Origin of the sequence: Kitasatospora sp. GP82 (assembly GCF_029892105.1) — a bacterium.
Classification (GTDB): domain Bacteria; phylum Actinomycetota; class Actinomycetes; order Streptomycetales; family Streptomycetaceae; genus Kitasatospora.
Genome location: NZ_JARZAJ010000016.1, coordinates 113,263 through 167,265 on the forward strand (window position 1 = coordinate 113,263; position 54,003 = coordinate 167,265).

Annotated in this window: 58 protein-coding genes and 2 pseudogenes (2 of these 60 cut by a window edge); 27 read left to right on the plus strand and 33 right to left on the minus strand. The window is 71.0% G+C overall.

The genetic code is table 11. The annotated features are described in order from the left end of the window. The 4 genes from P3T39_RS18810 to P3T39_RS18825 all read right to left on the minus strand — a co-directional run. Positions 1–289, minus strand: partial view of an ABC transporter ATP-binding protein gene (locus tag P3T39_RS18810; RefSeq protein ID WP_280699168.1) — the 5' end (the start) only. The gene continues 497 nt to the left of window position 1, outside the view; the window shows 289 of its 786 coding nt (coding positions 1–289); it begins with the start codon at positions 287–289; its stop codon lies beyond the left edge, outside the window. Positions 290–477: 188 nt separating this feature from the next. Next, positions 478–1,191 carry a response regulator transcription factor gene (locus P3T39_RS18815; RefSeq protein WP_280699170.1) on the minus strand — a complete coding sequence of 238 codons (714 nt, stop codon included), beginning with the start codon at positions 1,189–1,191 and terminating at the stop codon, positions 478–480. Next, positions 1,188–2,912 carry a histidine kinase gene (locus tag P3T39_RS18820; protein ID WP_280699172.1) on the minus strand — a complete coding sequence of 575 codons (1,725 nt, stop codon included), beginning with the start codon at positions 2,910–2,912 and terminating at the stop codon, positions 1,188–1,190. Before P3T39_RS18820 ends, P3T39_RS18815 begins: the two co-directional genes overlap by 4 nt. Positions 2,913–3,046: 134 nt before the next feature. Next, positions 3,047–4,252, minus strand: a complete 1,206-nt coding sequence (locus tag P3T39_RS18825; protein WP_280699174.1) for an MFS transporter — start codon at positions 4,250–4,252, stop codon at positions 3,047–3,049. A gap of 124 nt (positions 4,253–4,376) precedes the next feature. On the opposite strand from P3T39_RS18825, the gene P3T39_RS18830 reads away from it, so the two are divergent. Next, positions 4,377–4,712 (plus strand): helix-turn-helix domain-containing protein, encoded by a 336-nt coding sequence (locus P3T39_RS18830; protein ID WP_280699177.1) that lies wholly within the window; start codon positions 4,377–4,379, stop codon positions 4,710–4,712. 78 nt (positions 4,713–4,790) lie between these two features. Here P3T39_RS18830 and asnB read toward each other — a convergent pair whose 3' ends face one another. From asnB to P3T39_RS18845, 3 genes are all read right to left on the minus strand, one after another. Continuing rightward, the gene (gene asnB / locus P3T39_RS18835) at positions 4,791–6,641 is read right to left on the minus strand and encodes an asparagine synthase (glutamine-hydrolyzing) (RefSeq protein ID WP_280699179.1); all 1,851 of its coding nucleotides are present in this window, start codon (positions 6,639–6,641) and stop codon (positions 4,791–4,793) included. 125 nt (positions 6,642–6,766) lie between these two features. Then, positions 6,767–7,822, minus strand: coding sequence for a Gfo/Idh/MocA family oxidoreductase (locus P3T39_RS18840; protein ID WP_280699181.1), 1,056 nt, complete (start codon positions 7,820–7,822; stop codon positions 6,767–6,769). A gap of 3 nt (positions 7,823–7,825) precedes the next feature. Further along, on the minus strand, positions 7,826–8,242 hold the full coding sequence (locus P3T39_RS18845) for a GNAT family N-acetyltransferase (protein ID WP_280699183.1): 417 nt from the start codon (positions 8,240–8,242) through the stop codon (positions 7,826–7,828). A 291-nt stretch (positions 8,243–8,533) separates the two neighbouring features. Here P3T39_RS18845 and hemA point away from each other — a divergent pair, with 291 nt between their 5' ends. Beyond that, positions 8,534–9,766, plus strand: a complete 1,233-nt coding sequence (hemA, locus tag P3T39_RS18850; RefSeq protein ID WP_280699185.1) for a 5-aminolevulinate synthase — start codon at positions 8,534–8,536, stop codon at positions 9,764–9,766. A gap of 86 nt (positions 9,767–9,852) precedes the next feature. Here the strand turns inward: hemA and P3T39_RS18855 are convergent, their stop codons facing one another. Next, positions 9,853–10,779 carry a LysR family transcriptional regulator gene (locus P3T39_RS18855; RefSeq protein ID WP_280699187.1) on the minus strand — a complete coding sequence of 309 codons (927 nt, stop codon included), beginning with the start codon at positions 10,777–10,779 and terminating at the stop codon, positions 9,853–9,855. Between the two features lie 48 nt (positions 10,780–10,827). Then, on the minus strand, positions 10,828–11,136 hold the full coding sequence (locus P3T39_RS18860; protein ID WP_280699189.1) for a hypothetical protein: 309 nt from the start codon (positions 11,134–11,136) through the stop codon (positions 10,828–10,830). Between the two features lie 108 nt (positions 11,137–11,244). Between P3T39_RS18860 and P3T39_RS18865 the strand changes: the two genes are divergently transcribed. Next, positions 11,245–11,871 carry a ScbR family autoregulator-binding transcription factor gene (locus P3T39_RS18865; RefSeq protein ID WP_280699191.1) on the plus strand — a complete coding sequence of 209 codons (627 nt, stop codon included), beginning with the start codon at positions 11,245–11,247 and terminating at the stop codon, positions 11,869–11,871. A 36-nt stretch (positions 11,872–11,907) separates the two neighbouring features. Here the strand turns inward: P3T39_RS18865 and P3T39_RS18870 are convergent, their stop codons facing one another. The 8 genes from P3T39_RS18870 to P3T39_RS18905 all read right to left on the minus strand — a co-directional run bounded on the left by P3T39_RS18870 (position 11,908) and on the right by P3T39_RS18905 (position 17,481). Continuing rightward, complete coding sequence (locus tag P3T39_RS18870) at positions 11,908–12,741, minus strand: pentapeptide repeat-containing protein (RefSeq protein WP_280699196.1); 834 nt, start codon at positions 12,739–12,741, stop codon at positions 11,908–11,910. Positions 12,742–13,022: 281 nt separating this feature from the next. Beyond that, positions 13,023–13,472, minus strand: a complete 450-nt coding sequence (locus tag P3T39_RS18875; RefSeq protein ID WP_280699197.1) for a cytidine deaminase — start codon at positions 13,470–13,472, stop codon at positions 13,023–13,025. A gap of 63 nt (positions 13,473–13,535) precedes the next feature. Further along, positions 13,536–13,712: a hypothetical protein gene (locus P3T39_RS18880; RefSeq protein WP_280699200.1), complete on the minus strand. Its 177-nt coding sequence runs from the start codon at positions 13,710–13,712 to the stop codon at positions 13,536–13,538. Between the two features lie 125 nt (positions 13,713–13,837). After that, complete coding sequence (locus tag P3T39_RS18885; RefSeq protein ID WP_280699202.1) at positions 13,838–14,143, minus strand: hypothetical protein; 306 nt, start codon at positions 14,141–14,143, stop codon at positions 13,838–13,840. Continuing rightward, on the minus strand, positions 14,122–14,265 hold the full coding sequence (locus P3T39_RS18890; protein ID WP_280699205.1) for a hypothetical protein: 144 nt from the start codon (positions 14,263–14,265) through the stop codon (positions 14,122–14,124). Before P3T39_RS18890 ends, P3T39_RS18885 begins: the two co-directional genes overlap by 22 nt. Before the next feature lie 108 nt (positions 14,266–14,373). After that, positions 14,374–15,411, minus strand: a complete 1,038-nt coding sequence (locus P3T39_RS18895; RefSeq protein ID WP_280699207.1) for a serine hydrolase domain-containing protein — start codon at positions 15,409–15,411, stop codon at positions 14,374–14,376. A 151-nt stretch (positions 15,412–15,562) separates the two neighbouring features. After that, positions 15,563–15,958 (minus strand): ACT domain-containing protein, encoded by a 396-nt coding sequence (locus tag P3T39_RS18900; RefSeq protein WP_280699209.1) that lies wholly within the window; start codon positions 15,956–15,958, stop codon positions 15,563–15,565. 92 nt (positions 15,959–16,050) lie between these two features. After that, positions 16,051–17,481 (minus strand): MFS transporter, encoded by a 1,431-nt coding sequence (locus tag P3T39_RS18905; protein WP_280699211.1) that lies wholly within the window; start codon positions 17,479–17,481, stop codon positions 16,051–16,053. A gap of 144 nt (positions 17,482–17,625) precedes the next feature. Between P3T39_RS18905 and P3T39_RS18910 the strand changes: the two genes are divergently transcribed. From P3T39_RS18910 to P3T39_RS18945, 8 genes are all read left to right on the plus strand, one after another. Beyond that, positions 17,626–18,801: a hypothetical protein gene (locus P3T39_RS18910; RefSeq protein WP_280699213.1), complete on the plus strand. Its 1,176-nt coding sequence runs from the start codon at positions 17,626–17,628 to the stop codon at positions 18,799–18,801. A gap of 15 nt (positions 18,802–18,816) precedes the next feature. Then, on the plus strand, positions 18,817–19,557 hold the full coding sequence (locus tag P3T39_RS18915; protein ID WP_280699214.1) for a phytanoyl-CoA dioxygenase family protein: 741 nt from the start codon (positions 18,817–18,819) through the stop codon (positions 19,555–19,557). A gap of 91 nt (positions 19,558–19,648) precedes the next feature. Beyond that, positions 19,649–20,677, plus strand: a complete 1,029-nt coding sequence (locus tag P3T39_RS18920) for a radical SAM protein (RefSeq protein ID WP_280699216.1) — start codon at positions 19,649–19,651, stop codon at positions 20,675–20,677. Between the two features lie 101 nt (positions 20,678–20,778). Next, the gene (locus tag P3T39_RS18925; RefSeq protein WP_280699218.1) at positions 20,779–21,108 is read left to right on the plus strand and encodes a PqqD family protein; all 330 of its coding nucleotides are present in this window, start codon (positions 20,779–20,781) and stop codon (positions 21,106–21,108) included. Between the two features lie 122 nt (positions 21,109–21,230). Next, entirely contained in the window at positions 21,231–21,392 is a 162-nt protein-coding gene (locus P3T39_RS18930) for a hypothetical protein (protein WP_280699220.1), read from the plus strand. A 36-nt stretch (positions 21,393–21,428) separates the two neighbouring features. Next, complete coding sequence (locus P3T39_RS18935; protein WP_280699223.1) at positions 21,429–23,888, plus strand: radical SAM protein; 2,460 nt, start codon at positions 21,429–21,431, stop codon at positions 23,886–23,888. Beyond that, the gene (locus P3T39_RS18940; protein ID WP_280699226.1) at positions 23,885–24,883 is read left to right on the plus strand and encodes a TylF/MycF/NovP-related O-methyltransferase; all 999 of its coding nucleotides are present in this window, start codon (positions 23,885–23,887) and stop codon (positions 24,881–24,883) included. The genes P3T39_RS18935 and P3T39_RS18940 overlap by 4 nt, the downstream gene beginning before the upstream one ends. Positions 24,884–24,959: 76 nt before the next feature. Continuing rightward, positions 24,960–25,115: a hypothetical protein gene (locus P3T39_RS18945; protein WP_280699228.1), complete on the plus strand. Its 156-nt coding sequence runs from the start codon at positions 24,960–24,962 to the stop codon at positions 25,113–25,115. Positions 25,116–25,490: 375 nt separating this feature from the next. On the opposite strand, the gene P3T39_RS18950 is transcribed toward P3T39_RS18945, so the two are convergent. The 3 genes from P3T39_RS18950 to P3T39_RS18960 all read right to left on the minus strand — a co-directional run bounded on the left by P3T39_RS18950 (position 25,491) and on the right by P3T39_RS18960 (position 26,478). Continuing rightward, positions 25,491–25,625, minus strand: a complete 135-nt coding sequence (locus P3T39_RS18950) for a DUF6126 family protein (RefSeq protein WP_280699229.1) — start codon at positions 25,623–25,625, stop codon at positions 25,491–25,493. A 308-nt stretch (positions 25,626–25,933) separates the two neighbouring features. After that, on the minus strand, positions 25,934–26,281 hold the full coding sequence (locus P3T39_RS18955; protein WP_280699231.1) for a metalloregulator ArsR/SmtB family transcription factor: 348 nt from the start codon (positions 26,279–26,281) through the stop codon (positions 25,934–25,936). Positions 26,282–26,283: 2 nt separating this feature from the next. Then, on the minus strand, positions 26,284–26,478 hold the full coding sequence (locus P3T39_RS18960; protein WP_280699233.1) for a hypothetical protein: 195 nt from the start codon (positions 26,476–26,478) through the stop codon (positions 26,284–26,286). Between the two features lie 274 nt (positions 26,479–26,752). On the opposite strand from P3T39_RS18960, the gene P3T39_RS18965 reads away from it, so the two are divergent. The 5 genes from P3T39_RS18965 to P3T39_RS18985 all read left to right on the plus strand — a co-directional run bounded on the left by P3T39_RS18965 (position 26,753) and on the right by P3T39_RS18985 (position 30,207). Beyond that, positions 26,753–27,238 (plus strand): GNAT family N-acetyltransferase, encoded by a 486-nt coding sequence (locus P3T39_RS18965; RefSeq protein ID WP_280699236.1) that lies wholly within the window; start codon positions 26,753–26,755, stop codon positions 27,236–27,238. Positions 27,239–27,270: 32 nt separating this feature from the next. After that, complete coding sequence (locus P3T39_RS18970) at positions 27,271–27,438, plus strand: hypothetical protein (RefSeq protein WP_280699238.1); 168 nt, start codon at positions 27,271–27,273, stop codon at positions 27,436–27,438. 125 nt (positions 27,439–27,563) lie between these two features. Beyond that, complete coding sequence (locus P3T39_RS18975; protein WP_280699240.1) at positions 27,564–28,157, plus strand: helix-turn-helix domain-containing protein; 594 nt, start codon at positions 27,564–27,566, stop codon at positions 28,155–28,157. Further along, on the plus strand, positions 28,154–29,428 hold the full coding sequence (locus P3T39_RS18980) for an MFS transporter (RefSeq protein WP_280699242.1): 1,275 nt from the start codon (positions 28,154–28,156) through the stop codon (positions 29,426–29,428). Before P3T39_RS18975 ends, P3T39_RS18980 begins: the two co-directional genes overlap by 4 nt. Before the next feature lie 116 nt (positions 29,429–29,544). Further along, a complete protein-coding gene (locus P3T39_RS18985) occupies positions 29,545–30,207 on the plus strand; it encodes a PadR family transcriptional regulator (RefSeq protein WP_280699244.1) in 663 nt (220 codons plus the stop codon). Between the two features lie 75 nt (positions 30,208–30,282). On the opposite strand, the gene P3T39_RS18990 is transcribed toward P3T39_RS18985, so the two are convergent. Beyond that, on the minus strand, positions 30,283–30,504 hold the full coding sequence (locus P3T39_RS18990) for a hypothetical protein (protein ID WP_280699247.1): 222 nt from the start codon (positions 30,502–30,504) through the stop codon (positions 30,283–30,285). 423 nt (positions 30,505–30,927) lie between these two features. Between P3T39_RS18990 and P3T39_RS18995 the strand changes: the two genes are divergently transcribed. Beyond that, positions 30,928–31,638 carry a bifunctional DNA primase/polymerase gene (locus P3T39_RS18995; protein ID WP_280699249.1) on the plus strand — a complete coding sequence of 237 codons (711 nt, stop codon included), beginning with the start codon at positions 30,928–30,930 and terminating at the stop codon, positions 31,636–31,638. 99 nt (positions 31,639–31,737) lie between these two features. Here the strand turns inward: P3T39_RS18995 and map are convergent, their stop codons facing one another. Further along, positions 31,738–32,583 (minus strand): type I methionyl aminopeptidase, encoded by an 846-nt coding sequence (gene map / locus P3T39_RS19000; RefSeq protein WP_280699251.1) that lies wholly within the window; start codon positions 32,581–32,583, stop codon positions 31,738–31,740. 103 nt (positions 32,584–32,686) lie between these two features. Between map and P3T39_RS19005 the strand changes: the two genes are divergently transcribed. After that, a complete protein-coding gene (locus P3T39_RS19005; protein ID WP_280699253.1) occupies positions 32,687–32,920 on the plus strand; it encodes a hypothetical protein in 234 nt (77 codons plus the stop codon). Between the two features lie 45 nt (positions 32,921–32,965). On the opposite strand, the pseudogene P3T39_RS19010 reads toward P3T39_RS19005, so the two are convergent. Beyond that, a pseudogene (locus tag P3T39_RS19010) lies at positions 32,966–33,559 on the minus strand (MFS transporter); the annotation flags it as partial. Between the two features lie 134 nt (positions 33,560–33,693). Between P3T39_RS19010 and P3T39_RS19015 the strand changes: the two are divergent. Next, complete coding sequence (locus P3T39_RS19015) at positions 33,694–33,951, plus strand: hypothetical protein (protein ID WP_280699254.1); 258 nt, start codon at positions 33,694–33,696, stop codon at positions 33,949–33,951. A 31-nt stretch (positions 33,952–33,982) separates the two neighbouring features. Here the strand turns inward: P3T39_RS19015 and P3T39_RS19020 are convergent, their stop codons facing one another. Further along, complete coding sequence (locus tag P3T39_RS19020) at positions 33,983–34,549, minus strand: hypothetical protein (protein WP_280699258.1); 567 nt, start codon at positions 34,547–34,549, stop codon at positions 33,983–33,985. A 48-nt stretch (positions 34,550–34,597) separates the two neighbouring features. On the opposite strand from P3T39_RS19020, the gene npdG reads away from it, so the two are divergent. Beyond that, on the plus strand, positions 34,598–35,290 hold the full coding sequence (npdG, locus tag P3T39_RS19025) for an NADPH-dependent F420 reductase (protein WP_280699260.1): 693 nt from the start codon (positions 34,598–34,600) through the stop codon (positions 35,288–35,290). Positions 35,291–35,390: 100 nt separating this feature from the next. Continuing rightward, entirely contained in the window at positions 35,391–35,579 is a 189-nt protein-coding gene (locus P3T39_RS19030) for a hypothetical protein (protein ID WP_280699261.1), read from the plus strand. Between the two features lie 28 nt (positions 35,580–35,607). Here the strand turns inward: P3T39_RS19030 and P3T39_RS19035 are convergent, their stop codons facing one another. Next, positions 35,608–36,423, minus strand: a complete 816-nt coding sequence (locus tag P3T39_RS19035; RefSeq protein ID WP_280699263.1) for a site-2 protease family protein — start codon at positions 36,421–36,423, stop codon at positions 35,608–35,610. Between the two features lie 166 nt (positions 36,424–36,589). Here P3T39_RS19035 and P3T39_RS19040 point away from each other — a divergent pair, with 166 nt between their 5' ends. Continuing rightward, complete coding sequence (locus P3T39_RS19040) at positions 36,590–39,970, plus strand: BTAD domain-containing putative transcriptional regulator (protein WP_280699346.1); 3,381 nt, start codon at positions 36,590–36,592, stop codon at positions 39,968–39,970. Between the two features lie 22 nt (positions 39,971–39,992). Here P3T39_RS19040 and P3T39_RS19045 read toward each other — a convergent pair whose 3' ends face one another. The 3 genes from P3T39_RS19045 to panB form a co-directional block, all read right to left on the minus strand. Then, positions 39,993–40,799: an ABC transporter permease gene (locus tag P3T39_RS19045; protein ID WP_280699265.1), complete on the minus strand. Its 807-nt coding sequence runs from the start codon at positions 40,797–40,799 to the stop codon at positions 39,993–39,995. After that, entirely contained in the window at positions 40,796–41,812 is a 1,017-nt protein-coding gene (locus tag P3T39_RS19050; RefSeq protein WP_280699267.1) for an ATP-binding cassette domain-containing protein, read from the minus strand. The genes P3T39_RS19045 and P3T39_RS19050 overlap by 4 nt, the downstream gene beginning before the upstream one ends. A 311-nt stretch (positions 41,813–42,123) precedes the next feature. Further along, on the minus strand, positions 42,124–42,999 hold the full coding sequence (gene panB / locus P3T39_RS19055; protein WP_280699269.1) for a 3-methyl-2-oxobutanoate hydroxymethyltransferase: 876 nt from the start codon (positions 42,997–42,999) through the stop codon (positions 42,124–42,126). Between the two features lie 292 nt (positions 43,000–43,291). On the opposite strand from panB, the gene P3T39_RS19060 reads away from it, so the two are divergent. The 4 genes and pseudogenes from P3T39_RS19060 to P3T39_RS19075 all read left to right on the plus strand — a co-directional run. Then, entirely contained in the window at positions 43,292–44,878 is a 1,587-nt protein-coding gene (locus tag P3T39_RS19060) for an MFS transporter (RefSeq protein ID WP_280699271.1), read from the plus strand. 150 nt (positions 44,879–45,028) lie between these two features. Next, positions 45,029–45,745, plus strand: a complete 717-nt coding sequence (locus P3T39_RS19065; protein ID WP_280699273.1) for a TetR/AcrR family transcriptional regulator — start codon at positions 45,029–45,031, stop codon at positions 45,743–45,745. Between the two features lie 121 nt (positions 45,746–45,866). Then, complete coding sequence (locus tag P3T39_RS19070) at positions 45,867–46,874, plus strand: endonuclease/exonuclease/phosphatase family protein (protein ID WP_280699275.1); 1,008 nt, start codon at positions 45,867–45,869, stop codon at positions 46,872–46,874. Positions 46,875–47,167: 293 nt separating this feature from the next. Beyond that, positions 47,168–47,317: pseudogene (locus tag P3T39_RS19075) on the plus strand (MBL fold metallo-hydrolase); the annotation flags it as partial. Between the two features lie 53 nt (positions 47,318–47,370). Here P3T39_RS19075 and P3T39_RS19080 read toward each other — a convergent pair. Continuing rightward, complete coding sequence (locus tag P3T39_RS19080) at positions 47,371–49,125, minus strand: NAD+ synthase (protein ID WP_280699277.1); 1,755 nt, start codon at positions 49,123–49,125, stop codon at positions 47,371–47,373. Between the two features lie 245 nt (positions 49,126–49,370). Between P3T39_RS19080 and glnA the strand changes: the two genes are divergently transcribed. After that, on the plus strand, positions 49,371–50,732 hold the full coding sequence (gene glnA / locus P3T39_RS19085) for a type I glutamate--ammonia ligase (protein WP_280699279.1): 1,362 nt from the start codon (positions 49,371–49,373) through the stop codon (positions 50,730–50,732). Between the two features lie 94 nt (positions 50,733–50,826). Here glnA and P3T39_RS19090 read toward each other — a convergent pair whose 3' ends face one another. From P3T39_RS19090 to P3T39_RS19105, 4 genes are all read right to left on the minus strand, one after another. Then, entirely contained in the window at positions 50,827–52,086 is a 1,260-nt protein-coding gene (locus tag P3T39_RS19090) for a site-specific integrase (RefSeq protein WP_280699282.1), read from the minus strand. Between the two features lie 3 nt (positions 52,087–52,089). Further along, the gene (locus tag P3T39_RS19095) at positions 52,090–52,320 is read right to left on the minus strand and encodes a helix-turn-helix domain-containing protein (RefSeq protein ID WP_280699349.1); all 231 of its coding nucleotides are present in this window, start codon (positions 52,318–52,320) and stop codon (positions 52,090–52,092) included. A gap of 168 nt (positions 52,321–52,488) precedes the next feature. Continuing rightward, entirely contained in the window at positions 52,489–53,586 is a 1,098-nt protein-coding gene (locus tag P3T39_RS19100) for an AAA family ATPase (protein ID WP_280699284.1), read from the minus strand. Then, positions 53,583–54,003, minus strand: partial view of a bifunctional DNA primase/polymerase gene (locus P3T39_RS19105; RefSeq protein WP_280699286.1) — the 3' portion only. Its footprint extends 467 nt past the window's final position; 421 of the gene's 888 nt are visible here — the last part of the coding sequence; the start codon falls outside the window, past its right edge; it ends in the stop codon at positions 53,583–53,585. The genes P3T39_RS19100 and P3T39_RS19105 overlap by 4 nt, the downstream gene beginning before the upstream one ends.

The following is a 54,003-nucleotide window of genomic DNA, read 5'->3' on the forward strand; positions in this document are numbered from 1 at the left end:
GGGTGAGCTGTCGGTCGTTCAGGCTGGACAGTTCGGTGTCACCGATCTGTGCGGAGCCTGTGGAGACCGAGTCGAGACCCGCCATGCAGTGCATCAGAGTCGACTTGCCGGAGCCGGACGGCCCCATGATCGCGGTGAACCGGCCACGTCCGAACTCCAACGAGACCGAGTCCAGGGCGACGATCCGGGTCTCGCCCTGGCCGTAGACCTTGCACAGCCCGGTGGCCCGGGCGGCGGCAGAACCCGTGGAGAAGTGGGCGGGCACGGGGGCGGCTGCCTGCATTGACATGTCAGCTCCGGAGTTACGGGGAAGAGGTTCTGTGACTGCCTCTCATCCTCGATGCGCCGTGCTGCGGAACCGTCGGCCTCAGGGCGTGAATGAGGCGTCTGTCGAAGGTCGGGCCCGGGGGCGCGCGTAGTCCTCGGGGCGGACGGCCGTCTCTGTCCTTCGGCAGAGACGGTGTGCGGGGCCGCTGCTCAGGACAGCAGCCCCGTCCGGTAGGCGAGGACCGCCGCCTGGACCCGGCTGTCCGTGCCCGTCTTCACCAGGACGGCGCTGACGTGGGTCTTCACCGTGCCCACGCCGATCCCCAGATGACGGCCGATCTCCGCGTTGGCGAGGCCCTGGCCCAGCAATGCGAGGACGTCGCGTTCCCGGCCGGTGAGCGCTGCCAGCCGCTGTCCGGGGACGGAACCGGAGGCCGGTGCTGACGCCCCCTCGGGTCCCGGCTTGCCGGCATCGCCGCCCAGCATGCGCTCGATGACGGTGCGGGTGACCTTGGGCGAGAGGACCGCGTCGCCCGCGGCGGCGGCCCGTACCGCGCTGATCAGCTCCTGCGGGCCCTCGTCCTTGAGGAGAAAGCCGGTGGCGCCGGACCGCAGCGCGCGCGTCACGTTCTTCTCGTCGCCGAACGTGGTGAGCATGACGACCTGCGGCCGGGGGCGGAGGGCGAGGAGCCGCTCGATCGTGGCGAGCCCGTCGAGCACGGGCATCCGGATATCGATCAGGGCCACGTCGGGACGGGTCTCGCCGGCGACCCGCACGGCCTCCTCGCCGTTCGTCGCCTCGCCGACCACCTCGATGCCTTCGGCATGGCGCAGGATCAGCCGGACGCCGTGCCGGATCAGCTCCTCGTCGTCGGCGAGCAGGACCCGGATCGGGCGGTGGTCGGAAGCGGGAAAGTCGGTCATGGGGACTCCCACGGTGGCGTACGCGACACCATCGGTACGGTGAAGCGGTCGATCGTGGCCAACGTATCGCCACGGAAGCAGAACCGGGTGATCCTGAGGTGATCGGGGCCCTCCTCGGCGCCCGCGGCAGCGGAGTCCCCACGGCCGGCGCCCTCGGTCGGCGGCGTGGCGTCCTCGAACGGAAACGTCGAGTACATGCAGCTCGTCACGGACTCCGGGTGGGCCGGCTCCCGACCCGTCGCCGCCGCGCGCACCGATGTGTTGTCCCCGTACACGGCCTCCTCCACCATCTTGCGGGACATCCCGATCCGGGGCGGCTCGTGATTGCGGGGGTCGGGTTCCGGGAACGCCTGGGTGACCAGCAGAAGGCCGCACATCATCATCACGCCCACGCCCATGAGGCCAAGGAACCCGCTGAGGGCATTCACGGCACGGCGTTGGACACCGGCGGGTGAGTGGTCGGAGCGCGGCTCGGACGGCGATTCACGCGGCGGGGCGCCCGCGGCGGCGAGGCTCGCTCCCGGGTCCGGCTGCGCCGGGATCCGTGCTGTCACCGCGAAGCCACCGGCCGGCGTCGGGCCCGCCTCCAGGGTGCCGCCGAGCAGTGCCACCCGTTCCCGCAGCCCGACGTGGCCGCGCCCCGAGCCCAGGCCGGTCTCCGCTTCCGGGGCCACGGTCGGAAGCCCGTTGCGTACGAGCACGTCCACACGGTTGTCGGTGTGGGTGACCACCACGGTGACACGGGCTCCGGCGGCGTACCGGTGCACGTTGGTCAGCGACTCGCGCACCACACGGTGCACCGCACGCCGCACCTGGGCCGCGCGGTCGTTCAGGTCGGGGCCGTCCCAGGTGAGATCGACGGGTATGCCGCCGCTGCGCGACTCCTCGGCCAGCGCCTCGACATCGGATCGGGTACCCGTAGTGTCGGTCAGGGCGTCGGTCCCGGTGTCCCGCCCCAACGGGCCCAGGACACCGAGCACTTCGCGCAGTTCCCGCATCGCGTCTGCGACGGCCCGGCGCACCAGGGCCGCCTCGTCGCGCAGTTCGGGCGACTCCTTCTGCAGTGCCATCTCCAGGCCGCCCGTGTGCAGCGAGATCAGGCTGAGCCGGTGGCCGATCAGGTCGTGCATCTCCGCAGCGATCCGGGACCGTTCATGTATCCGGGACTCGCTGTCCGCGAGCCGGCGGGCCGCCTCCGCGGCGGCGGCACGTTCCCGAAGCGCCCGCAGTAGCCGGTCCTCCTGGCCGCCCGAGATGCCGAGAAGTCCCGGCACCATCAGCGTGGTGGCGGCGAGTACGGCGCCGAGCGCGAGCCCGAACGGGTGGCTGCCGAGCCCGATGCCCGGGGCGAAGGCGGCGCAGGACAGCGTCGCCAGAACGGTCGAGGCGAGCAGCACAGCGCTCCGGCGCCGGGGGGCCGTCAGGTGCTTGGCCGTGGTGTACGCGGTCATGGCGGCCGGCAGCCCGGCGGCCGGCAGCAGGCCCACGACGGCGGAGATGCCCAGCAGGCTCGTCGTGGGGAAGCGACGGCGGACGGCGAGCAGGGCGAGGGCGAGGGCACCGAGGAGGAGCTGAATCTCGCCGGCCGAGCCCCGGCCCCGCAGGATCTGCTGGGTGAGGAGCATCAGCAACGCGCCGCCGGTCACTTCCGCGAGCGCGCGCCACGGTCCCCGGCTCTGTTTGCCAGGGGCCGTGAACGGATTTCGGGAGATGGGGGCCATCGGCCAATTGTCGGGGGCAGTGGTGCGTGTCCGTATGCGACCTGGGGATGAGGTACGGCTCCGTCGAAAGCCAGAGGCGTGGATCAGGCGTGCCCAGGGGTGCCCGTGGTGTCCACCGGGGGAGTCGGCCCCGGTCAGTCGCTCGCGCCGGAGAGCACCTGCTCCGCGGGGGCGGCTGGTGCGGGACGCCGGCCGGTGAGGGCGCGGACCACGGTCAGCTGGAGCAGCAGGCCGAGAAGTGCCGCTCCTGCCGCCCACAGTGGCAGTACCGAGCCGTCCCAGCCGAGCGAGAAGGCCACGCCCCCCAGGCCCGAGCCGACGGCACTGCCCAGGTAGAGAGCGGATTCGTTCAGGGCCACGGCCACCGGACCGCCCTTGTCGCCGCGTACTTCCAGCAGGTCGTTCTGCTGCGGCACCTGCAGGGCCCATCCCACCGCTCCCCACACCGCGATCGGGATCAGCGCGACCAACGGATGGATCGAGGCGCTGACGCGGAGCATGACGAGTGCCACGACCAGCAGCGCCATGATGCCGACGACGAGCGAGTACGGGCGGCGGACCCGGTCCACCAGGGAGCCGATCAGGGCACTGCCGACCACGCCCCCGATGCCCCAGGCCCAGAGGTACGGAGTGATGGTCTCCACCTTGCCCATGGCTTCGGTCGCCATGACCGGCGCGAAGTAGGTGTACAGCCCGAGGCTGGCGACGGCGGCGAGGAAGGAGACACCGACGATGGAGGCGACGCGGGGATCGGTGATGACCTGGGCACGCTGGCGGAGGCCGACCGAGGTGGTCGCCGGCAGGGCGGGCAGCCTCAGCGCGAGCCCGGCGAAGGAGATGAGCCCGATCGCGGACACTAGCCACAGCGTGGAGCGCCAGCTTGTGTGCTGGGCGATGAAGACTCCCGCAGGCACTCCGATCACGGTGCCGGAGCTCATGCCGCCCATGATGACGGCGAGGGCTCGGCCGCGCCGTTCCTTGTCGACGAGCGAGGCCGCGGCCGATGCGGCGAGCGCCAGGTACAGGCCCGCGCCGACGCCCGCGAAGGCGCGGGCGACGAGCAGTGCCGGAAGCGAGGCGGACAGCGCGCTGCCCGCGTTGGCGACGGTGAAGACGGCGAGCGAGCCGAGCAGTCCGACGCGCACCCGGGAGGCGGAGAGGAAGGTGGCGAAGATCGGGGACGCGATCGCGTAGGCCAGGGTGAACGTGGTGACCATCTGCCCCGTGGCGGAGACGGACGAGTCGAAGTCGTCGGCGATGACCGGCAACAGACCGGCGGTCACATAGGCGTCGAGGCCGAGCGCGAAGGCCCCCAGCCCGAGGAGGTAGACGAGTTTCATGAAGTCCCTCAATGTTCGGTAATCCTAGAACATTCATACATGCTAGGCAGGTGCGCGGCGATGGCAAGCGGGGAGGGGAAAACCAGCCAGATCCGTGCGCGGTCGGCTGTGCGATTCTTACGGGGTGCGCCGATACTTCCACCCGGATCCCGAGGACATCTGCCTTCCGGAGGTGCTGTTCGCGCTGAGCGACGCCACCCGGCTCGGCATCGCGGTAGACCTGTCGGACGGGGGTGAGCGCACGGCGGGGGAGCTGGGCGGTGACATCGCGAAGTCGACGATGACCCATCACCTGAAGATCCTTCGGGAGGCGGGTGTCCTCCGTGTCCGTTCGGAGGGCACCCGCTGCTACAACTCCCTGCGCCTGGCTGATCTGGAGAGCCGCTTCCCCGGCCTGGTCGACCAGCTTCTGAGCTCCGCCGCGAGATGCGGCTACACCTCGGCCGACGCGCGCCGGTAGGGCGTGGGCGGCCGGTTCCCACCGGGCGCGTCGGCCGCCCACGTCGGATCGGATCCAGCGTCGGCCGCCCACGCCGGATCAGAGATCCATGGTGATGTCGTACGCGGCGAGCCAGGAGTTGAGACCCAGCGCCATCTCCAGGCCGGAACGCTCGAACTGTGCACTCATGCCCGTCATCGGACGCGACAGCAGGTTCTTCGCGGCCGGGACGTCCAGCAGCGGAAGCGCCGGCGAGGACGGATCGGCGAGCATGTCGGCGAGAGCCCTGCGAAGCCCGCGCTCGTAGGCGGGGTCCTGGGTCGTCGGATACGGGCTCTTGACCCGCTCCACGATCGACTGCGGCAGCAGGTCCTTGGTGGCGGCCCGCAGCAGACTCTTCTCCCTGCCGTCGAACGACTTCATCTCCCAGGGCACGTTGAAGACGTACTCGACCAGGCGGTGGTCGCAGAACGGCACCCGCACCTCGAGGCCCACCGCCATGCTCATCCGGTCCTTGCGGTCCAGCAGGGTCTGTACGAACCGGGTGAGGTTGACGTAACTCATCTGCCGCATACGGCGGTTGACGCCGTCTTCGCCCGCGAGTACGGGGGCCTCGGAGATCGCCTGGGTGTAGCTGTCGCGCAGGAAGGCGGGCATGCCCAGCTTCTGGATCAGGCCGGGATCGAAGAGCGACTTGCCGTCGAAGTACTTACCGGTCGCGGAGGTGAGCCAGGGGAACGTCTCGGCTTCGACCGCCTCGCGGTCGAAGAACCAGCGGTATCCGCCGAACACCTCGTCCGCCGACTCCCCGGAGAGCGCCACCGTCGAGCGGGCGCGCACCGCCTGGAACAGCCGGTACAGGGAGGGCCACATATCGCCCCAGTACGCCGGCGGCAGGTCCAGTGCGGCCAGAACCTTGGCGCGCAGCTCCGGGTCTGCCAGCTCGGCGCTGTCGATGATGATCTCGCTGTGGTCGGCGCCGATGTGCTGCACCAGGTCGCGCACGAATGGTGCGTCCGAGGTGCCGCGCACCGGGTCCTCGATGAACTCCGCGCCGTGGTCGGCGAAGTCGACGGAGAAGGAGCGCACCGGCCCCTGGCCTCGGGGGCCCAGTTTCCGGTGTGCCAGGGCGGTGATCGCGGAGGAGTCCAGACCCCCGGAGAGCAGCGAGCACAGCGGCACGTCGGCGACGGTCTGGCGGTCCACGATGTCGTCGAGCAGTCCGCGCACCGTGTCGATGGTGGTGGCCAGGTCGTCGGTGTGCTCGCGGGCCTCAAGTGCCCAGTACGTCCGCTTGGTCAGCCCCGAGGCCTGGATCCGTACGAGCTGGCCGGGGCGCACTTCGTACATGCCGGAGAAGACGCCGTGCTCGGGGGTCTTCACCATCTCCAGGACCTCGCGCAGGCCGTCCGAGCCGACCCGGCGGGGGACTGCGGGATGGCCGAGAATCGCCTTGGGCTCGGAGCCGAAGACCACGCCGTCGGCGGTCGGGAAGTAGTAGAGCGGCTTGACGCCCATGCGGTCGCGGATCAGCAGCAGGGTCTGGCTGCGGGCGTCCCACAGGGCGAACGCGTACATGCCGTTCAGCCGGGTGACGAGGTCCTCCCCCCACTCCAGATAGCCGCGCAGCACGACCTCCGTGTCGCTGCGGGTCCTGAAGTGGTGGCCGCGGGACTCCAGTTCGCGGCGTAGCTCCTGGAAGTTGTAGACCTCGCCGCTGTAGGTGAGGCAGGCCAGTGTGCGGCCGTTGTCCTCGGCCGTCATCGGCTGCCGGCCGCCGTCCAGGTCGATGATCGACAGCCTGCGGTGGCCGAGGGCGGCGTGCTCGTCGGCCCACATGCCCGACGCGTCCGGACCACGGCAGGCCATGGTCCGGGTGAGTACCTCGAGGGTGTGGTGGTCCTGGCGGACGTCACGGGTGAAGTCCACCCATCCGGCGATTCCGCACATCTGCGGTCTCCTTCTGCTGTCGGGAAGCTGGAGTTGGGGAGCTGCTGTCAAGAAGAGGGGCCGGGGGAAGTGAGGCCGGGGGAGGGGTGAGAAGAGGAGGGGAGAGAAGGGGTGAGTGGTGACGGTTAGCCGAGGCGCTCCCAGTCGGCCTCCTGGAGCACGGTCCTGCCGTCCGGGAAGTAGGCCGCCGGGCCGATGACCCGCGCGTCGCGCTCCATCCCGTTCAGGAGCCTCTGCAGGCCGAGCGCGCTCGCCAGGTCGGGAAAGGGCGACTCCGGGTGGCGGCCCGTGGTGACGAAGCGGGTGACGTCGGCTGCCATCCGGCCCAGCTTGACCACGGTTTCCGCGCCTGCCGGTACGGGCTGCCGGCCGGTGTCCAGTTCGTGGATCACCTCGTCGCCGTGGGAGGTGCGACGCCATACGCGCAGCCGGTCGGCGTCCCAGGCGGGGGTGTCGTACACCGCGCTCGCGTACACCAGGTCGCCCTCCGGAGAACGCAGGACGAAGTCGATCTCGCGTTTGCGCGTGATGTTCACAAAGCTGCTATAGCCGGTGACCAGGCCCGTCCGGAGGCGGCCGGCGACGGCCACGCTGTCGAGCACCGCCGGTCCGGAGACGGAGAAGTCGGAGCGGGTGCCGAGTACGGACTCCAGGGCGATCCCCTGGCCGTCCCCCGCGATCCACTGGACGAGGTCGAGCGGGTGGATGGCCTCGCTCGGCACGCCGCTGGTGGGGCGGTGGTCGTTGATCCGGTCCTTGCCCCAGGTGAAATGGGCCCGCACCAGTTCGAGGCCCTGCCGTCGGATGTGGTCACGGAGGAAAACGGTGGTCTCGGAATAGCGCTCGACCAGATCGAGGCAGAAGCCGGACGTCTTCGCGAGGCTCTCCTCGACCTTCGCCAGATCGTCCCCGGACGTGGTGAGCGGTTTCTCCGCGACCACGAATCCCTCGAATCCGGCAAGCGCGGTGAGCACCGAGGCATGCGCGGCGTCCGGAACGGTGACCACGACGACATCCGGGCGGAAATGGGCAACGGCTCGGTCGACGGCATCGTAATAGGGGATGTCCGTACGTGTCCTGGTGCGGCCGACGTATGCGAAGGAAACCGGCTCCCCGGTATTCGTGAACGCCTTGTGGAAACGTGTTCCGGCATAGCCGAGCCCGGCGATCAGGATTTTCATGACTCATACGCCTCTCAGGTCCAGGGTCAGCAGGTCCTCGCCGGTCGGGCGGAAGCCGAGGTTTCGGTAGAGCCCGGCACCGTCCGTGGTCGTCTGGAGTGCGACCTGCTGCACTCCGCGCACCCGCAGCCAGTCGAGCACGTACGCCATCACCCGTACGCCGAGGCCCTGGCGGCGGCTCGCCGGGTCGACCACCACCGTCTGCACCCACCCCACCTGCCCCGTCAGGCAGTGCGCGGTCGGGGCGCGGTCGTCGATCACGGCGATGGCGCAGGCCCGCAGGGCGGTCGCGGCACCGCAGGCCGCGACGTGGATCCGCTGGTCCTCGCGGAGGAGGACGCGCTCCAGCCACTGCCGGTAGCCGTGTCGCCAGGCCGCATCCTCCTCGGGGCTGTGGGCCGCATAATGCCCGCCTCCCATGCTGAGAAGGTAGCCGCGTAGTCGGACTAGTTCCGCTATGTCTGCCGCGGTCGCTGCGCGCGGCCGAAGATTTCTCTGGCCAATCACAGAAGGAACTGTAGGAAGGTTCCGGCGGTAAGAGAAATGGCCTGAACGGGGCATCTATGCGCCGACCGCATAACTCCTTCGAGACCCTCGCTGCCTCGTCTTATGCGGTCATTCCATGAACGCCGGTCGCCGGTATTTCTCTTGCCGGAGGCGGTGGGCTACGTTCTCGCCAGCATAGGTTCCCGCAGTGCGTACGGAGGATTTGTGTTCAATTACGTAGACTTCTTCTCCGCCGAGATCGACGAGCTGAAGCGGCGGGGTGGGTACCGGACCTTTCTTGAGATCGAGCGACGGGCGGGCATGTTCCCGGCGGCACTGAGGCACCGGCCGGGACCCGGCCGCCGTATCAGTGTCTGGTGCAGCAACGACTACCTCGGCATGGGCCAGCACCCGCTCGTCCTGGAGTCCATGAAGACGGCCATCGACGAATCGGGGGCGGGCAGCGGCGGTTCACGCAACATCTCGGGCAACAGCCACTACCACGTACGACTCGAGGAGGAACTGGCCGACCTGCACGGCATGGAGGCGGCACTGATCTTCCCCTCCGGCTACTCGGCCAACGACGCGGCTCTCACGGTGCTCGCCGGACGGCTGCCGGGCGGCGTGGTCTTCTCCGACGAGCTCAACCACGCGTCGATGATCGCGGGTATCCGGCACAGCGGGGCCGAGAAGCACGTCTTCCGCCACAACGACGCCGATCACCTCGAAGAGCTGCTGGCGGGCACCGACCCGGCGCTGCCCAAGCTCATCGCGCTGGAGAGCGTGTACTCGATGGAGAGTGACGTCGCCCCACTGGAGCGGATAGCCCAACTCGCCACCGAGTACGGGGCCTTCACCTATCTCGACGAGGTGCACGCGGTCGGCATGTACGGCCCGCAGGGCGCGGGCAAGGCCCCGGAGCTGGGACTTGCGGGCCGCTTCGACGTCGTGCAGGGCACGCTCGCAAAGGCATTCGGCGCCGCGGGCGGCTATGTGGCAGGCCCCGCGCCGGTGATCGACGCCGTCCGCAGCTTCGCGTCCGCGTTCATCTTCACCACCTCGCTGCCTCCGGCGGTCGCGGCCGGTGCGCTGGCCGCGGTCCGGCACCTGAGGCGGTCCGACCGCGAGCGCGCGCAGCTGCGGGCCAAGGCGGCCCTACTCCAGGGGCTGCTGCGAGAGTGCGGCATCCCGGTGGTCTCGGACGAGGCGCATATCGTGCCGGTCCTGGTCGGTGACGCCGACAGGTGCCGGGAGGTCGCGAGCGAGCTCCTGGAGCGGCACGGCATCTACGTGCAGCCGATCAACTCGCCGAGTGTCCCCGTCGGTTCGGAGCGGCTGCGGGTGACTCCGACCCCTCAGCACAGCGACGACGAGGTGATCGCCTTCGCCAAGGCGCTGGACGGGATCTGGGAGCGAGCCGATCTGCCGCGCAGGATCGCCGCCCCCGTGGCCGGCTGACCCATCCGACCCGCCACACCGGTGGCGACGGGGTGTACGACCCGGTGACGGTCGGCGGGTGGTGGCCGGCGGCGGGCCACCACCCCTCAGCGGCGCGGGCCGGCCGTCAGTACTTCCTGCCGAGCGATGGCCGACGCGCGTCCCCCGCGTGCGGACGTCATCCGCTTGACCACGCGCGTGAAGTGTTCCGCCAGCGGATGCGCCCCCTGGACCGGGCAGACCAGCGAGATCGGGATGATCGGCGCTCTCTCCAGGGGGACGCATCTCACCGAGGGGTGCAGATTGCGCCGCAAGACGAGATCCGGCAGCACGGCGACCCCACGGCCCGCCGCGACGGACTCAAGACACTCGTCGAAGTTGTCGCAGCACAGGGCGACCCGCGGCCTGAGGCCCCCCGGCCAGTCGTCGTCGGTCATCGGTCCGCTCACCGAGTTGACGACGAACGGATATCCGGCCAGCTCCGACCACTCGACCACGGCACGTGCGGCCAGCGGATGGTGCTGCGCCACCACGGCCACGTACTCCTCCCTGCCGAGCGGGGTGATCCGCAAGCCGTCCAGGGGTGGCCTGCCGCGCAGTATGGCCACATCGACAGCTCCCAGGTCCACGCCGGCGCCGGGGTCGTCCCGCCGCCGCAGCTCCACTCGCGCTTCGGTCTCCCGCTCGAAGGCGACGATCGCGTCCTGCACCCAGCCGTCGGGCAGCAGCCAGGAGAAGCCGAGCCGCAGGGCGGGGCGTTCGGTGCCGGGGGAGAGCGCCTCCTCGAAGCGAGGGAGCAGTACCCGAAGCTGCTCGCGAAGCTTCACGCCCTCCGGACTGAGGGACACCTGTCGGGTGGTCCGGTAGAAGAGGTGTACGCCCAGCTGCTCCTCCAGCCGCTGGATGGAGCGGGTCAGCGCGGGCTGGTTGCTGTCGAGCTGGGTCGCGGCATGCGTGAAACTGAGTGTCTCCGCCACCGCGAGGAAGGCACGCAGGTGCCTGAAGCTGACATCCCTGGCATCTGAGGTCCGCATGACTCATCCTCGATTCCGTCAGAGTGCGTCGGTTCTCGTGCGCCGGTGCTAGAGAGCCGCGCAGCGGACGCCGGTCAGGCGCCTGGCGCGGGCATAGGTGACCGTGGCCGAGAAGCGGACCTCGCCGCCCTGCACGGCCGTGACGGTGAGCCGGGCGCTGTCGTCGGCGCCCGAGGCGCAGGCGGCGGGAAGCACGGTGATCGTGCAGGGGGAGCCGGGCTCCAGGTGCCGGAAGAACGCACAGTCGAGGCCCAGGATGTCGGCAGGGCCGTCGCCCTCCGTGCCGTCTAACCGGTGGACGAGCTGTGGGGATACGGCGCCGGCCTCGGCCTTGGCGGCCGCAGTGCGCGCAGGCATGTGCATGGAACCCCTCCCGTGATCACACCAATGGCTGGTGTGCCGAACCTTGCAGAAATAACATAGAGGGCGTTCTGTTTCATTGTCGAGGGAAAACTTAGGGCTGAAGTGACGAGACCCCAGCAGGAACGTGCAGTTCAGACCCGTAGGGCGATAGTCCGCGCGGCTGCCGAAGTGTTCGACGAGGCGGGGTACGTCGGGGCGAGGATCACCACCATCCTGGCCCGCGCCGGCACGACCCAGGGCGCCATGTACTTCCACTTCAGGTCCAAGGAGGACCTCGCGAGGGCCGTGATGCTGGAGCAGGCCTCCGACCTGCGGCTGCCGCGGACCCCCCGGGGCCTCCAGCAGTTGGTGGACATCACCCTCAGCATCGCGGTGGGGTTGCAGCACGATGCGCTGCTGCGCGCAGGAGTGCAGCTGGCGGTGGACCAGGGCGGACCGGTCGGCCCCGACGACTCGGTGTACGCGTGGTGGTCCGAACGGTTCCGGGAGGAGCTGGTGGTGGCCCGCGACAAGGGCGAGACGCGTGCCGACATGGACATCGAGGAGTTCGCCGAGCTGCTGGTGGGCGCCTACACCGGGACTCAGATCCTGTCGAACATCCGCTCCGGCCGGGCGGATCTGCCGGAGCGGATCATGACCCTCTGGAAGTACCTGCTGCCTGGCGTCGCCACCCCCGAAACGCTGTCGGCCATCACGCTCGCCGTGGAGCGGAAGCCGCAGCGGGTGTGAGCGCCGGGCGCCCGGTGCTCGTCCTCGGCGTGCGGGCTACCAGTGGGTGGGGCGGGTGAGGGTGTGCGGGAGCTTGGTGGCGGCGTCACCGCGGGCTGCGTTGAGTTGGGCCTGGGTGAGGAAGATGCTGCCGGTGAGGTCCGCGCCGCTCAGGTCGGCGTTGCGGAAGTCGGCCCCGATCAGGTCGGCCACTCGCAGGTCGGCGTTCCTGAGGTCGGCTGCGATGAGGTAGGCGCCGCGGAGGTTGGCCCCGCGGAGGTTGGCGCCCTTGAGCTTGGCCCCGATGAGGTCGGCGCCCCGGTGGTTCTTCTTGCGGCCGGGGACGCCGGCCCGGGCCAGTTCGCTGGTGCGCAGCAGGAGGGCGTTGGTCTCGTGGCGGAGTTCGGCCACGTCGACCCGGGCGAGGGCTGCGGCGTCCTGGCGGGTGAGGGCGTCGAGGCCGTCCTGTGCGCGGCGGAGGTCGTCGTGGACGGGACGGGCCGCCGGCAGGGTGAGGGCCTCGGCCAGGTACCAGAGCAGTTCGTGCAGTTGCCGCATCACGGGGAACACGTCGAACATCTGCCGGGCGGTGTCGGGGGCCTCCCGCCAGCTCCGGCCGCCGAAGGTGACCTGGGAGACCTTCTGCCCCGCGCCGAAGCAGTCGAAGACGGTGCAGCCGGAGAAGCCCTTGTCGCGGAGACGCGTGTGAATGCCGCAGCGGAAGTCGTCCTGCAGGTTGGTGCAGGGCTTCCCGGCGTCCTTGTTGACCGCGAAGTCGGCCGAGGCGGCGAACGGCAGCGCGACACAGCACAGGCCGAAGCAGTCGGCGCAGTCGGCCTGCAGGCCGAGCCGGCTTCCGTCGGTGGCGGGGACTTCGTGCTTCTCGGACAATGTGCTGCCTGACCTCGTGCTGCAAGGTGAGCCCGGCTTCCGGCCGGGCTCGGGACGAAACGCCATTGTCCCTGACCGGGCGCCGTCAGGCGGACCTGGGTGGTGCGGCTGTGCCCCGCCGGTCGCCGGTGGTACCCGGCGGGGCGGCAGTCCGATGCGTCCGAGGAGTCACTGTGGTCTGCACCATGACGTGCTGTCAGGTCGTCCCACTGATCCGATCGAATCGGCCCGTCGGCTTTCGGCCACCGCTTCGGGCGCCGATGGGGCCGGGAGCGCGGGCGTCAGTCCTCGGAAGGCCCCGGGGTGGACCGGCGGTCGGCCCAGACGTAGGCAGCGGGCAGCAGTTGGGCGATGGAGACGGTCCGTAGCTGGACGTCGGTCCCGGTGCCGGAGTCTGCCCCGCTGCCGAGGATGACGTCGAGTTCGGGGAAGTAGTCGAACAGGACCTGGCGGCAACGGCCGCACGGTGGGACGACCCCGCGCCCGCCGTTGCCGACGGCGACGATCGTGTCGAGCTCGTACGCGCCCTGGGCGGCGGCGGTGCCGATCAGCACCAGTTCGGCGCAGGGGCCGCCGGTGAAGTGGTAGGCGTTGAGCGCCGTGATGATCCGGCCGTCCCTGGCGCGGGCGGCGGCGGCCACGGTGTGGTTGTCGCCCCGGGCGTACTGCTGGACGGTGTGAGTGGCGGCCCGGACGAGGTCGTGGTCGATGCTGCGGTGGTGCAAGGCCATTGGATCGCCGATCGGTCGGAGTGCCCCGGTCGGCGCGGCGGGGTCGACCGGGGCACTCGGGCATCAGTCCAGGTTGTGGTGGGGTTCCACGCCGTCGTAGTCGATGTCGGCCGGTCGGCCGGGGAACTCGTTCTCCCGGCCCGCGTCGGCAACGTCGTTGACCGTGTCGCCGATGGCGCCGGACCTGGTGTCGCCGGTGGTCTCGTCGCCGGGGGCGGGCTCCTCGTATGTGCTGGGCATGGTGTCTCTCCTCGGTCGGGTGTCTGACACTCTTGCCCGGAGAGTAATCGGACGTGATCGTTCCGGATCCCCGCCCCTTCGAGGCCGTCCCCAGGTTCACCCGAAGGGCAGGCAGCGCCCGGCGGTCAGCCGAGGTGGCCGGGGCTGTGCAGCAGGGCGGTACGGCCGTCCCGGCGGGCCTGGAGTGCGTGTACGAGGCGTGGGACGGCGTACGGGTGCAGCAGCTCGACGGCCCGCCGGGTGGGGAAGAATCCGTACTCGGCGACTTCGTCGGCCTGCGGGTGGATCGGGACGTCGGCGGCGACGGTGCCACCGTCGAGCATGAACTGCACGGCCGGGTACGCGTGTTGGGCCTGTTCTGGCAGTGGGTCGCGCCACTCCACCACGACCAGGCGCAGATCGGTGACCGTCAGCCCGGTCTCCTCCCGCACCTCCCGGGCGGCGCACTGCGCCGGCCCTCGCCGTGGTCGATCACGCCGGCGGGGTACAGCCAGGAGTCGCGGTAACTCGCCTTCAGCAGCAGGATGTTGTCCTCGGGGTCGGTCAGCAGCACGCTGCTCCCGACGTAGGCGCGGACGAGGCCCGCCGGCCATTCGTGCCCGGGCAGCCAGGTGGTCGGTCAACGGACTTGCTCCCCGGGGGCGTTGCGTGGGCGTTTCGGTCACATCGGCTGGTTGATGGTGGTCATGGCGAGGGCGCGGAGCGGCACCAGCAGGGTGCGGTCCCGGCCGTAGTAGACGGAGTTGGTGAGGATGACGAGGTAGCGGCCGGAGTGCGGGGTGAGGTGGAGGCTGGTGCCGGTGAAGCCGTGGTGGTAGGCGACGGCTCCGACGGGGGAGGGCGGTTCGCCGTCGGTGGTGATCCAGGCGAGGCCGCGGTGGCGGCCCGGTTCGATGCGGGCGGCGGGCCGCATGCTCTCGGCGAGCCAGGGGGAGGTGAGGGCGTGCCGGGCGAAGGCGGCCAGATCGGCGGCGGTGCTGAACGCCCCGGCATGGCCCGCGATTCCACCCATCAGGGCGGCGCTCGGATCGTGCACGGTGCCCCAGATCCGAGGCGCCCCCACCAGGCGCGGTTCGGTCGGTGCGACCTGCGGCGTGCGGAGCAGCGGCCCGTACGCCGTTTCGGCCATGCCCAGTTCACGCCACATCTCGTCTGCGGTCAGGTCGAGTCGGCGTCCGTGCAGGGCGGTGAGGAGCAGGCCGAGCAGGATGAAACCCCGGTCGATGTAGTGGTGCCGGCTGCCGGGCTCGCTGATCAGCGCCTCCTGGCAGATCAGTTGGGCCAGCGGGGTGGGGTCTCCCAGATAGCGGTCGAAGCGGGTGTGGTCGAGCAGGCCGCTGGTGTGGGTCATCAGGTGACGGATCGTCAGACTGCTGCCGGGGGCCTCGGGCGGGAGGTCGGGAAGGTAGCTGCGGACGGGTGCGTCGAGGTCGAGCAGGCCGGCCCGGACGGCTCGGCCGACCAGCGGCCAGGTGGCCACGACCTTGGTGAGGGAGGCCAGGTCGTAGCGGGTGTGCTCGTCGGGGGCGGCGGGGCCGCACTCGGCGCCGACGACGCCGCAGGTGGCGGTGGAGCGCGGGCCGTCGAGCGTACCGGCGGTGATCACGCCGCCGGGGACCTGGCCGACGGCGACGAGCGGTTCCAGGGCGTCCTTCAGGGTGGCGACGGCGGTGGCCGCCCAGTCCCGGGCCGAGGGCACGAGGCATTCCCTCCCAATCCAGTGGGCTCCCGCCTCCGGGCGGGCCACGGTCACTCGTACCCCGGACGCCCTCCCCGAAAGCGGAACGGAGTGCAGGAGGCGGACAGCGGCCGACTGCGCGAGCCGCGCCCGCCGTACCCCGTCGGGTGGTTCAGGCCGAGGTGGACAGCTCCTCCAGGACGGCGACCGCGCGGTCGGCCTCGTCGGCCGCGACGAAGAGGTGGTCGTGGTGGAAGCCCGCCACCACATTGCAGCTGATGCCGTGCTCGGCGAGGCGTCCGGCGACCGCGGCGGTCAGGCCGACGGCCTCCAGCGCGGAGTGGATGTGCAGGGTGATCCAGGCGGCGACGTACTCGTAGCGCAGGCCGAGGGCGTCGGCCTCCTCCTGAGCCACCACCACGGTGGGGCCCTCCGGTTCGGCGACCGTGACCACCGGGCGCAGCCCGGCCGGGACACGGGCGGGAAGGGTGCAGTACACGTACCGGCCCGGGTTGAGTGTCGGGCGCATTCCGCTGAGCAGCTTCTGGAGATCTCGTTCACCGGCCATGGCGGCCACGGTAGTCCGTGCGTCCGGCGGCGGGCGGGAGGACGCGGCCGATCGTGGTCGCGACGTCGGCCGCGCCCCAATTGCCGGAGGGCCTAGAGTTTCGGCGGAACCGGTTCGCCGTGTGCCGAGGGCAGTCCCCGCAGTACCAGGAACGCGGCGGCGGTCAGTACGACCGTGGCGGACAGGACGGCCTGGCGCAGCCCCAGGGTGGAGCCGATGGCGCCGCCGAGCAGGCCGCCGAGCGGCATGCTGCCCCAGGCGAGGACCCGGTAGGCGGCGGTGACCCGGCCCATCAGGGCGTCCGGGATGCGCGTCTGGCGTTCCGAGACCGTCACCACGTTCCAGACCACGACCATGAGGCCGTTGAGACCCAGCAGCGCAGCGCCCAGCAGGGGCGAGGAGGTGGCGGCGAGTCCCGCGAAGGCGGCGGCCGAGCCCAGGGCCGAGACGGCGAGCAGGGTCCTGGTGGACAGGCGCTGTGCCAGGGGTGCGGCCGCCGCGCTGCCGACGACGCTGCCCACGGCGCTGACGGTCAGCAGCAGGCCGTAGCCGGTGCTGCCCAGATGCAGGTGCTCCTGGGCGAAGAGCACCATCACCCCCCAGGCGGCCGCACTGCCGAGACCGAGCAGGACGGTCGAGGCGGCAAGGGTGCGCACGACTCGGTCCCCGCGCAGCCAGCGCAGTCCCTCGGCCACGCTGCCGGGCAGGCTGCGTGCGGGTGGGGCTGTGGACGCGGCCCCGGCCCCGGCCCCGGCTCCGGTCCCGGCTCCGGTCCCGGCGCCGGTCCCGGGCGCGGGTGTGGTGCGGAAGCTGCCGGACACTCCCGCCACGAGTACGACGCCGAGCACGAAGCTGATCGCGTCCACGGCGAGTGGCAGCGCCGGGGCGGCGGCGAACAGGGCCGCCCCCGTGGCCGGTCCGGCGAACTGGACCAGCACCGTGGAACTTCCCTGCAGCAGGCTGTTGGCGCGGACCAGTGAGCTGTGGCCCGCCACCCGGGGGATGACGGCCTGCGCCGAGGTGTCGAAGAAGGTCTGCGCCGTTCCCAGGCCGAAGAGCGCCAGCACCAGGAGCCAGACACCGCCCGCGTCGAGTGCCACCAGTGCGGCCAACCCGCCTACCAGCACGGCTCGGACCGTGTCCGCGCGGAGCATGGTGACACGGCGGTCCCATCGGTCGACCAGCCCTCCGGCGAGCAGTCCGAACACCAGCCAGGGGGCCTGGGCGGCCGCCGAGATCCCGGACACCGCGAGGGGGTCGTGGGTGTAGCGGGCGGCCAGGAGCGGGAACGCGCTGAGCACCACGCCGTCCCCGAGGCCGGAGACCGAGGCGGCGGCCCACAGCCGCCAGAAGTTCCAGGGCAGCCCGGCGAGGCCGCCCGCCGACGCGGGCGGAGCGGGCGGAGCGGGCCGAGCGGGTGGGGCGGAGTGCGTGGGCGGTGCCGCAGGCGGAGTCGTCCGCGCCCGATCCGACCCTGACCGGCTCGGCGGGAGCGGCCGGCCGTCCGACCTCGAACTCTCCATGTTCTGGCGTCAACCCCCTGTGTCAGAGCCTTGGTTCGGCATCCAAGGCTAACCCGTTGACAGTGCCCGGACAGGTGCGTAGCTTCGTTCGAGGCCAAGCCCTCTGTGTGTAGATCCTCGGTTTCCCGTCGATCAGGAGGTTGAGTGACCGCCCTCAGCGCCGCCATGGAAGTCTGCAACTCCCTTTCCGATCACATGAGTTTTGGCAGGGCCGAGTCGATCCGCCGACGGGCCGGTGAAGTTCTCGACTTCTCGCTGGACATCCTGGCCGAGCAGCGCCCCGAACCCGCGGTCGCGGCCGGTGCGCGGCGGATCCGCAGTGACGGGCTGCTCTTCGACCCGGTCGTACGCGATGCCCTGGAGATCGGCCTGCGTGAACTGAAGCAGGGCCAACTCGCCGATGAGAGCGAAGTGTTCGGCACTCTTGCCCGGATCGGCGGGCAGCGGGAGCCGGGGGTGCTGCGGGAGGTCCCGCTGCCGGTGCTGCAACTCGCGGGGCAGGGTGTGGGGCAGGCCGAGGGTGTGCAGGTGTGGAGTCCGGCGGCGGCTGCTCCGGGGGCCTCGGCCAGGTTCGCCGAGCTCTGCGCGGAGCAGCTGAACCGGGAGGGGATCGAGGCCCGGACGGTCGACAGTCGCCGGGAGGACGTCGAACTTCTGCTCAGGTCGGCCGAGTTGGCCCGGTCGCTGCTGGGCGGCCTGGCTGTCGGTCTGTTCTCGCACGTCCGGGTCGTGGTGCTGGTGGCGGGCCGTTCGGTGTTCCGCAGCGCTTCGGACCGGGGCGCCCCCGGTACCGTGTTCCTGCGGCTCGTCCCCGGCGACCAGCCGCTCACGGTCGCCGAGCTGATCGTGCACGAGTCCGTCCATCACCGGCTCTACGATCTGTACTCCTCACGGTCCATCCTCTCCGCCGGATACCAGGACCGGGCCGCCGAGCCGATCGTCGCGCACTGGAACCGGCCCTCCCCCTTCGACACCAACCTCTGGTCCCCCGACCGGGCCCTCGCCGCCTTCCATGTCTACGTCCATCTCGCCGCGCTCTTCATCCGGGCGGCCCAGGAGCGTGCACACCCGCGGTCGCCGCTCCTTCCGGTGCTGCCGGTCGGCGCGCTGCCCCGGGCCCGGCAGTCCTGCGACCGCGCCCGCTATCTCGGCGAGCAGCTGCGGGCACGGTCGGCGGATCTCGGCCCGGACGGCCTCCACCTGGTGGAGTGGCTGCTCGACAACCTCTCCCGGCTCGAAACGGCTCTTCCGGAAACGGCTTTTCTCGAAACTGCTCTTCCTGAAACTGCTCTTCCCGAAACGACTGCGGCAGAGGGGTGAGGCAAGGCCATGGGCATGACCCTGGACGCGGGCCGGCTGGGTGCCTACCGGGACACCGGCAGCGTGAGCCTCGGTCAGCTGCTCACCGAATCCCAGCGGACGGAGCTGATCCACCGGCTCGACCTGGAGTACGGACTGGCCGACGGCCGGCATCTGGAGTTCGACGGAGTGTCGGGCAGTGGCCCCGGCAAGCTCAAGGTCTTCATCAACTGGTGGGAGCGCCAGCAGGACGTGGTGGTCGAGGCCGAGGCGCAGATCGCTCTGTGGGCCTCGGAGTTGCTCGGCTCGCGTGCCCGGCCGATGGGTGACGAGACCTTCATCAAGCCGCCGCAGCACGGAGCCGAGATCCAGTGGCATCAGGACTTCGCGGTCTACGCCGAGTTCGACGACCGCTTTCTGACCTGCTGGATCGCCCTGGACGACGCCACCGAGGGCAACGGTGCGATGGTCTTCGCCCCCGGGACGCACGAACGCGGCCGGTTCCGGCCGCCGCAGCTGGCGGCGCCGGCGGCGGAACCGGCGGACGGCCGGGCTCTTCAGGGCCTCGACCATCTGGCGACGCTGGACCTGCCGGTGCTGCCGGACCCGGTGGCGATCGGAGTGCCGACCCGGGCGCACGAGGTGTCGGCCGGTCACTGCTCCTTCCACCACCCCCACCTCTGGCACCGGTCCGGGCCGAACAACAGCCCGCACTGGCGGCGCGCCGTGGCCCGCCGCTTCTGGGCCGACGACAGCGACCGGGTGCTGGGCCGATAGACCCGGCGGCCGACTCCGCGCCGGCCGCCCCGCACCGACGACAGGCACAACCACAGGAAGCAGGAAGAGAGGACACTGCGTGGAAGCGGTCATGCATGAACCGGTGAAGATCTGGGTCCAGGCCACCACCCGGTGCAACATGGATTGCATCCAGTGCTACGACGACGTGTGTTCGCCCGAGGGGCGGCCGGACGAACTCACGCTGGAGGAGCACAAGAAGCTTGTCGACTACTACGTCGACAACGGGATCATGCATGTCTTCTACGAGGGAGGCGAGCCCTTCCTGCGGCCGGACTTCCTCGACCTCGTCGAGTACTCCGGGCGGCGGCTGATGACCTGGATCCGGACCAACGGGACGCTGCTCGACCAGCCCACCGTGGACCGTCTGGTCGGCGCCGGTGTCAACACCGTGGTGGTGGACCTGTTCGCGGCCCGCAAGGAGACGCACGAGCGCATCACGGGCCTGCCGGGCAGCTATGACCTGGCTGTCGAGGGGATCCGCCGGCTGGTGGACAGCCCGATCAAGGTGATCATGGCCTGTATCGTCAACCGCTACTCCGCGCCCGAGCTCCAGGAGTACACCGAGCTGGCCTCGTCGCTCGGTGTCCCCAGGGTCGGTTGCCTGCGGCTCTACCCGCTCGGGCGGGCCAAGCAGAACTGGTCGGACCTGTCCGTGTCGCTGGACCGGATGACCGAGGCGATCGAGTCGGTGCAGCCGCCGGACGACGTGTACTTCATGAAGTCCTGGCACCCCAAGAACGCCAACTGCTGCTGGCAGTCCATCGCGCTGGACGCCTCCGGCACCGCGATCGGCTGCCCCTACCTGCGCGGCCTGGTCGACTTCGGCAGCGTCCGCGAGGTGCCGCTGCTGCAGACCTGGGACGACCCGCTGCACCGCCAACTGCGGGACGCCACGGGGCCCGGTGGCTGCGACGGCTGCTACGGAACCTCCAAGACCCGCGGCGGGTGCCGGAGCACCGCCTACGCGTTCACCGGCCGCTGGGACGGACAGGACCCGTTCTGCTCGGAGATGAACAACGGAACGGACCTGACCCGCCTCCCGGAGGAGTACCTGCGCCGCAGTCTGCCGGTCTACCAGCCCGGCCGGCTGGCGGGCTGACCGCAGCCGACAGCCGACCGTTCCTGTGCCGCCGGTGATTACAACGGCGGCACGGGAGCAGCCGGCGAACGAGAGCAGCCAACGAACGGGAGTAGCTGCAGATGCCTTTTGTGGAAGGCCGATTCGTCAAGACCGACGGTATCCGGGAACGGCCGATGGAGGAGTGGGACTGCCTGCTGGTCTTCACCCCCGCCAAGCCCGACCTGCATATCCTCAACACCACCAGCTGGGCGATCATGGAGCTCTGCGAGGGCCAGGACTTCACCCAACTGGTCGCCGACTACCAGGAGTTCAGCGGCGGCCGGGTGGACCGGGACGCGGCCCGCAACCATGTGCGCCGAGTCGTGCGCAACCTCGAAACCAAGGGAATCGTCACGCGGTTGGCGGCCGAGCCGACCGCCACCGAGCAGCTCTCGGCCGCCGCGGGCTGAGTACGCGCCCCGCCGCCCCGCCAGTGCTGCCCGCACCCCCAGAGCCGCCGGGCACGGCCGTGCCCGGTGCGGCAGGTGGGTACCGACCGGTCCCACCGCGACCACCAGGAAGGAGGGAGAGCATGGCCAAGGAGAACAGCGCCCTCGACCGGCTCAAGCAGAAGGTCGAGCAGCTCGGAGCCATCGAGGAGCCGGCCGCTGCGGTCATCGAGCCGGAGATCCGTACGCCTGCCCAGTACGCGATGTACACCACGCTGCCGGACGACAGCGAGGACCTCGCGTAACCGTCGTCCGAGCACCCTGACCCCGAAACGGATGCCATGACACAGCCTCCGCGGCCCGGGTCGGCGGAGGGGCGGACAGCCGGGGACTCCCGGGTCCGCCCCTCTCGGGCCGCCAGGTCCGCCAAGCCGACCACACTGCTCGTCAACCCACCGCTGTGGAACGCCTACGCGCCGCACCTCGCGGTCCCACTGCTGCTCGCCTCGCTGCGCGGGGCGGGCTGGCCCGCCCGGGCCCGCGATCTGAGCGCCGACGTACTGGACCGGCTCCTCTCCGGGGACGGCCTGGAGCGGCTCGGTGCGCGGATGCGCCAACGGAGCACGGGCGGGCACCGGGCGGACCGGAACTTCGAACGGGCCCGGCTGGTGCTGCCCTCGGCGGTCAGGGATGTGGACGAAGCCAAGGCCGTGCTGCGGGACGAGAAGTCGCTGAACGACCACCGGCGCTTCCAGTGGGCCACCAGCACGCTGCGCAACGCCCTCTGGGTGGTCTCCGCCGCACACCCGGGGCTGGCCTTCGACCTCGCCGTCAACGAGCAGCAGTACGCGACGACGTCCACCGCCCAGGTCCTCGCGGCCACCGAGGACCTGATCGGCAACCCGTACCCGGAGCCGCTGGAGGCCGAACTCCGGGACGAGCTCGCGGCACCGGACCTCGGTCTGGTCGCGGTCTCGGTCTCCGCCGACACCCAGCTGATCGCCGCGCTCGGCGTCGCCAGGATCGTCCGCCGGCGGCGGCCCGACGTCCGGGTCGTCTTCGGCGGCAACTACGTCTCCCGACTGGTCACCCGCTGGACCGAGCCCGATCACCCCTTCCTCGACCTGGTCGACGTCTTCGTCGCCTTCGAGGGGGAGGAGGCGCTCCCGGCCCTGTGCGAGGCGTTCTTCGGCGGGGGCAGCCTCGAGCAGGTCCCCGGAGCCGTATGGCGCGAGGGCGGCCGGCTGCGCCGGAACCCCGGCCGGGACGCCGACCTGACGAGCCTTCCGTGCCCCGACTACACCGACTACGACCTGGGCAGGTACTTCGCCCCCGGGCCGCTGCTGCCGCTGCTCGCCTCCCGCAGCTGCGCCTGGAACTGCAGCTTCTGCTCGATCCCCTTCGCCAGCAACAAGTTCCGGATGCGCACACCCTCCGATGTCGTCGACGACATGGACGAGCTGCACCGCAGACACGGCGCCGCCGCCTTCGTCTTCGTGGACGAGATCATGACGCTGCGCTCGATGCGCGGGGTGGCCGAGGAGCTGGTCCGCCGAGGGCGCTCGTACCACTGGTACGCCGAGACCCGCTTCGCCAACGGCTGGAGCCGGGAACTCACCGAGCTGCTGTACGCCTCGGGCTGCCGACGGCTGGCCTTCGGCCTGGAGAGCTACAACCAGCGGATGCTCGACCTGATGCGCAAGGAGGTGCGCATCGACTGGGTGGACCGCAATATCGACGCGCTCCTCGGCGCCGGAATCCCGGTGCACCTCTTCACCATCCTGGGCTTCCCCGGCGAGGTTCCCGAAGAGACCGCCCGGACGGTGGAGTTCGCGCTGGAGACCATCACCAGGTCCCGCGAGGAGTTCGGCAACCCCTACACGACGTGGGGCGCCAGCCCGTTCGTCCTGGACGTGCACTCGCCGGTCGCCCGTCACCCGGAGACCTACGGCGTGCGCCCCGTCGAACCGCCCCCGGAGGCGGACCTCGCGCTCTCACTGGACTACACCGTCACCTCCGGCATGAGCGCGGAGCAGTCCGAGGCCGTCGCCGCAGAGGTGTTCGGCCAGCGCTCCAGCAGCACCCGGCAGTGGTTCCACCGGGTACAGACCCGGGACATCGAGGAGTTCGTCTTCCTGCGGGCCGCGCACGAGGCCGGGATGCCCAAGACGCAGGGCCGGCCGCTGGAGCTGTTCCGCCCGCCGCGCGGGAGCGACCGGGTGCGGCTGGACCCTGCCCTCTGCGCCATCGCCCCCAGGGCGGGTTTCACGGCCGGCGGCCACCCGGCGGCACTGGCCGTCTACGACCCCCGGCACGACGTGGTGCTGACCCTCGCGGGCACGGTCGGTGCCGGAGAGCCGGCACTTCCGCTGGGGCACCGGCTCGCCTTCGACGACCTCTGCGCCGTCCTGGACCGGGCCGCCGGGGCAGACCCGGCCGACGGCACCGAGCACATCGCCTGCGCCATGGCCAGGTACGGGATGCTGCAACTGCCGCAGCCCGCCGCCGCGTTCGACTCGCCCGCCGAGGCGCCCGACGGTGCGCTGCTGGTCGAGGAGCAGCAGGTGGTCGCCGAGGAGGAGAGCCTGCACTGCCTGCCCACCGGCAAGTCCCTGCAGCTGAACGGCGACGCCCGGCGGATCTGGGCGGCCGTCCGGGACGGCGGGCTCCAGCTCGGCACCCTCCGCGCCGCCCTCGGCAGCGATCGCGCCAGGGCGGCGGTCGACCGCTTCGTCCTGGACCTCGTCCGCTTCGGATTCGCCTACCTTCTCGACCCTTCTCGACCCGGAGAACGCCCATGAGTGACACCGCCCGAGCCGGACGCGCCAAGCAGGCGAAGGCGGCCCCGCCCACCACCTTCCCGTTCGACCTGATGCTGGAGAGCGACTTCCCCGGCCCGCTGGGAGAGCTGATCAGGAAGGTCGGTCCCTACTCGCTCCAACCGCCCTACCCGTGGGCCAGTTGGTGCTACGCACAGCTGCTGGCCGGGCGGTTGCGGCAGGTCGGGGGCGACTACGCGGAACTCGGGGTGGGCCTCGGCGGCACCTCGTTGCTGCTGGGACTGATCGCCCGTGAGCAGGGCCGCAGGGTGCGCAGCTACGACAGCTTCGCCGGACTGCCGGCACCGCATCAGGAGTTCGACAACGCCTACTTCAAGGACGGCTTCTACCGCAGCGCCCCACAGCAGGAGGACCTGCTGGAACGCTTCCGGCGGGCACTGCGGCGGTTCGACCTGACCGACACCGTGCAACCCGTCCGGGGCTTCTTCGCGGACACCCTGAGCGGGCCCGACGCCCCGGCAGGACCGCTGGCCTTCGTCCACCTGGACTCGGACCTGTACGACTCGGTGACGCAGTCGCTGGAGGCCGTGTTCGACCTGGTCCCGGAGGGCGGTGCCGTGGTCGTCGACGACTTCTTCCACCCGGCGCAGGGCCCTGCCAGGGCGCTCTCGGACTTCTGCAACCGCAGGGGGTTCAGCCCGGTACTGCACGTGACCTTCCCGTACAGCGTTCTCATGTTCAAGGGCGAGGAGCCCGGACCGGGAGACCGCCGGGCCATCGACGGGAACCACTACTCGCTGGACCTGGTCCGGACGGACAGCGTGCTCCGCCGCGCCGTCGCCCGGAGCGCCGATGACGCGACCGAGCGTTCCGCACAGGCCCGCGCACGACTGCTCCGGCTCCTCGACGCACCCGAACCCGGGTACGCGGACATCTACGAGTACTGGCGGTGCCTGGAGTACTTCTGGCAGCGCATCGACTACCGCCCCGAGGACGGTGCCGTCTGGGAGCTGTGACACCCCGCGCTCCTGACACCCGGGCCGGAGACGGAACAGAGGGGATCGACATCCGGATGATCCGCAGAAACCCGGTATGACGTGGCAGAACCGCGCCGTCCGTATCGGGACCTACCCTGGCCGCATGATCAATGGTGGACACGTCATCATCTACAGCCGTGATGCGGAAGCGGACCGGGCCTTCTTCAGGGATGTGCTGGAGTATCGGCATGTCGACGCGGGAGGCGGCTGAAGTCCTCGGTCCACGGGGCGATCACGGGACATCTGTCATGCCGAATACGTGAGGCCACGGCACTGGCCGCTGCGACATGCCGGACCGGATACTGCTGGTCATGACGATCACTGAACGCGCAGGTCTTCGACGGTTCCCCGTGGTGACGGCGGTGGTGTTCACGGGCACCGCGATGGTGAACCTCCTGCAGTTCGGGGTGCACGGCGTAACGGCGTGAGCGACCGCAGGCCGACCGGCCATGTGAACGGATGTTCGCGAGCTCGAAGCGCGTGCACTGAAGAGCACCGAGTCCATCGTGGGCGTGGTCAGTGCTGGAACGCCTGACCGGCCGACGCCCTGCTCCGATCGGCAGGGACGGGCTCATCGGCGGTGGGTTCAGTGGTGGCGGTTGCCGAGGGCGAAGAGCAGGATCACGAAGCCTGCGAAGAGGTGGGTGCCGGCGATGTAGACCGACGCTCGGATGATCATCGCCTTGCGCTTGCTCTTCTCGTCGCTGACGGCGTTGCTCATGGCTTCTCCTGTGCGGTCATGGGTGAACGGCCACCGCGCGGGCAGGGGCGGATGTGAGGCGTCAGCCTGGTACAGCGGCGTCGGCGAGTACGGCCTTCAGCGTAGGCAGCTCGACGAGCTCCGGTGCCGCGGGGGCGCCGTGGTCGTCGTGGGGGTGATCGTGAAGCGCACGGCGGTCATGGCCGGGTGTCTCCTTTGGGAGTCCTGACCCCGAGCGCGCCGGGCACCTCCGACGGTTCGGAAGAACGGCACACAGCCTCTCCATGACGCTGTGTGCGGCGCTCATGCGCCCTCCTCGCTTCGCTCGCTCACGCCGTGACCTCCTTGGCGCTGGGCACGCGCAGCTCCTCCAGCAGCTGGCCCTGGTCCGCGATCATCTCGCCGAGGATCCGGCGGGCCGTCAGCAGCAGTTCTGCGACGTCCGGGGTGCTGAGCGCGTACACCACCGTGTTGCCACCGCGGGTGGCGGTGACCAGATTGGTGCGCCGCAGGACGGCGAGTTGCTGGGAGAGGCTGGAGGCCTCGATGTCGATGGCCGCGAGCAGGTCGCGCACCGGCATCGGCCCGTCCTGCAGGAGTTCGAGCACGCGGATACGGGCGGGATGGCCGAGCGTGCGGAAGAACTCCGCCTTCGCCTGGTACAGCGGGACGGCCATGCTCAGCTCTCTCCTTCTTCTTCCTCCGCGGTGTGCGCAAGCTCGACGCCGTGGCCGGCCGCGATCCGCAGGAGCCCGGCCACCCGCCCGGCATAGGCCTGGACGCCGTCGTCGTCCCCGAGGTCCTCGGCCTGTCGCAGAGCCCGGCGGGCCTCGGCCAGCTGCTCGCGCAGCTCCGCGCCGAACACTTCGGTCACAGTCACCCTCCCCGTACGGTCGGCATCGGCCGACCAGCCGCACCTCATGCCACTGCTAGCGCACGCCATCATGTATGAATATGAAGAATTTTTCAACTCGTTGTTTTCATGGGCGGTCAGTTCAGGCGATCCTGAGCCCTGGGCATCCGTGGAGCAGTCGACGGTCTGCCGCTCCGTCAGGTGCGGGGCGCTGTGCGGGCACGCCGGGGCCCGCTCCCGGGCCATTCGCGTGGCAACCGGCATGGCTGAGGCCGATGTTGGGGAGGTTCTGCCAATGAGCGCGAACGGTCCGGTCATCGAGGAGATCAGGGACGAGTGGCTGCCCGGCCTGCTGGCCGTGCGGCTGTCCAACCCCGGCCGGCTGGCTGTGGTGGAGGGTTCCCGGGGCGAGGCCGGGTGCTACGACCTGGCGATGCTGGAGCGGGACGTCTGGATGGTCTCCCTCGACGAGGCCAGGCATCTGCTGGTCGCGGTCGATGCCGGCTCCGGTGCGGTGGTCGGCTATGCCGACTATCTCGACGCCCACCCCCGCGACGGGCTGCCGGTCCTGGGCGCGGTGGAGGTCGCCGCCGACCGGCACCGCCGAGGCATCGGCCGCGCCCTGGTCGAGGCCGTTGTGGCCCGGATCCCCGCCGAGGCCACCGCCCTGCGGGTCCGCGTCGTGCCCGGGCGCGACCCGGCCGGCTTCCTGGTCGCAGTCGGCTTTCGCCCGGTCCCCGGCGACGGTGGCGGCCTCCTGGAGCGCGCCGCAGCGCGCTGACCGCCCTTGGTGGGAGGCCGTCCGCTGCCGGGGTGTCGTCCGGGGCGATCCTGTGCCGGGCGCCCCTGCGCCGGGAGGCCCGTCCCGGCCGGCTGCGACTGCGCCGGCTTGCGGGCCAGCAGGTGGGCCTGCTGGAACCTCTCGGTCTCGTCGGGCTCGCGCGCCAGCCTGGCAACCTCGACGAGCCCGGCCCGGCGTAGCAGCTCGGCGATGCCGTCCGGCGACCACTGGTAGGCGAGCGACACCTTGTGGTCGACCTAGTTGCAGTAATTTTCTTCTGCTAAATCTATTGCAGAAGAAATCTTCTGCAACTAGCGTAGCCGTCATGACCGAGCCCCGCCGCCTCACCGATCCCGACATGCTCAAGGGCCTGACCCACCCGATGCGCCGCCGCCTCTACCGGCTGCTGCTCCAGCTCGGCCCCGCCACCGCCACCCTGCTGGGCGAGCACATCGCCGACGCCGACCCCGGGCAGCTCAGCTACCACCTGCGCGAACTCGGCCGCCGCGGCTTCATCGAGGAGGCCCCCGAACTGGCCAGGGACCGGCGTGAGCGCTGGTGGCGGGTCGTCCCGGGCGCGGTCTCCTGGTCCGCCGAGCAGTTCACCGACCCGGCCGACCGAGCCGTCGCCGACACCGTCTACCGCAACACGGTCGCCGACCAGTTCGAACGGCTGAGCGCCTTCGAGGCGGTCAAGGAGACCTGGCCGGCCGAGTGGGCGACCGCCGCGATCACCTCCAACAACTACCTCAGGCTCACCCCCGAGGAGCTGCGCACCCTCAGCGAGGAGCTGCACCAGCTGCTGCGCCGCTGGTCGGCGCTGGGCCGCATCGACCCCGGAACCCGTCCCGAGGATCGCTCCGACGACGGCCGCGAGAACGTCTTCCTCTTCCTGCACGCCTTCCCGGAGAAGCCATGACCCTCACCGCGACCGCCCCCGCCCCCGTCGGGCCGGCTGCCTCCGCCCTCCGCAACGGCTCGTTCCGGCGCTATCTGACCGGTCAGAGCCTGTCTCAGCTCGGCGACCAGGTCTGGTACGTCGCACTCTCCTGGAGCGCCGTCCACCTCGGCTCGGCCGGCACCGCGGGCCTGCTGCTCACCCTCTCCGCACTGCCGCGGCTGCTTCTGCTGCTCTTCGGCGGAGTGCTCGCCGACCGCTACGACATCCGCCGGCTGATGATCGGCAGCGACCTGTTGCGGGTCGTCGTCACCCTCGCCGCCGCCGGAGCCGTCCTGCTCACCCCCGGCATAGCCGTGCTAGCCGCGCTCGCCGTCACCTTCGGCATCGTGGACGCCCTGTTCCTCCCGGCGGCCGGGGCGATGCAGCCCCGTCTGCTCCGCCCCGAGCAGTACGACTCCGGCGCGGTGGTCGCCAATATGGCCGCCAGGCTCGCCCTCTCCCTCGGCGCGCCGCTCGGCGGCCTGATCGTCGCCTGGGGCGGCCTCTCGCTGGCTCTCGCCGTGGACGCCGCCACCTTCGCCCTGTCGGCCGCCACCCTTGCCACCGTCCGCCCGCGCCCGCTGGCCGCAGCCCCGGATGCCACCGCCCCGGACGCCGCGGCCGCGCAGCCCAAGCCCCGCGACTCCTTCGGTCAGGACTTCCGGGCCGGCTTCGCCTTTCTCCTGCGCCACCGCGTCCTCGGCCCGCTCACCCTCGCCGTGCTGCTCACCAACCTGGGTTTCGTCGGCCCCATGAACATCGGTATGGCCGAACTCTCGGCCCATCGCGGCTGGGGCGCGAGCGGCATCGGCCTGATGCTCACCGGCTTCGGCCTCGGCGCGGCCGCCGGTGCCCTGCTGATGGCCAGGGTCAGGGCCGGCGGGCACCCCGCCTGGTGGATCGCGCTGTGCGCGACGGTGCAGGGTGCCGCCCTCCTCGGTACCGCCCTCGCGCCGGACGTGGCCACCGCCGCAGCCCTGACCGGGATGGCAGGTGTGTGCAGCGGCCCGATCGCGGTCCTCGCCTCGGTGCTGACGCAGCGCCACACCCCGGACGGGCTCCGCGGCCGTGTCGCGTCCTTCAACGCCCTGCTCTCCTTCGGCGTCGTCCCGGTCGCCTCCGCCGCCACCGGCTTCCTCATCGCCGCCGTCGGCCTGGACCGCACCTACACCCTCTGCGCCGCGATCGAGGCCGCCGGGCTGCTCCTCCTGCTCGCCCCCGGCTTCCGCCGGGCCCGGATCGAGCACTGAACCGCCGCGGCACGGATTCGATCGTCGACCGGCGATAGTCAGCGATATATCGTCGAAGTATCGAGATGCTTCGGTAGAGGGGCATCGCATCCGATGCTCGAAGGGTGGTGCGCGTCATGCGCCCAGGAAAGCCGTTCTGGAGAGAGGGCCGGCGCCCCGAGCGCGGGGAGTTCCCCGGTGAGAGCTTCGAGGGTCGCCGGGCGTTCGGTGGCTACGGCGGTGGGCCCGGTCGGCCGCCCGGTCCGTTCGGCGGGCCGTTCGGGGGCCCGTTCGGGCCCGGCTTCGGTGGCTGGGGGCGCGGGGGTCACGGTGGCTGGGGCCACGGGCGCCGGGGCGGACGGGCGCGGCGCGGGGATGTCCGCGCGTCGCTGCTCGCGCTGCTCAGGGAGCGGCCGATGCACGGCTACGAGATGATCACCGAGATCGGTGAGCGGACGGGCGGGGCCTGGCGGCCGAGTCCGGGTTCGGTCTACCCGACCCTCCAGCTGCTGGAGGAGGAGGGGCTGATCCGAGCTCAGGAGGTCTCGGGGAAGCGGCAGTTCGAGCTCACCGAGGCCGGCCGGGCGGAGGCCGAGGCCGGGTCGGAGTCCCCCTGGGGCGAGGCCGGTCGCGGCGTCGACTGGGAGGCCGTCCAGGAGGTCGGCCAGGCGCTCGCCGCCGTGGACCACGCGGTCCGCCAGGTGATGACCACCGGCACCGAGGAGCAGCGCACCAAGGGGCTCGCGGTGCTGAGCGAGGCGAGGAGGAAGCTGTATCTGATCCTCGCCGAGGAGGGCTGAGCGCCAGCCGTGAGGCGGGCCCGGTGCCGACCGCCGTCGCCGGGCCCGCCGCTGCCCGTCAGGACGGCGGCGGCATCACTCGGAGGCGGCCTGGTCGTACTCGTACTGCCACCGGCGCCGCCCCTTGGAGTCGCGCTGCTCGGACCGGCGGTAGACCAGCGTGGTGGCCGGCACCTCGCCGTGGGCGGGGACCGGCACCCGGTAGACCTTGGGGACGCTGTTGAGCGGGCTCAGCATGATCGGCAGCACCTTGCCGTCCAGCGGTCCGCCCACGAATTCGGTTTCGGCGCTTCTCATCACCCCAGCGTAGACCGACCGGCGAACGGGCCGGTCGTGGAGAAGCGGTGACGCTGGAGAGACGGAGCAACGGAGCCCCGGTGACGGTGCCGGGACGGCCGCAGCACCGCCCCCGGTCAATCGGACCCGCCCGGCACCCTTATCCTGCTCTGTACGCCCCTGGGGTTCACCCGGGTCTGCGGGCCCTGTACGGGCCGGGTCGGGCGCGCGTCGGTGTGCCTTCCCGCCGAGCCCAACTCTCGTACTCCGTACCGTGACCCAGGCGTTGGCCGTCCGGCAACCCCGGCTCCGGCTCATGGCAGACGTGCCGGATCGAGCACCACTCGGGAAGCAGCAGGCGAACCCGGATGTTGCGTCGGATGTTGCGTCGGTCGCCGTGCCTACCAGGCACGGCAGCTCACGGCAGGGTGCGAAAGGGGTCCGATGGAAGCCAGCGGCAGGTGGACGACCTGGTGGCGGAGGCGTGAGCGGCAGCAGGCGGAGCCTGCGGCAGGCGGTGCGGAAGCGGCCTATCGACTGGATCTGCTGCGAGGTGCCGTCGGAGCGGGCTTCCCGGTCGCCCCGGCCGCGCACCCGGCCGGCTATCGCTGTTCCTGTGACCGCGTCGGCTGTCCGGCCCCCGCCCAGCACCCCGTCTCCTTCGCCTGGCAGACCCAGGCGACCACCGACCCCGAGCAGCTGACCCACTGGCTCGCCCGTGACCCGCAGGCGAACTTCATCACCGCCACCGGCCGCGCGCACGACGTCCTGGACGTCCCCGCCGAGGCCGGCCGGCTCGCCCTGGGCCGGCTCGACGAACTCGGCGTGGGCGGGCCGGTCGCGGCCGTCGGCGACGACCGGTACCTGTTCTTCACGGCCACCCGCGGCACCCCGGTGGACGAGGACGAGTGGTGGCCGAGCGTCCTGGACAGCACACCGGACACCATGTCCGAGCACCCGGGCCTGCGTTGGCACTGCCGGGGCTCGTACACCCTGCTGCCGCCCGCCGCACTGCCGGACGGCTCCCAGGTCCGCTGGCTGAGTGGGCGCGGGCCCGAGCAGCCGCTGCCGGACGCGCTCCGCGTCCTGGACGTTCTCACCGACGCCTGCACCGAGGTGGGTGCCGTCGCCGAGGAGCAGTGGCTCATCGGCTAGCAGCCCGTTTCGGGAGGGGACCTCATCTTTGGAACGGGCCGGGGAGCTTTTCAGGGGCGCGCCCCTGTCTGCTCACCCGTTCCCTTCTGAAGCGGTGGGTCACGGCAGGGTGAGGATCTCCGCGCCGTCCGCCGTGACCACCAGGGTGTGCTCGAACTGGGCGGTCCGCTTGCGGTCCTTGGTGACGACCGTCCAGCCGTCCTCCCAGATCTCGTAGTCGTACGTGCCCAGGGTGAGCATCGGCTCGATGGTGAAGGTCATACCGGGCTTGATGACCTCGGTGGCCCGCTCGCTGTCGTAGTGCGGAATGATCAGACCGGAGTGGAACGACGTGTTGATGCCGTGTCCGGTGAAGTCGCGCACCACGCCGTAGTCGAAGCGCTTGGCGTAGGACTCGATGACGCGGCCGATCACATTGATCTGACGGCCGGGCTTGACCGCCTTGATCGCCCGGTTGAGCGACTCCCGGGTGCGTTCGACCAGCAGCCTGGACTCCTCGTCCACGTCGCCGCAGAGGTAGGTGGCGTTGAGGTCGCCGTGCACGCCGTGGATGTAGGCGGTCGCGTCGATGTTGACGATGTCGCCGTCCTGAAGGACCGTCGAGTCCGGGATGCCGTGGCAGATCACCTCGTTGATCGAGGTGCAGATCGACTTGGGGAAGCCCCGGTAGCCGAGGTCCGAGGGGTACGCGCCGTGGTCGCACATGTACTCGTGGGCAACGGCGTCGAGCGCGTCGGTGGTGACACCCGGCGCGATCAGCTTCGCGGCCTCCGCCATCGCCTGCGCGGCGATCCGGCTCGCGACCCGCATCTTCTCGATCGTCTCGGCGGTCTGCACCTCGGGCCCGGTGTACGGGGTCGGCGCGGGCCTGCCGACGTACTCGGGGCGCGCGATGTGCGCCGGGACCTTGCGGGTGGGGGACTGGATGCCGGGTACGAGAGCCATGGCCGCGAGTCTATCGGCCGGGCGCCGGACTGCCCCGGCTGTGTGTGCGAGCCGGGTACCGGGAATGATCCATACCGAAGCGAACGAGCGACGGGAGAGCACCATGGCGCTGGGAATCGGCCGGAAGCCCACCGGCAAGCCGGGGGAGTGGTTCTACTGCATCAAGCACGCCAAGGTGGAGGAGGGCCCCGAGTGCCCGGCCAAGGACCGTCTCGGTCCGTACACCACCCGGGAGGAGGCCGCCCACGCGCTGGAGATCGCCGCCGAACGGAACCGCGAGTGGCGGAACGACCCGCGCTGGCAGGACACCGAACCGCCGTCCGACGAGCAGGCCTGAGCCCCGCGCTCCCGGTGGTGCGCGGCTGATCCGACGTCCGAGACCTCAGGAAGCGGCTGCCGGTTCCGCCTGCCGCCAGGCACGGACGGCGGCCGCGTGCGGGTCGGTGCGGGAGTCGTAGGCCAGCAGCCTGGGCAGCGTGGCGGTCAGTCCGAGCACGCCGACCACACAGGCCAGTCCGCCGACCCAGACCGAACCGCGGACGCCGATCAGCGCGGCCATGCCGCCCACCCGGACCTGTCCCAGCTGCGGACCGACCGAGTAGCTCAGCAGCTCGACCCCGGCCAGCCGGCCGCGCAGCTCGTCGGGGATCGACTGGTTCCAGATCGCGAAGGTGGCGACGTCCAGCACATACGCGGTCTGCACGCCCGCCACCGCGACGATGACTCCCGCCAGGGCCGGACCTGCCACCGAAGCGGCGTTCCGGTAGAGGGAGTTGAGGGCGAATGCGGCGGTGAGCTGGTCGTGCGCGACGATCCTCGGGGTGAGCGAGTCCAGCGCGGGCCGCTGCAGACCGTCCACGGCGGCGACCAGCGCGGCCACCAGGTAGATCGGCCACAGCACGGGGTGCGGAAGCAGCGCGTTGAGCAGCAGCAGTCCGGAGAGCAGACCCAGACCCGCCTCGGAGAACAGCACCAGCACTCCCGGGCCGGATGGGGGGGGGTAGTGGCTGCGCGTCGCCGCGGCGGTGTTCTTGAATGGACGGATGACCGATGACTCCCGGGTGCCCGAGCACGTCCTGGAACGGCTGCACACCGCCTTACGACGGACCCGTGAACTCACCCGAGACCGACCGGCCACCGGCCTCGAAGGTCGAGTTCACCTCGCCGACGGTGACCGGTGACTGCTGCACCCCGGCCCTGGCCTGGGGCGGCCTCTCCGTCGCCGAGTTCATCCCCCGTGCCCTCTGCGCCAACGCTCCGGGCGGTCTCGTCGTCCGCTATCTGCGCCGCGAGGACCTCAACCGGATGCGCCGCGCCGTCGGCCGCCCCAAGGACCTCCGCCGTGCCGCCGAACTCGAAGGCCGGTAGCGCTTCCTGAACCGGACTCTCCGGCAGCGGCCTACCAGTGGGCGACGGGGGACGAGAGCAGGTGGGTGAAGAACCGGAACCGGGAGCGGGTGCCGGCCGCGGTGCTGACGAGGTGCTGGACGAGGCCGAAGGGCTCCTCGGTGGCGTCCGGGACGACGAGGCGTTCATGGGCGAGAGCGGCGAGTTCCTGGTCGCCGGTGTCGAGGGCGAGGACGGTGGCGCCGCTGCGGCGGGCGTCGTGGACGCGTTCCAGCAGCGGGGCCTCGACGGGGTCCGGCGCGACGACCAGGACGGTGGCGCCACGTCGGGCCTGAGTCAACCGCCCGACGCCGTGGGAGAGATGAACGGGTGAACCGTCCGGGACGCGGTGGCGCAGCAGGACGGGGGACAGGCCGCTCACTCCGGAGCAGGCGGCCTCCGTGTCCAGGTGGGCGGCCAGGTGCCAGGGTTCGTACCCCTCGGTGCCGACCAGCAGCAGCCCGGCGGCCGTGCGGCGGCTGACGGACCGGCGGAGTACGCCGCCGAAGGCCCGGGTGCTCTCCGGCCAGCCGGTACCCGCCAGTGACCGGGTCAGTGCTGAAACTCTCACCGCGTCCATGGCCGTACAGGATGGAGCAGAAGGCCCGGCTTTGGCAGGATCTTCCGCATGAGTACCCACGATTCAGTGACCGAGCAGGACCGCCGGTTCCCCGATGTCTCCCAGCTGGTGGTCGGCGTCCTGGGCGGCACCGGCGACCAGGGCCGCGGCCTGGCCTATCGACTGGCCAAGGCCGGGCAGCAGGTGGTGATCGGCTCCCGTACGGCGGAGCGCGCCGAGGCCGCGGCCGCCGAACTGGGCCTCGGCATCCGGGGCGCGGACAACGCGACCGCCTCCCGGGAGAGCGACCTCGTGATCGTCGCCGTGCCGTGGGACGGCCACGCGGCCACCCTCGCCGCCCTGCGGGAGGAGCTCGCGGGCAAGATCGTGGTGGACTGTGTCAACCCGCTGGGCTTCGACAAGCAGGGCGCGTACGCCCTCAGGCCGGAGGAGGGGAGCGCCGCCCAGCAGGCCGCCGTCCTGCTGCCGGACGCCCGGGTGACGGCGGCCTTCCACCACCTCTCGGCGGTGCTGCTCCAGGACCCCTCGATCGAGCAGATCGACACCGATGTGATGGTGCTCGGCGACGACCGCGAGGCGACCGACATCGTCCAGGCGCTGGCCGCCCGGATCCCCGGGATGCGGGGCATCTTCGCGGGCCGGCTGCGCAACGCCCACCAGGTGGAGTCGCTGGTGGCCAACCTGATCTCGGTGAACCGCCGCTACAAGGCCCACGCGGGCCTGCGCGTCACCGACGTGTGACCATCACCCGTCCGAGCGTGTCCGAAGGGCCCCCTGCGACGGTGCGGGGGGCCCTTCGGCGAGAATGGGACGGTCACTGATTCGTTAGGAGCCCCGAGCCATGCCCCGCACCGCCCTCTACGCCTCGATCGTCTTCGTACTGGCGGTCGCCGCAGCCGTGGTCTCCTTCGTGCAGGGCAACTGGCTGGGCGTGGTGTGGGTGCTGATGGCGGGCGTCTCCAGCAACATCGCCTGGTTCTACCTGCGCCGCGAGCGCCTGGCGAAGGCCGACGCCGCCGGCCGGGGCTAGGCTCTGTCGGCCGATCTTGCCGGGCGCCTCAGTTCTTCCAGAAGCGGAAGAGGTAGTCGCCGAGCGCGGCGTAGGTGCTGTCCACGCCGAAGAGGTCCATGATCCGGTAGACCAGGTCGAAGAACCACCGGTTGACCTCGGACTGCCACAGCACGATGAAGACCGCCAGCAGCCCGTACGGGGCGAAGGGCTCGACCGCCCGGCGGGCCTTCAGCGAGAGCCAGGGCTCGATGATCCCGTAGCCGTCCAGGCCGGGGACCGGGAGCAGGTTCAGCAGGGCCGCGCTGACCTGGAGGAGCCCGAGGAAGCCGAGTGCCGCGGCCAGCGGGGAGACGTTCAGCTCGTGGCCCTCGAGGGTGACGTGCACGGAGGGGTTGTCCAGCCAGCCCGCGCCGATCGGGATCAGTAGGACGGCCGCGCACAGGACGTTCACCAGCGGGCCCGCCGCCGAGATCAGGCTGTGCTTGAGCCTGCCCTGGATCCGGTGCCGCTCGATGTAGACGGCGCCGCCGGGCAGGCCGATGCCGCCCAGGACGACGAAGAGCACGGGCAGCACGAAGCTGAAGATCGCATTGGCGTACTTGAACGGATTGAGCGTCAGGTAGCCCTTGGACCCTATCGTGACGTCACCGCTGTGCATCGCGGTCCGCGCGTGCGCGTACTCGTGCAGGCACAGCGACACCATCCAGCCCGCCACCACGAAGAGGAAGACCCCGAGGCCCGCATTGCCGTACCCCGTCGCCACCGCCCAGCCTGCGGTGCCGAGGGTCGCGAGCAGGACCCAGAAGACCGGGCTGATCCGGCGGTCCTCGCTGCGCGAGCGCTGGGTTTCGGCGAAGGTCATGGCGGCGGTGCTCCGGGAGGTAGGGGAGGGCAAAGGTCGATCATGCAGGGCCGGACGGCGCCTGGACAAGCCGTCCCCCGTGAACGGACGGCGCCGGGCGAGGGTTCCGTGCCGGCCCTCTCCCGGTGGGACAAATGTGCGTGCGCCCTCCCGGCCGTCCACCACAATGGTGTCCGTGCACTACGGCATCCTCGGAACAACCACCGCTCATCAGGACGACGGCACCCCCGTCCCGCTGGGCGGTGCCCGGCTGCGCGCCCTGCTCGCCGCGCTGGTGCTGCGGCAGGGGCGGCCCGTTCCCGCCGAGCTGCTGGTGGACGAGGTCTGGGGAGCCGGGCCCCCGCAGGACTCCTCGGCGGCCCTCCAGACGCTGGTCGGACGGCTGCGCCGCACCATCGGGCGGGACGAGGTCGGCTCGGGGCCCGCCGGGTACTGGCTGACCGGCCGGCACACCGACCTCGGCGAGTTCCAGCGGCTGCTCGCCGAAGGCCGCCAGGCTCTGAGTGCCGCCGACCACGCGCTCGCCGCCGAGCGGATGACCGCCGCGCTCGGCCTCTGGCGCGGCCCCGCCCTGGCCGACCTGCCCGACCGCAGTGGCCCGGCCACCCGGCTGGAGGCCCAGTGCGAGGAGGCCCGCAGGCACCGGATCGGCGCCGAACTGGAGCTCGGCCGGGCCGCGGAACTGACCGCCGAACTGGCCGAACTGTGCGCGGAGCGCCCGCTGGACGAGCAGATGCAGATCCTGCTGATCCGTGCCCTGCACGACAGCGGCCGCACGGCCGAGGCCCTCCAGCAGTACGAGCGCGCCCGCCGGGCACTGGCCGAGCAGCTGGGCGCGGACCCGGGAGCCGGGCTCCAGGCCCTGCACCGCGCACTGCTCCGCTCGACGGCCCCGGAGCCGGCGGTGGCCAGGCAGCCCCAGCCGGAGCCCGCGTCGGCTGCCCCCGTATCCGCAGCCCCGGCGCGCCCGGTCGGCAACCTGCGCCCGAGACTGACCAGCTTCGTCGGTCGCGAGAGTGAACTCACCGCGCTGAAGGCCGCCTTGACGGCAGGACGGCTGACCACGCTCACCGGCCCCGGCGGCTCCGGCAAGACCCGCCTCTCGGTCGAGGCGGGACGGGCCGCCGCCACCGACGGCCAGGCGGCCGCGGGCAGTTGGCCGGACGGTGTCTGGCTGGCCGAGCTGGCCCCGCTGGAGGATCCGGCCGACGTGCCCGGCGCGGTGCTCTCCGCCCTCGGCCTGCGCGAGACCGTCCTGCACACCGGCGGCGCGGTGGGCGAGGTGGCGCGCACGGAGGACCCGGCGCGCCGGATCGTCGAGCACTGCGCCCCGCGCCGGATGCTGCTGGTGCTGGACAACTGCGAGCATCTGATCCAGGCAGCCGCCGAGCTGGTCGACCAACTCCTCGCCGAGTGCCCGGAGCTGACCGTCCTGGCGACCAGTCGCGAGCCGCTCGGGGTGCCCGGTGAGGTGGTGCTGCCGGTGGAGCCGCTGCCCGACCCGGTCGCGCTGCGGCTGCTGGCCGAGCGCGGTGCCGCCGCCCGCCCCGGCTTCGACCCGGCCGAGGACGCCGCAGCCTGCGCCGAGATCTGCCGCCGTCTGGACGGCCTGCCGCTGGCCATCGAACTGGCCGCCGCCCGCCTGCGCGGACTGACCCCGCGCCAGCTCGCCGACCGCCTGGACGGCCGGTTCGCCCTGCTCACCGCCGGATCCCGCACCCTGCTGCCCCGTCAGCAGACCCTGCGCGCCGTGGTCGACTGGAGCTGGGACCTGCTGGGCGAGCGCGAGCGCGCCGTGCTCCGCCGCCTGGCCGTCTTCGCCGGAGGCTGGACGCTCGAGGAGGCCGAGCAGGTCTGCGCCGACGACGCCGAGGTGCCCCGCGAGGAGGTCGCCGACCTGCTGCTCTCGCTGGTGGACAAGTCCCTGCTGGTCGCCGGTCTCGGCGAGGAGACCAGGTACTGGATGCTGGAGACCATCCACGAGTACGCCACCGAGCGGCTCGCCGAGGCCGGCGACCAGCAGGTGGCACTCCGGCACATCCACTGCTTCCGCGAGCTGGTCCGCACCGCCGAACTGAATCTGCACGGCCCCGAACAGCTGCACTGGCTGGCCGTATTGGGGCGCGAGCAGGACAACATCCGCGCCGCGCTGCGCCGTGCGGTGGACTCGGGCGAGGAGCAGGAGGCGCTGATCCTGGCGCTCGGGATGAGCTGGTTCTGGTCGCTGCGCGACTTCCGGACCGAGGCGCGCGGCTGGTACGAGGCGGTCGCCGTGCTCGGCCCCGACCCCTTCGCCGACGATGCGCCCGAGCCCGTCCCACTGCTGGTCGATCCACTGGAGATGCCGTTGCCGATGTCTCCCGAGCTGCTCCAGGAGGCCCGGCGGCAGATCCATCTGCACCGGCTGGTCAGCATGTTCACCGGGAACATGGCGATGCTGGGCGACCCCGCGATCGCGGAGCTCGCCCGCCGGGTGCTGGAGACCTACACCCCGGACCTGCCGCAGTCCTTCCGCTACCCCGCGCTGATGCGGGTCTTCGCGGCCTTCCTGGCAGGGGAGATGGACCAGCTGCGGACTCTGCTGGACGGTGCGGTCGACGGCTGCCGCCGCCACGGGCGGGACGGTGACCTCGCCTTCATCCTGCAGATACGCTCGCGGATGCTCAACGACTGGGCGGGCGGCCTGGACGAGGCGGTCCGGGACAGCGACGAGGCGCTGGAGATCTTCACCAGGGCCGGCGACCGGTGGGGCATCTCCGAGGCGCTGGCCTCCCAGGCCGAGAACGCCTCCAAGCGCGGCGAAAGTGTCCGGGCGGCCGAGGCGTACCGGCGGGCGATCGGGCTGGCCCAGGAGCTCGGAGCCCCGCAGGAGGTACCGCTGCTCCAGGTCCAGCTCGGCGAGACGCTGTTCGCCGACGACCCGGAGGAGGGCGAACGGCTGGTCAGGCAGGCGCTGGAGAGCATCGAGACCGGCAACCGGTCCGCCGACGGGGCGATGCTGTACGGGCGGATGGTGCTCTGCAGCCTGCACGCCTCACGAGGGGAGTACGCCGAGGCGCTGCACCAGATGGACCTCCTGGAGCAGAGCCAGCGGTCGTTCGGCCCGCTGGTACCGGGGATCTTCCGGGGCATCGTGGCCTCGATCCGGGCCTGGGTGGTGGCCCTCGACGGTGATGCGGAGCGGGGCGTGGAGCTGCTGCGCGAGGCGCGGCGGATGGTCAACTCGGTGGACAGCCTGGCCACGGTCTTCACCGAGCACATGACCGTCAAGCTGATCCTGCCGGCCGTCGGGGTGCTGGCGCGGCTCGCCGAGTCGCGGGGCGACCTGCGCCCGGCCAGGCGGGCGGCCGTGCTGCTCGGCGCGCACTGCGCCCTGCACGGCGAACGCGGTTCGCACCTGGAGCGGCAGGAGCGCGAGCGCGGCGACCGGGACCTGCGCAGACTGCTCGGCGAGGACGACTACCGGGAGGCCGTCGCCGATGGCGGCCGCCTCACCCTCACGGAGGCGGCCGCCATGATGAACGACCCTGACGGGGCCGGTGTTTGACGTCACGCCGGACGGTGTGCGGTCAGGCCCGCCTGCGGAACCTGGCCACCGCGAGCGGGGCGGTGACGGCGGTGATCGCCACCGACCACAGCAGCACGACGGTCACGGGGTGGGCCACCGCCCCCTGGCCGTTGATCAGGGCGCGGCAGGCGTCCGCCAGGGCGGACAGCGGGTTGTAGTGGGTGAAGGACTGGAGCCAGCCCGGCATGCTGTTGGTCGGCGCGAAGATCGAACTGCCGAACTGCAGCGGCATCATGACCATCATCGACACTCCCTGGACGGCCTGGGCGCTGCGCAGTGACATGCCCAGGAGCATGGAGATCCAGACGACCGACATCCCGAAGAGCAGCGAGAGGCCGACCGCCGCGAGCAGTTGCAGGGGATCGGTCTTGATCTCAAGGCCGAGGACCATCGCGAAGCCGATCAGGATGGTGAAGGAGAGCAGGCAGCGCAGGGTCTCCGCGGCGATCTTGGAGAGCAGCACCGAGGCCCGGCCAATCGGCAGGGTGCGGAACCGGTCCATCACGCCGGTCTGGAAGTCGCTGTTCAGCCCCGTTCCGACCGCCATCGCCAGATTGAGCCCGGTGGTGCCGAGCAGGCCGGGGATCATGTACTGGATGTAGGTGTGCTGGTCGCCGGAGACCGCGCCGCCGAAGACGTAGGAGAAAAGCACAGTCAGGATGATCGGGACCAGCACGGCGTCCAGGATCGACTCCGGGTCGGCCTTGATCCGCATCAGGTTGCGGCGGGTGAGGGCACCGACGTGCCGCAGGTGGGCGCCGGGCCCGATCCGGGGGTCTGAGGTCTCGTACGCGATCGCGGTGGTCATGCCACGGTCTCCTTCGCGGGGGTCGGGGCGGCGGTGACCGCGGGCTTGGCGGTGATGGCGAGGAAGACCTCGTCCAGGCTCGGCAGTTTGGTGTCGATGGAGGCGATGCCGAAGCTTCGGGTGCCCAGCACGCCCACCACGGTGGTGAGTTGCTCGTCATCGGCGAGCTGCACGGTGAGCACTCCGGCGTCCTCGGAGACGGTGGCGGCCGTGAGGCCGGCCTCGTGCAGGCAGCGGGCCATCTCGGGCAGTTCGGCCGTGTGAGCCGGTGTCACATGCAGGGTGCGGCCGCCGACCTGGGTCTTGAGCTCACTGACACCGCCGCTGGCGATCACCCGGCCCCTGTCGATCACGGTCAGCCCGTGGGCGAGCTGCTCGGCCTCCTCCATGTACTGGGTGGTGAGCAGCACGGTGGAGCCCTCGGCGACCATCCGCTGGACCTCGTCCCAGACCTCGTTGCGGGTACGCGGGTCCAGACCGGTGGTGGGCTCGTCCAGGTAGAGCACCCTGGGGCGGCCGATCATGCTGGCGGCCAGGTCGAGGCGGCGCCGCATACCGCCGGAGTAGGTCTTGGCCGGACGCTTGGCGGCCTCGGTGAGCGAGAAGCGCTCCAGCAGTTCGGTGGCGCGGGCCTTGGCCTCCTTGGCCGGGAGGTCGAGCAGCCGACCGATCAGGTAGAGGTTCTCGTAGCCGGAGAGCAGCTCGTCCACGGAGGCGTACTGGCCGGTGAGGCCGATGGTGCGGCGCAGCTGCCTGGGCTGGCGCAGCACGTCGTAACCGCCGACGTACGCGGTACCGGCGTCCGGCTTGACCAGGGTGGAGAGTACGCGGACCAGGGTGGTCTTGCCGGCGCCGTTGGGGCCGAGCACGCCGAGGACGGTGCCCTGCCTGACGGTGAGGTCGACACCGTCGAGGGCCTTGGTCTCGCCGTAGTGCTTGACGATGCCGCGCACCTCGACGGCATTGCCGCTGCGGGGCCCCCGGTCACTCGGGGCGATGTCGATTCGTGTCATGCCCCCAGGCTGCCGGGGCCGACTGTCACGCCACTGTCATCGCACTGTCCCCGCTGTCATCCCACTGCCAGCGCCTGAGCCACGCAACGCCTGAGCCACGCAGCGCCTGAGCCACGCAGCGCCCAAGGGGCGCGGGGACTGCGCGAAAAACCATGCACTTTGCGGTGCGCGAGTACCCGATCAGCCATGCACCACCAAGGGGCGCGGGGCTCTGCCTGATCAACTGCGTGCGCGACCAGCCCTCCACGGAGGTGCATGGTTTCTCGCGCAGTTCCCCGCGCCCCTGAAGCTGCGCGTTACTCGCCGGGGCGTTACTTGAAGGTGTGTTCCGGTGCCGGGAAGGTCCCTGCGCCGACCTCGGCCGCGAACTCGCGGGCCGCGTCGCCGAGGACGCTCCGCAGGTTGGCGTACTGCTTGACGAACTTCGGCACCCGGCCGGCCGTCATCCCGGCCATGTCGGTCCAGACCAGCACCTGGGCGTCGGTGTCCACCCCGGCGCCGATGCCGACGGTCGGAATCGCCAGCTGTTCGGTGACCTGTGCGGCCAGCTCGGCCGGGACGGCCTCCAGCACCACCGAGAAGGCACCCGCCTGCTGCACGGCCTTTGCGTCCCGCAGCAGCTGGTGCGCGGCTTCGTCGCCGCGGCCCTGCACGGGGTAGCCACCGAAGGCGTGCACCGACTGCGGGGTGAGGCCGATGTGGGCCATCACCGGGATACCGGCCTCGACCAGCAGCTCGATGGCGCGGGCGCTGCGCTCCCCGCCCTCCAGCTTGACGGCGCCGACCCCGGCTTCCTTGAGCAGCCGGGCGGCGTTGTGCATGGCCTGGGCGGGTGACTCCTGGTAGGAGCCGAACGGCAGGTCGGCGACGATCAGCGCGCGCTTGGTACCTCGGACGACGGCTGCGGAGAGCATCACCATCTGATCCATGGTCACCGGCACGGTGGTCTCGTAGCCGAGGTGGCAGTTGCCCGCCGAGTCGCCGACCAGCAGCACCGGGATGCCGGCCTCGTCGAAGACTCCGGCGGTCAGGGCGTCGTACGCGGTGAGCATCGCCCAGCGCTCACCGTGCTGCTTCGCCTTGGCGAGGTCGCGGACGGTCACCCGGCGGTTGGTGACACCGCCGTAGAGGACGGTCGGCGTGCCGCCGTCCGGCGTCTGGGCAGGCGAAAGCGGAGAAGCGTTCATTGAACAGGCTCCTGAAGGGTTGTCGTCTCGTGGCGCCGTGCGGCGTCCCCGGATCTGCTCCCATGCTTGCACGCCGCGCGCCGGGCGCAAAGAGCGGGGACCGGACAGTCCCGCGTGCCGTTCGCCCTGTCCCCGCACCCCGAGTACCCCCGAGGCGGCACCGGTTTTGCCTCGGCTTTACGATACGGCCCCGTCTCGTATCGGAAGTGAGGATATGCTCGGCAGGAAGGGGTTACGAGACGGATCCGGCTCGTAAGTCTGCACATCCTCGTACGGACGGGAACACTCACCGATGTCCACAGCCGCACCGCAGCAGGTCCCCGAGGCGATACATCGCCGCCGCTGGGCGATCCTCGGCACCCTCGTGCTCGCGCTCCTTGTCGTCGTCCTCGACAACTCGATCCTCAACGTGGCGATGAAGACCATCGCCTCGCCCGCCCCCACCGGCCTCGGGGCCAGCCAGAGCGATCTGGAGTGGGCGATCAACTCGTACACGCTGGTCTTCGCCGGCCTGCTCTTCACGGCCGGCCTGCTCGGCGACCGGATCGGCCGAAAGTGGACGCTGCTCGGCGGCATGCTGGTCTTCGGCCTCGGCTCGCTGCTCTCGGCCCTGGCCTCCTCGCCCGGCGAACTGATCACCTTCCGTGCGGTGATGGGCCTCGGCGGTGCCTTTGTGATGCCCGCCACGCTGGCGATCATCATGAACGTCTTCGAGCGGCACGAGCAGCCCAAGGCGATCGGCATCTGGGCCGGTGCGGTGGGCCTGGCGATCGCGATCGGCCCCATCACCGGCGGTGTGCTGATCGAGCACTTCTGGTGGGGCTCGGTCTTCCTGGTCAACGTCCCGATCGTGGCCCTCGCCCTGGTCGCGATGTCGCTCCTGGTCCCCAACTCCCGTGACCCCAGGCCCGGCAAGCTGGACCCGCTCGGTGTGGTGCTCTCGATCATCGGCCTGGTCGCGCTGATCTACGGCATCATCAAGGGCGGCGAGCTGGCCGACTTCACCGCGCCCGCGGCCTGGGGCCCGCTGCTCGGCGGTGTGGTGGCGCTGGTCCTGTTCGTCCTGCACGAGAAGCACACCGACCACCCGGCGCTGGACGTCAGCTGGTTCCGCCGCAAGCAGTTCACCGGCTCCGTCATGGTGATCGGCCTGGTCTTCTTCGCGCTGATGGGCGTCTCCTTCTTCGGCGTCTTCTACACCCAGAGCGTGCGCGGCTACAGCGCCCTTCAGGCCGGTGTGCTGATGCTGCCGATGGCCGCCGCCCAGATGCTCTTCGCACCCCGGGCGCGCCTGGTGGTGGACCGCTTCGGCGTCCGGGCCACCTGTGCCGGCGGTATGGCGCTGATCGCGGTCGGCTTCCTCGGCTACCTGCTGCTCGGCCTCACCACCTCGATCTGGGTGCTGGTCGTGCTGGGCTTCGTGATGGGCGCGGGTATGGCGCACGTCATGCCGCCGGTCACCGTGGCCATCATGGGCTCGCTGCCGCGTGAGAAGGCCGGTGCCGGGTCGGCGATCAACAACACCTTCCGCCAGGTGGGCGGCTCGCTCGGGGTCGCCGTCCTGGGCGCCGTGCTCTCCACCGTGTACCGGGACGGCGTCGCCGACCAGCTGGCCCAGCTCCCCGCCGGGCTGCGCGACAAGGCCGGGGAGTCCCTGGAGGCGACGATGGCGATCGCCGACGGCTCCCACCGCGCCGAGCTGATCGAGCCCGCCAAGGACGCCTTCATCCACGCCATGCACATCGTCGCCGGGCTCTCCGCGGGGATCACCGCGGTCGGTGTGCTGCTCGCCTGGTTCCTGCTTCCGGCCAAGGCCCCGGCCGTGCCCGGCGCCCAGGGGCAGCCGCAGACCGAACGGCAGGAGCCCGCGAAGGTCTGAGCGGCTCGGGGAGGCGGCAGGCCAGGTACGGGCGGCGGGCCAGTTCTGTCGGGGGGTATATCGGCAAGGAGTCGCGGGCCGTGACGCTGAGGCGGGCGCGGGCCGTGGCGGAGGAACGGATGGCGGAGAACCGCTGTGGAGAATAGCGCCATGCAGATCGACACCACGGCCCCGGCGCCACGAGCCGACCTCGACGACCTCGCCGTCGAGTCCGACTGCCCCGCAGTCGAGCCCTGCGCCCGGCGGCGCGGCCGTCCGCGCAGCGAGGCGGCCGAGCAGGCGATCGTCACCGCGGTAGAACGGCTGATGGAGGACGGCGCGGGTCTGGCCGACCTCTCGATCGAGGGAATCGCCTCGGCGGCCGGCGTGGGCAAGGCCACCATCTACCGGCGCTGGCCCAACAAGGAGGCCCTGCTGGTCGACGTGGTCGCCCGGCTGGAGTCCCCCGAGCCCGAGCTCATCGGCGGCACGGTGCGCGAGGAGCTGGTGGCGATGATGGAGTTCATGCGCCGCCGGGGCCTGGCCAAGCGCTCGCGCTGGGTGCTGAAGACCGCGCTCGGCCAGCTGAACAGCTGGCCCGAGCTGCGGACCATCTACCAGCAGCGGGTGGTCGAACCCCGGCGGGAGCTGGTCCGGCAGATCATCCGGCGCGGGGTGGCCGAGGGCGTGTTCCGTTCGGACCTCGACATCGAGCTGCTGGCCGAGGTGGTGATGGGCCCGATCCTGCTGCGGACGGTCTTCTGGGAGGAAGCGCCGCTGGACGATCCCGCGCTGGCCGAGCAGTTGGTCGACGCCGTCCTCAATGGCATCGCCGCGCCCGCCCAGGCCCCGGCCGTGGTGAGTCCCTCCGGTGGTGAATCTCACTGATCGGGCGCGTGCCGCAACCCGCCTCGACGGTACCCGCGTCTGTCCCGGCATAGGCTGATCCGAGAATCCGACCAAAGCGGCATGATCTCGGTCAGACGGGGACAGTACGGAGGATCAGGCCATGGCGCAGCTGGACAGGGCAGTGACACCCCAGGACGGTGAGGGCGACCCCGCCTCCTCGGGTGCCACCGGCCGCCGAGTGCGCCCCGAATGGCGCCGCGGCTGGATCATTGCGGCGCTCGCCGTCCTCACCGCCGGGCTGCTCGCCCTCCACTCCTCGGTGCCCAACTCGCTGGGCAACCTGGGCAGTCTGCTGGAGACCTTCCTTCCCTGGGTCGGGCTGACGGTGCCGCTGCTGCTGGTCGCCGCCCTGCTGCGGCGCTCGGCGACCGCGCTGGCGGCGGTGCTGCTGCCGACCATCGTCTGGCTCAACATGTTCGGCGGCCTGCTGTTCGACAAGAGCAGCGGCAAGGGCGACTTCACCGTCCTCACCCACAACGTGGCCGCCGCGAACAGCGACCCGGCGGGGACCGTCCGGATGCTGAACAACTCCGGTGCGCAGATCGTCGCGCTGGAGGAGCTGGCCGCACAGGCCGTCCCGACGTACAGCAGCGGGCTGGCCGCCGCCTACCCGTACCACGCGGTCGAGAACACCGTCGGACTCTGGTCGAAGTACCCGCTCGGCGACGTCTCCGGGGTGGACATCAAGATTGGCTGGACCCGGGCCTTCCGTGCCACCGTGACCACCCCGCAGGGCCCGCTCGCGGTGTACGTCGCGCATCTGCCCTCCGTGCGGGTGAAGTCCGACGCGGGCTTCACCGCGGGCCGGCGGGATGTCAGCGCACAGGCGCTCGGCGATGCCATCGAGGCGGAGCCGCTGAAGCGGGTCCTGCTGCTCGGAGACCTCAACGGCACCGTGAACGACCGCAGCCTGGCCCCGATCACCGCCCAGATGCGCTCGGCCCAGGGTGCCGCCGGGGACGGCTTCGGCTTCAGCTGGCCCGCGTCCTTCCCGATGGCCCGGATCGACCAGATCCTCAGCAAGGGCGGCCTCAAGCCCACCGACGCCTGGACCCTCCCGGCCGACGGCAGCGACCACCGCGCCGTCGCTGCCGCCTTCAGGTACTGATCGGGGCAGTGCGCCTCCTCGTTGCCTCTGACCGCGCCCGTCTGGCCAGGTCGTGAGGGACCCCGCCCTCCCGGGGCCGGACCACGGACGTGATCCGTGTCGCCGCCCGGTCGCGGAAGCGGGCGACCAGTGCGCCCGAGACCGTTCGGGGCGTGCCAGTGCGCGGAGTCAACTCCTGTCTCACTGCCGAGGAACGGCAGTTGTACCGGCTGTCTCAGCCTGTCCCGCCTGCTCGATCCATCCGCGTCCCAGGTCGGGAGCAGCAGGCGGCCCCCTTCCCACTCGCGCCGGCCGAGCGGCTGCGCTCCGAATGGCTGCTGCCCGGCCACGGCGATCGCAAGCGGCTTCCGGCCGACGAAATGTCCCGGCGGCTGCGGGAGTTGACTGCTCGTACTAGTGAACTCCGGCCGCGGGCGGTCGACTTCACGGCCCTTTGCTGGTGAGCAGATGACGGCTGCCGGTGCGCCCCGGCGGGCGGGGGCGCACCGGCAGGACGTCAGCCCCGCCGCCAGCGGTTGGTGATGGGCAGCCGGCGGTCGCGGCCGAAGCCCTTGGCGGAGATCTTGGGGCCCGGCGGGTACTGGCGGCGCTTGTACTCCGCGGTGTCGACCAGCCGCACGATGCGGTCGACCAGGGCGGGGTCGAACCCGGCGGCGACAATCGCGTCACGGCCCTGGTCGCCCTCGATGTAGTGGTCGAGGACGGTGTCCAGCAGGTCGTAGTCGGGCAGCGAGTCGGTGTCCACCTGGTCGGGGCGCAGCTCGGCAGACGGGGGCTTGGAGATGGTGTTCTCCGGGATCGGCGGGACTTCGCCGTGCCCGGTGGCCTCCTCGTTGCGCCAGGTGGCCAGGCGGAAGATCAGCGACTTGTAGACGTCCTTGATCGGCCCGTACGCGCCGACCGAGTCGCCGTAGAGGGTGGAGTAGCCGACCGCCAGCTCGCTCTTGTTGCCGGGGGCCAGGACGATGTGCCCCTCCTGGTTGGAGATGGCCATCAGCAGGGTGCCGCGCAGCCGGGACTGGAGGTTCTCCTCCGCCAGGCCGCTCAGGCCGAGCGACTCCATGTAGGCGTCGAACATCGGGGCGATGGAGACGGTGCGGAAGTTGAGCCCGGTGCGCCTGGCCAGCTCGGCGGCGTCGTCCTTGGAGTGCTGCGAGGAGTAGCGGCTGGGCATCGAGACGCAGTGCACGTTCTCGGCGCCGACGGCGTCCACCGCGATGGCGGCGACCAGGGCGGAGTCGATACCGCCGGAGAGGCCGATCAGCACGGACTTGAAGCCGTTCTTGCGGACGTACGCCCGGGTGCCGGCCACCAGGGCCTGGTAGATCTCGGCCTCGTCGCTGATCCGGGGGGCGATCGGGGCCTCGGCGGGCGCGGCGGGCGCGGGCCGGACGTCGCCGCCCAGCTCGGTGCGGACCAGCCGGAGGCCGTCGCTGAGCAGCAGCCCGTCGGTCTGGTCCGAGGAAGCCGCGGGCAGGTCCAGGTCGAGCAGTATCAGGTTCTCCTCGAACTGCGGCGCCCGCGCCAGCACTTCGCCCTCGGCCGAGACCACCAGGGAGTCGCCGTCGAAGACCAGCTCGTCCTGCGCGCCGACCATGTTGAGGTAGGCCAGCGGGCAGCCGGCCTCGGCGGCCCGGCGCTGGACCAGCTCAAGCCGGACGTCGTCCTTGTTCCGCTCGTACGGAGAGCCGTTGATCACCAGCAGCAGTCCGGCCCCGGCCTCGCCGGCCGCGGTGACCCGGCCGCCCTCCTGCCAGATGTCCTCGCAGATGGCCAGTGCGACATCCACGCCGTGCAGGCGGAGCACGGACAGCTGGTTGCCGGGGACGAAGTAGCGGTACTCGTCGAAGACGCCGTAGTTGGGCAGGTAGTGCTTGGCGAAACGGTTCACCACCTGGCCCCTGTGCAGCACGGCGGCGCAGTTCTGCGGGGAACCGGCCGGGCGGCCGGCCCTGGGCACGTCGTGCTCGGAGCGGCCGAGGTAGCCGAGGACCACCGGCAGCTCGCCCAGTCCCTCGGCGGCGAGCCGTTCGGCCAGCTCGACCAGGGCGGCCCTGGACGCCTCGACGAAGGAGCTGCGCAGGGCGAGGTCCTCGACCGGGTATCCGGTCAGGGTCATCTCGGGGAAGGCGACCAGCTGGGCGCCTGCCTCGGCAGCCTGCCTGGTCCAGCGCACCACCTCATCGCTGTTGCGGGCGAGGTCGCCGACCCAGGGGTCGATCTGGCTCAGGGCGAGACGGAGATTGGGCATGCCACGAGTGTAATCGTCTAACTGACGCTATGTCGCGGGCGGGGTGCGTCACCCGGGCCGGGTGGCCGTCGGAGAGCCGGACAGGTGTCGGCAAGCCGGTCCGGATCCGCCATGATGGGGGCAAGCCGCATTCGTCAGCCGGTTCGTCAGCCGCTTTCGAGGTCCGTCGGGTGCTTCGTCGAGCACTCCCGTGGAGTGCTTCCGTGCGTAACACGAACGTAAAGAGCAGAGGTGAGACTGTCCCCATGGGCAAGCAGCAGGAGTTCGTGCTTCGTACGCTCGAAGAGCGTGACATCCGTTTTGTCCGGCTGTGGTTCACCGATGTACTCGGGTTCCTCAAGTCGGTCGCAGTGGCTCCCGCCGAACTGGAGCAGGCCTTCGAGGAAGGCATCGGCTTCGACGGCTCGGCGATCGAGGGCTTCGCCCGGGTGTACGAGTCCGACATGATCGCCAAGCCGGACCCGACCACCTTCCAGATACTGCCCTGGCGCTCGGAGACCCCGGGCACCGCGCGGATGTTCTGCGACATTCTGATGCCGGACGGCTCGCCCTCGTACGCCGATCCGCGCTTTGTGCTCAAGCGCACCCTGGAGAAGGCCTCCGACCTGGGCTTCACCTTCTACACCCACCCGGAGATCGAGTTCTTCCTGCTGAAGAACCTCCCCGGTGACGGCACCGCGCCGATCCCCGCCGACCAGTCCGGTTACTTCGACCACACCCCGCGCGGCGTCGGCCACGACTTCCGCCGCCAGGCGATCACCATGCTGGAGTCGATGGGCATCTCGGTGGAGTTCTCCCACCACGAGGGCGCCCCCGGCCAGCAGGAGATCGACCTGCGCTACGCCGACGCGCTCTCCACCGCCGACAACATCATGACCTTCCGCCTGGTCATGAAGGAGGTCGCGCTGGAGCAGGGCGTCCACGCCAGCTTCATGCCCAAGCCCTTCTCCGACCACCCCGGCTCGGGCATGCACACCCATGTCTCGCTCTTCGAGGGCGACCGCAACGCCTTCCACGAGTCCGGCGCCGAGTACCAGCTCTCCAAGGTCGGCCGCTCCTTCATCGCCGGCCTGCTGCGGCACGCCGCCGAGACCGCCGCCGTCACCAACCAGTGGGTCAACTCCTACAAGCGGATCTGGGGCGGCTCGCAGCGCACGGCAGGCGCGGGCGGCGAGGCCCCCTCCTACATCTGCTGGGGCCACAACAACCGCTCGGCGCTGATCCGCGTCCCGATGTACAAGCCGGGCAAGCAGGGCTCCACCCGCGTCGAGGTCCGCTCCCTGGACACCGGCTGCAACCCCTACCTGGCGTACGCCGTCACCCTCGCCGCAGGCCTCAAGGGCATCGAGGAGGGCTACGAGCTCCCGGCCGGTGCGGACGACGACGTCTGGGCGCTCTCCGACGCCGAGCGCCGGGCGATGGGCATCCAGCCCATGCCGCAGAACCTCGGCGAGGCGATCGACCTGATGCAGCGCAGCGAACTGGTCGCCGAGACCCTCGGTGAGCACGTCTTCGACTTCTTCCTGCGCAACAAGCGCCAGGAGTGGGAGGAGTACCGCTCCGAGGTTACCCCGTTCGAGCTGCGCAAGAACCTCCAGGTGCTGTAACCGCAGGTCATGGTACTTCTCGGAGTGGGCGAGCGCCCCGGGCCAGCGGAGGCAATCCACTGGCCCGGGAGCGGGTTCACCCGCCCTGGGCCGTCTAGGGGCCGTCCGGCTTGGAACTCGCCGCCCAACCGAGCGCCTCGTAGAGCTTGTCGACCGCCCGGCGGGTCCGACCGTCGCTGCTCGGCATCAGGTGCGTATAGACCCGGAGCGTGAACCCGGGGTCGGAGTGCCCGAGGTATCCGCTCAGCGCCTTGATGCTCTCGCCGGCGTCCAGCAGGACGGAGGCGTAGAAGTGCCGCAGGGCATGCATGCCGTCCTCGCGGGCGGCTTGGTGCCGTTGGCCTCTCTCCGGCTCCGGGATGACCCCGGCGGCCACCAGGGCGGGCTTCCACGCGTAGGTGTTGAAGTCGCTCCGCCTAACGGCCCCGCCCTCTTCACGGGAGAACAGGAGCGGCTTAGTTAGCGGTGGCCCGTCCGGGGTCAGCCACGGCAAGGTGACCTCCACGGGCGGGAACTCCTCGGCGTGGGCCTTGAAGGCGTGTGCCACGCGCTCCGGCAGAGGGACGTCCCGGACCTTGCCACGCTTCGGCGGGGCGAAGACCAGGTGTCCGCCGACGTCCTTCACCTGGTAGCCCACGTGCAGCCACCCTGTGTCGAACCCGACCTCGTCCACCGGCAGTCCGAACACCTCGCCCTGCCGCAGCCCGCAGCCGCCAGCCGCATCGGTCATGGCCCGGTAGCGCTCCGGGAGTCCGGCGCGGACGGCCTGCACCCGCTCCGGCAGCCACGGATGCACCCGTCCCGGCGCCCTGCTGGGCGCGGTGACCGAGCGGGAGCGGCAGGGGTTGGTGCGCCGGATCTCATCCTCGATGGCGGCGGTGAAGATGCCGGAGACGTTGCCGAAGATGACCCGACGGTAGGACGACGCCGGGACCGCCTTCTCCAGCTCGCTCAGCCACTCCCGGATATGCGAGGGCTGGAACGAGTCCATCGGACGCGAACCCAGGTAGGGGATCGCGTGGCGCCGAATCTGGGCCTCGACGGAGGAACGGGTGTTCAGATCGGTGGTCTGCGACGCCAGCCACTTCTCGGCGAACTGACCGAAGGTCACCCGGGCGGCCTTGGGGTCGATGTACTGCCCGCGCGACATATCGGCCTCGATGTGGGCCAACCACTGTTCTGCCAGGCGCTTTTGACGGTCGGGGAACGACTTGCTCTTCTCGGTGCCGTCGGGACCGACATAGCGGGCCCGATAACGTGACCCGAGGCCGTGGCGGTCGGCCTTGACACGACGGGGCTTGCCGTCGGGGCCGGTCTCGGTCTTGTACCAGCGGTCCTGGATGTGTCCGGCCATAGGTCAGGCAGCCTCTCGGGTCTGGTTGGCCACCCACTGGGCAACCTCGGTGGGGTCGTAGCGGAGGTGCCGGCCGACACGGAAGCCGGGCGGACCGGTGCGCTTGCGGCGCCACTGGTAGACGGTCTCCAGCGGAACCTGGAAGATCTCGGCGATGTCCTCGGGTTCGAGGTACCGGGCGGGTAGGGGCTGCGGTGAACCAGGAGCGCTGGCTTGGTCGAGCGCTGCCTTCACACGTGGGGTGCCGCGAGTTGCCACGGCCGCCTCCTTCTGCGGTGACTGCGCACCGCTGGGACAGTCCCCAGAAGGCTGTCCCAGCGGTGTCACTGGGGTTTGTGCTGGTGAGAGCGGGTGCAGGGACAGCGGGACAGCTGGGACAGTGCGCCCAGGTGTGGACTGTCCCTACGGCTCAGGCACGGTGTAGGAGCCGCTGGCGTCCGCGTGCAGCTGGCCGGCCTCGGCCATCCGCGCGCAGGTTCGACGGGTGTTGTCGTAGGCCAGGCCGGTGGCTTCGGCGATCTCCTTGGGCTTCGCCCCGGGGTGTGCGCGGACGTGGGCGAGGATCGTGCTGCGGGTGTCACCGACGGTGTGGTCGCTCGCCGGACCGTTGAGCAGCAGCCAGTTACCGCTCTCGGGCTGGAAGCTGAGGGCGTGTTCGGCTTCGTCCACGTCTCGGCCGGTGATGTGCAGGACGCCGTCGGCCTTTCCGCGCGAGCGCTTGAGGACGAGGGTGGCGTCCGCCGCGCCGGCCAGGCCGTTGGTGCCGGAGACCTCGGCGAGGAAGTCGTCCGAGCCCATCTTGCGGACGTGGTGGACGAGGATCGTGGCCACCGAGTGGCGGTCGGCGACCTGTTTGACGTAGCCGATGGCGGCGTAGTCGGCGTCGTAGGCGGCCACGCCGGGCGCGGAGGTGCCCCGGACCTTGGCGAAGACGTCGATGACGATCAGCCGGGCCCCGGGGTTGGCGGTGAGCCACCGGTCCAGCGCCTCGGCCCCGCCCCGGGGCAGGGGCGGGAACTCGGTGACGATCGTCAGCTCCCGGGGCGCGTCGCGCCCGGCCAGGAGCTTGCCCATGCGGGTCTTGAGACGGCGCGGAGTGTCCTCCAGCGCGAGGTAGAGGACGGGGCCGGGCTCGACCGTGATACTGCCGAAGGCCGGGCGGCCGGCGGCCACGTCCAAGGCTAGGCCCAGGGAGAGCCAGGACTTGCCAACCTTCGGAGGCCCGGCCAGCAGGCTGACGCCTTCAGCGAAGAACCCGGGCACAGCCCACCGGGGTTCGGGGAAGTCGGTGGCCATGAGATCGGCGGCGTTCCACACGCTCTGCGGCCTGGCCGGGGACGCGGGCGCCGGGGCGGTGCTGGGCGGGGCCGGGAGTGCCCCGGACCAGGGGTCGGCCCCGGGGTCGGGTTCGTCGGGCCACGGCACCTCGGCTTCGCCGTCGGCCACGACGCGCAGACGGGGACCGGGCCGGGCCGTTTCCGGGTCGGCGGGACGGGTCATGCGGCGACCGTGCGGGGGCGCCGCGCTCCGGCCCGCAGACCGGAGGCGATGGTGCGCACGGCCTTGGCCGGGGCATGGTCCACGCGGGCAGCGGCGTCGAGGAGCCAGCCGGTGACCTCGGCCTCGGTCAGCTCGCCACCGGCCACGAACTGGCCGAGGGCGACAGCGGACAGGTAGAGCGCGTCGTTGTGATGGTCGGCCGCGCCGGTGATGGTGGCCAGCTGCCGCTCCACCGCGCTCTTCAGGTAGGCGGTGCGCCGGTCGACGGCCTTGAGCGGCACCGCGACGGGCCGCTGCGGAGGCAATGGGGCCGGGACGAGCAACTCGGTGAGCCAGCCCGGCAACGGCGCCACCGGAGCGTCACGGATGGTCTCGTAGGCGCCGCTGGCGGTGATGCTGCCCGCGCCGACCACCAGT

Excerpts from the sequence above, each read along its gene's own strand:
- P3T39_RS18815 (WP_280699170.1), bottom strand. The coding sequence starts at position 1,191 with ATGACCGACTTTCCCGCTTCCGACCACCGCCCGATCCGGGTCCTGCTC.
- P3T39_RS18820 (WP_280699172.1), bottom strand. The coding sequence starts at position 2,912 with ATGGCCCCCATCTCCCGAAATCCGTTCACGGCCCCTGGCAAACAGAGC.
- P3T39_RS18825 (WP_280699174.1), bottom strand. The coding sequence starts at position 4,252 with ATGAAACTCGTCTACCTCCTCGGGCTGGGGGCCTTCGCGCTCGGCCTC.
- asnB (WP_280699179.1), bottom strand. The coding sequence starts at position 6,641 with ATGTGCGGAATCGCCGGATGGGTGGACTTCACCCGTGACGTCCGCCAG.
- P3T39_RS18840 (WP_280699181.1), bottom strand. The coding sequence starts at position 7,822 with ATGAAAATCCTGATCGCCGGGCTCGGCTATGCCGGAACACGTTTCCAC.
- P3T39_RS18845 (WP_280699183.1), bottom strand. The coding sequence starts at position 8,242 with ATGGGAGGCGGGCATTATGCGGCCCACAGCCCCGAGGAGGATGCGGCC.
- P3T39_RS18855 (WP_280699187.1), bottom strand. The coding sequence starts at position 10,779 with ATGCGGACCTCAGATGCCAGGGATGTCAGCTTCAGGCACCTGCGTGCC.
- P3T39_RS18860 (WP_280699189.1), bottom strand. The coding sequence starts at position 11,136 with ATGCCTGCGCGCACTGCGGCCGCCAAGGCCGAGGCCGGCGCCGTATCC.
- P3T39_RS18875 (WP_280699197.1), bottom strand. The coding sequence starts at position 13,472 with ATGGCCTTGCACCACCGCAGCATCGACCACGACCTCGTCCGGGCCGCC.
- P3T39_RS18880 (WP_280699200.1), bottom strand. The coding sequence starts at position 13,712 with ATGCCCAGCACATACGAGGAGCCCGCCCCCGGCGACGAGACCACCGGC.
- P3T39_RS18900 (WP_280699209.1), bottom strand. The coding sequence starts at position 15,958 with ATGGCCGGTGAACGAGATCTCCAGAAGCTGCTCAGCGGAATGCGCCCG.
- P3T39_RS18905 (WP_280699211.1), bottom strand. The coding sequence starts at position 17,481 with ATGGAGAGTTCGAGGTCGGACGGCCGGCCGCTCCCGCCGAGCCGGTCA.
- P3T39_RS18915 (WP_280699214.1), top strand. The coding sequence starts at position 18,817 with ATGACCCTGGACGCGGGCCGGCTGGGTGCCTACCGGGACACCGGCAGC.
- P3T39_RS18920 (WP_280699216.1), top strand. The coding sequence starts at position 19,649 with ATGCATGAACCGGTGAAGATCTGGGTCCAGGCCACCACCCGGTGCAAC.
- P3T39_RS18925 (WP_280699218.1), top strand. The coding sequence starts at position 20,779 with ATGCCTTTTGTGGAAGGCCGATTCGTCAAGACCGACGGTATCCGGGAA.
- P3T39_RS18930 (WP_280699220.1), top strand. The coding sequence starts at position 21,231 with ATGGCCAAGGAGAACAGCGCCCTCGACCGGCTCAAGCAGAAGGTCGAG.
- P3T39_RS18935 (WP_280699223.1), top strand. The coding sequence starts at position 21,429 with ATGACACAGCCTCCGCGGCCCGGGTCGGCGGAGGGGCGGACAGCCGGG.
- P3T39_RS18940 (WP_280699226.1), top strand. The coding sequence starts at position 23,885 with ATGAGTGACACCGCCCGAGCCGGACGCGCCAAGCAGGCGAAGGCGGCC.
- P3T39_RS18945 (WP_280699228.1), top strand. The coding sequence starts at position 24,960 with ATGACGTGGCAGAACCGCGCCGTCCGTATCGGGACCTACCCTGGCCGC.
- P3T39_RS18950 (WP_280699229.1), bottom strand. The coding sequence starts at position 25,625 with ATGAGCAACGCCGTCAGCGACGAGAAGAGCAAGCGCAAGGCGATGATC.
- P3T39_RS18955 (WP_280699231.1), bottom strand. The coding sequence starts at position 26,281 with ATGGCCGTCCCGCTGTACCAGGCGAAGGCGGAGTTCTTCCGCACGCTC.
- P3T39_RS18965 (WP_280699236.1), top strand. The coding sequence starts at position 26,753 with ATGAGCGCGAACGGTCCGGTCATCGAGGAGATCAGGGACGAGTGGCTG.
- P3T39_RS18975 (WP_280699240.1), top strand. The coding sequence starts at position 27,564 with ATGACCGAGCCCCGCCGCCTCACCGATCCCGACATGCTCAAGGGCCTG.
- P3T39_RS18980 (WP_280699242.1), top strand. The coding sequence starts at position 28,154 with ATGACCCTCACCGCGACCGCCCCCGCCCCCGTCGGGCCGGCTGCCTCC.
- P3T39_RS18985 (WP_280699244.1), top strand. The coding sequence starts at position 29,545 with ATGCGCCCAGGAAAGCCGTTCTGGAGAGAGGGCCGGCGCCCCGAGCGC.
- P3T39_RS18990 (WP_280699247.1), bottom strand. The coding sequence starts at position 30,504 with ATGAGAAGCGCCGAAACCGAATTCGTGGGCGGACCGCTGGACGGCAAG.
- P3T39_RS18995 (WP_280699249.1), top strand. The coding sequence starts at position 30,928 with ATGGAAGCCAGCGGCAGGTGGACGACCTGGTGGCGGAGGCGTGAGCGG.
- map (WP_280699251.1), bottom strand. The coding sequence starts at position 32,583 with ATGGCTCTCGTACCCGGCATCCAGTCCCCCACCCGCAAGGTCCCGGCG.
- P3T39_RS19005 (WP_280699253.1), top strand. The coding sequence starts at position 32,687 with ATGGCGCTGGGAATCGGCCGGAAGCCCACCGGCAAGCCGGGGGAGTGG.
- P3T39_RS19020 (WP_280699258.1), bottom strand. The coding sequence starts at position 34,549 with ATGGACGCGGTGAGAGTTTCAGCACTGACCCGGTCACTGGCGGGTACC.
- npdG (WP_280699260.1), top strand. The coding sequence starts at position 34,598 with ATGAGTACCCACGATTCAGTGACCGAGCAGGACCGCCGGTTCCCCGAT.
- P3T39_RS19030 (WP_280699261.1), top strand. The coding sequence starts at position 35,391 with ATGCCCCGCACCGCCCTCTACGCCTCGATCGTCTTCGTACTGGCGGTC.
- P3T39_RS19035 (WP_280699263.1), bottom strand. The coding sequence starts at position 36,423 with ATGACCTTCGCCGAAACCCAGCGCTCGCGCAGCGAGGACCGCCGGATC.
- P3T39_RS19040 (WP_280699346.1), top strand. The coding sequence starts at position 36,590 with ATGGTGTCCGTGCACTACGGCATCCTCGGAACAACCACCGCTCATCAG.
- P3T39_RS19045 (WP_280699265.1), bottom strand. The coding sequence starts at position 40,799 with ATGACCACCGCGATCGCGTACGAGACCTCAGACCCCCGGATCGGGCCC.
- P3T39_RS19050 (WP_280699267.1), bottom strand. The coding sequence starts at position 41,812 with ATGACACGAATCGACATCGCCCCGAGTGACCGGGGGCCCCGCAGCGGC.
- panB (WP_280699269.1), bottom strand. The coding sequence starts at position 42,999 with ATGAACGCTTCTCCGCTTTCGCCTGCCCAGACGCCGGACGGCGGCACG.
- P3T39_RS19060 (WP_280699271.1), top strand. The coding sequence starts at position 43,292 with ATGTCCACAGCCGCACCGCAGCAGGTCCCCGAGGCGATACATCGCCGC.
- P3T39_RS19065 (WP_280699273.1), top strand. The coding sequence starts at position 45,029 with ATGCAGATCGACACCACGGCCCCGGCGCCACGAGCCGACCTCGACGAC.
- P3T39_RS19070 (WP_280699275.1), top strand. The coding sequence starts at position 45,867 with ATGGCGCAGCTGGACAGGGCAGTGACACCCCAGGACGGTGAGGGCGAC.
- P3T39_RS19080 (WP_280699277.1), bottom strand. The coding sequence starts at position 49,125 with ATGCCCAATCTCCGTCTCGCCCTGAGCCAGATCGACCCCTGGGTCGGC.
- glnA (WP_280699279.1), top strand. The coding sequence starts at position 49,371 with ATGGGCAAGCAGCAGGAGTTCGTGCTTCGTACGCTCGAAGAGCGTGAC.
- P3T39_RS19090 (WP_280699282.1), bottom strand. The coding sequence starts at position 52,086 with ATGGCCGGACACATCCAGGACCGCTGGTACAAGACCGAGACCGGCCCC.
- P3T39_RS19100 (WP_280699284.1), bottom strand. The coding sequence starts at position 53,586 with ATGACCCGTCCCGCCGACCCGGAAACGGCCCGGCCCGGTCCCCGTCTG.